At 73.0% G+C, this 55,657-nt stretch carries 54 protein-coding genes and 2 pseudogenes (1 of these 56 cut by a window edge); 22 read left to right on the plus strand and 34 right to left on the minus strand.

Features of this window, described 5'->3' with window-relative positions; genetic code table 11:
• Positions 1 to 201, plus strand: the end of a protein-coding gene (locus J2S42_RS05915) for a 4'-phosphopantetheinyl transferase family protein (protein WP_307235998.1). It extends 423 nt beyond the left edge of the window; only the last 201 of its 624 coding nucleotides appear in the window; its start codon lies off the left edge, out of view; it ends in the stop codon at positions 199 to 201.
• Between the two features lie 911 nt (positions 202 to 1,112).
• Here the strand turns inward: J2S42_RS05915 and J2S42_RS05920 are convergent.
• From J2S42_RS05920 to J2S42_RS05935, 4 genes are read right to left on the minus strand one after another with little or no spacing between them, the layout of a single operon-like run.
• Complete coding sequence (locus tag J2S42_RS05920; protein WP_307236000.1) at positions 1,113 to 1,538, minus strand: hypothetical protein; 426 nt, start codon at positions 1,536 to 1,538, stop codon at positions 1,113 to 1,115.
• 34 nt (positions 1,539 to 1,572) lie between these two features.
• Positions 1,573 to 2,367, minus strand: a complete 795-nt coding sequence (locus tag J2S42_RS05925; protein WP_307236002.1) for a PIG-L family deacetylase — start codon at positions 2,365 to 2,367, stop codon at positions 1,573 to 1,575.
• A complete protein-coding gene (locus J2S42_RS05930) occupies positions 2,364 to 3,476 on the minus strand; it encodes a glycosyltransferase family 4 protein (protein ID WP_307236004.1) in 1,113 nt (370 codons plus the stop codon). Before J2S42_RS05930 ends, J2S42_RS05925 begins: the two co-directional genes overlap by 4 nt.
• A 17-nt stretch (positions 3,477 to 3,493) precedes the next feature.
• On the minus strand, positions 3,494 to 4,507 hold the full coding sequence (locus J2S42_RS05935; RefSeq protein WP_307236006.1) for a lysylphosphatidylglycerol synthase domain-containing protein: 1,014 nt from the start codon (positions 4,505 to 4,507) through the stop codon (positions 3,494 to 3,496).
• 170 nt (positions 4,508 to 4,677) lie between these two features.
• Between J2S42_RS05935 and J2S42_RS05940 the strand changes: the two genes are divergently transcribed.
• Entirely contained in the window at positions 4,678 to 5,577 is a 900-nt protein-coding gene (locus tag J2S42_RS05940; RefSeq protein WP_307236008.1) for an SDR family oxidoreductase, read from the plus strand.
• A gap of 76 nt (positions 5,578 to 5,653) precedes the next feature.
• On the plus strand, positions 5,654 to 5,998 hold the full coding sequence (locus J2S42_RS05945) for an STAS domain-containing protein (protein WP_307236010.1): 345 nt from the start codon (positions 5,654 to 5,656) through the stop codon (positions 5,996 to 5,998).
• A 13-nt stretch (positions 5,999 to 6,011) separates the two neighbouring features.
• Here J2S42_RS05945 and J2S42_RS05950 read toward each other — a convergent pair whose 3' ends face one another.
• The 4 genes from J2S42_RS05950 to J2S42_RS05965 form a co-directional block, all read right to left on the minus strand.
• Positions 6,012 to 6,740, minus strand: a complete 729-nt coding sequence (locus J2S42_RS05950) for an ATP-binding protein (RefSeq protein WP_307236011.1) — start codon at positions 6,738 to 6,740, stop codon at positions 6,012 to 6,014.
• Positions 6,741 to 6,827: 87 nt separating this feature from the next.
• Positions 6,828 to 7,595, minus strand: coding sequence for an ABC transporter ATP-binding protein (locus J2S42_RS05955; protein ID WP_307236013.1), 768 nt, complete (start codon positions 7,593 to 7,595; stop codon positions 6,828 to 6,830).
• Positions 7,592 to 8,560 (minus strand): ABC transporter substrate-binding protein, encoded by a 969-nt coding sequence (locus J2S42_RS05960; RefSeq protein ID WP_307236015.1) that lies wholly within the window; start codon positions 8,558 to 8,560, stop codon positions 7,592 to 7,594. Before J2S42_RS05960 ends, J2S42_RS05955 begins: the two co-directional genes overlap by 4 nt.
• A gap of 9 nt (positions 8,561 to 8,569) precedes the next feature.
• Entirely contained in the window at positions 8,570 to 9,577 is a 1,008-nt protein-coding gene (locus tag J2S42_RS05965; RefSeq protein WP_307236017.1) for a FecCD family ABC transporter permease, read from the minus strand.
• 223 nt (positions 9,578 to 9,800) lie between these two features.
• Between J2S42_RS05965 and J2S42_RS05970 the strand changes: the two genes are divergently transcribed.
• The gene (locus J2S42_RS05970) at positions 9,801 to 10,001 is read left to right on the plus strand and encodes a hypothetical protein (protein WP_307236019.1); all 201 of its coding nucleotides are present in this window, start codon (positions 9,801 to 9,803) and stop codon (positions 9,999 to 10,001) included.
• Between the two features lies 1 nt (position 10,002).
• On the opposite strand, the gene J2S42_RS05975 is transcribed toward J2S42_RS05970, so the two are convergent.
• Together J2S42_RS05975 and J2S42_RS05980 are read right to left on the minus strand one after the other, a co-directional pair.
• Entirely contained in the window at positions 10,003 to 10,614 is a 612-nt protein-coding gene (locus J2S42_RS05975) for a TetR/AcrR family transcriptional regulator (protein ID WP_307236021.1), read from the minus strand.
• 35 nt (positions 10,615 to 10,649) lie between these two features.
• Positions 10,650 to 11,888: a glycosyltransferase gene (locus J2S42_RS05980; protein ID WP_307236023.1), complete on the minus strand. Its 1,239-nt coding sequence runs from the start codon at positions 11,886 to 11,888 to the stop codon at positions 10,650 to 10,652.
• 165 nt (positions 11,889 to 12,053) lie between these two features.
• Here J2S42_RS05980 and J2S42_RS05985 point away from each other — a divergent pair, with 165 nt between their 5' ends.
• Positions 12,054 to 12,452: an ATP-binding protein gene (locus J2S42_RS05985; protein ID WP_307236025.1), complete on the plus strand. Its 399-nt coding sequence runs from the start codon at positions 12,054 to 12,056 to the stop codon at positions 12,450 to 12,452.
• Here the strand turns inward: J2S42_RS05985 and J2S42_RS05990 are convergent.
• Positions 12,427 to 14,646, minus strand: coding sequence for a putative bifunctional diguanylate cyclase/phosphodiesterase (locus tag J2S42_RS05990; RefSeq protein ID WP_307236027.1), 2,220 nt, complete (start codon positions 14,644 to 14,646; stop codon positions 12,427 to 12,429). The two genes, J2S42_RS05985 and J2S42_RS05990, sit on opposite strands and share 26 nt — an antisense overlap.
• Before the next feature lie 263 nt (positions 14,647 to 14,909).
• Here J2S42_RS05990 and J2S42_RS05995 point away from each other — a divergent pair, with 263 nt between their 5' ends.
• The 3 genes from J2S42_RS05995 to J2S42_RS06005 are packed head-to-tail and all read left to right on the plus strand — an operon-like array spanning position 14,910 to position 17,890.
• On the plus strand, positions 14,910 to 15,989 hold the full coding sequence (locus J2S42_RS05995; RefSeq protein ID WP_307236029.1) for an RNA ligase RtcB family protein: 1,080 nt from the start codon (positions 14,910 to 14,912) through the stop codon (positions 15,987 to 15,989).
• Positions 15,986 to 16,573 carry a peptide chain release factor-like protein gene (locus tag J2S42_RS06000; protein ID WP_307236031.1) on the plus strand — a complete coding sequence of 196 codons (588 nt, stop codon included), beginning with the start codon at positions 15,986 to 15,988 and terminating at the stop codon, positions 16,571 to 16,573. The genes J2S42_RS05995 and J2S42_RS06000 overlap by 4 nt, the downstream gene beginning before the upstream one ends.
• A gap of 48 nt (positions 16,574 to 16,621) precedes the next feature.
• A complete protein-coding gene (locus tag J2S42_RS06005) occupies positions 16,622 to 17,890 on the plus strand; it encodes an MFS transporter (protein WP_307236033.1) in 1,269 nt (422 codons plus the stop codon).
• Here the strand turns inward: J2S42_RS06005 and J2S42_RS06010 are convergent.
• Entirely contained in the window at positions 17,808 to 18,956 is a 1,149-nt protein-coding gene (locus J2S42_RS06010; protein WP_307236034.1) for a CobW family GTP-binding protein, read from the minus strand. The genes J2S42_RS06005 and J2S42_RS06010 overlap by 83 nt on opposite strands.
• 76 nt (positions 18,957 to 19,032) lie before the next feature.
• Here J2S42_RS06010 and rpmB point away from each other — a divergent pair, with 76 nt between their 5' ends.
• From rpmB to J2S42_RS06025, 3 genes are all read left to right on the plus strand, one after another.
• Positions 19,033 to 19,269, plus strand: coding sequence for a 50S ribosomal protein L28 (gene rpmB / locus J2S42_RS06015; RefSeq protein WP_307236036.1), 237 nt, complete (start codon positions 19,033 to 19,035; stop codon positions 19,267 to 19,269).
• On the plus strand, positions 19,269 to 19,436 hold the full coding sequence (gene rpmG, locus J2S42_RS06020; protein ID WP_307236038.1) for a 50S ribosomal protein L33: 168 nt from the start codon (positions 19,269 to 19,271) through the stop codon (positions 19,434 to 19,436). Before rpmB ends, rpmG begins: the two co-directional genes overlap by 1 nt.
• 387 nt (positions 19,437 to 19,823) lie before the next feature.
• Positions 19,824 to 20,309, plus strand: a complete 486-nt coding sequence (locus tag J2S42_RS06025; protein ID WP_307236040.1) for a hypothetical protein — start codon at positions 19,824 to 19,826, stop codon at positions 20,307 to 20,309.
• Between the two features lie 104 nt (positions 20,310 to 20,413).
• On the opposite strand, the gene J2S42_RS06030 is transcribed toward J2S42_RS06025, so the two are convergent.
• Complete coding sequence (locus J2S42_RS06030; protein WP_307236042.1) at positions 20,414 to 21,565, minus strand: helix-turn-helix domain-containing protein; 1,152 nt, start codon at positions 21,563 to 21,565, stop codon at positions 20,414 to 20,416.
• Positions 21,566 to 21,670: 105 nt separating this feature from the next.
• On the opposite strand from J2S42_RS06030, the gene J2S42_RS06035 reads away from it, so the two are divergent.
• Positions 21,671 to 24,439: an AAA family ATPase gene (locus J2S42_RS06035; protein ID WP_307236045.1), complete on the plus strand. Its 2,769-nt coding sequence runs from the start codon at positions 21,671 to 21,673 to the stop codon at positions 24,437 to 24,439.
• A 47-nt stretch (positions 24,440 to 24,486) separates the two neighbouring features.
• Here J2S42_RS06035 and J2S42_RS06040 read toward each other — a convergent pair whose 3' ends face one another.
• The 6 genes from J2S42_RS06040 to J2S42_RS06065 form a co-directional block, all read right to left on the minus strand.
• The gene (locus tag J2S42_RS06040) at positions 24,487 to 25,281 is read right to left on the minus strand and encodes an alpha/beta hydrolase (protein ID WP_307236047.1); all 795 of its coding nucleotides are present in this window, start codon (positions 25,279 to 25,281) and stop codon (positions 24,487 to 24,489) included.
• A gap of 70 nt (positions 25,282 to 25,351) precedes the next feature.
• Positions 25,352 to 26,170, minus strand: a complete 819-nt coding sequence (locus tag J2S42_RS06045) for an alpha/beta fold hydrolase (protein WP_307236049.1) — start codon at positions 26,168 to 26,170, stop codon at positions 25,352 to 25,354.
• A 2-nt stretch (positions 26,171 to 26,172) separates the two neighbouring features.
• Positions 26,173 to 26,994 carry an alpha/beta fold hydrolase gene (locus J2S42_RS06050; RefSeq protein ID WP_307236050.1) on the minus strand — a complete coding sequence of 274 codons (822 nt, stop codon included), beginning with the start codon at positions 26,992 to 26,994 and terminating at the stop codon, positions 26,173 to 26,175.
• A 73-nt stretch (positions 26,995 to 27,067) separates the two neighbouring features.
• Positions 27,068 to 28,096 carry a helix-turn-helix domain-containing protein gene (locus J2S42_RS06055; protein ID WP_307236052.1) on the minus strand — a complete coding sequence of 343 codons (1,029 nt, stop codon included), beginning with the start codon at positions 28,094 to 28,096 and terminating at the stop codon, positions 27,068 to 27,070.
• A gap of 100 nt (positions 28,097 to 28,196) precedes the next feature.
• Entirely contained in the window at positions 28,197 to 29,150 is a 954-nt protein-coding gene (locus tag J2S42_RS06060; protein WP_307236054.1) for an AraC-like ligand-binding domain-containing protein, read from the minus strand.
• Positions 29,151 to 29,170: 20 nt separating this feature from the next.
• The gene (locus J2S42_RS06065; protein ID WP_307236056.1) at positions 29,171 to 29,875 is read right to left on the minus strand and encodes a TetR/AcrR family transcriptional regulator; all 705 of its coding nucleotides are present in this window, start codon (positions 29,873 to 29,875) and stop codon (positions 29,171 to 29,173) included.
• Positions 29,876 to 29,997: 122 nt separating this feature from the next.
• On the opposite strand from J2S42_RS06065, the pseudogene J2S42_RS06070 reads away from it, so the two are divergent.
• Positions 29,998 to 30,795 (plus strand): annotated as a pseudogene (locus tag J2S42_RS06070) (aldo/keto reductase); the annotation flags it as partial.
• Here J2S42_RS06070 and J2S42_RS06075 read toward each other — a convergent pair.
• The 3 genes and pseudogenes from J2S42_RS06075 to J2S42_RS06080 all read right to left on the minus strand — a co-directional run bounded on the left by J2S42_RS06075 (position 30,770) and on the right by J2S42_RS06080 (position 34,306).
• Entirely contained in the window at positions 30,770 to 31,624 is an 855-nt protein-coding gene (locus J2S42_RS06075) for a PIG-L family deacetylase (protein WP_307236058.1), read from the minus strand. The pseudogene J2S42_RS06070 and the gene J2S42_RS06075 sit on opposite strands and share 26 nt — an antisense overlap.
• Positions 31,625 to 31,865: 241 nt before the next feature.
• A pseudogene (locus J2S42_RS42175) lies at positions 31,866 to 32,495 on the minus strand (carbohydrate-binding protein); the annotation flags it as partial.
• 581 nt (positions 32,496 to 33,076) lie between these two features.
• Complete coding sequence (locus tag J2S42_RS06080; RefSeq protein ID WP_307236060.1) at positions 33,077 to 34,306, minus strand: MFS transporter; 1,230 nt, start codon at positions 34,304 to 34,306, stop codon at positions 33,077 to 33,079.
• 19 nt (positions 34,307 to 34,325) lie between these two features.
• Here J2S42_RS06080 and J2S42_RS06085 point away from each other — a divergent pair, with 19 nt between their 5' ends.
• On the plus strand, positions 34,326 to 34,856 hold the full coding sequence (locus tag J2S42_RS06085) for a GNAT family N-acetyltransferase (protein ID WP_307236062.1): 531 nt from the start codon (positions 34,326 to 34,328) through the stop codon (positions 34,854 to 34,856).
• On the opposite strand, the gene J2S42_RS06090 is transcribed toward J2S42_RS06085, so the two are convergent.
• Positions 34,846 to 35,814 (minus strand): quinone oxidoreductase family protein, encoded by a 969-nt coding sequence (locus tag J2S42_RS06090; RefSeq protein ID WP_307236064.1) that lies wholly within the window; start codon positions 35,812 to 35,814, stop codon positions 34,846 to 34,848. The two genes, J2S42_RS06085 and J2S42_RS06090, sit on opposite strands and share 11 nt — an antisense overlap.
• 184 nt (positions 35,815 to 35,998) lie before the next feature.
• Here J2S42_RS06090 and J2S42_RS06095 point away from each other — a divergent pair, with 184 nt between their 5' ends.
• Positions 35,999 to 36,484 carry a hypothetical protein gene (locus tag J2S42_RS06095; protein WP_307236066.1) on the plus strand — a complete coding sequence of 162 codons (486 nt, stop codon included), beginning with the start codon at positions 35,999 to 36,001 and terminating at the stop codon, positions 36,482 to 36,484.
• On the opposite strand, the gene J2S42_RS06100 is transcribed toward J2S42_RS06095, so the two are convergent.
• Positions 36,481 to 36,861 carry a PH domain-containing protein gene (locus tag J2S42_RS06100; protein ID WP_307236068.1) on the minus strand — a complete coding sequence of 127 codons (381 nt, stop codon included), beginning with the start codon at positions 36,859 to 36,861 and terminating at the stop codon, positions 36,481 to 36,483. The two genes, J2S42_RS06095 and J2S42_RS06100, sit on opposite strands and share 4 nt — an antisense overlap.
• An 87-nt stretch (positions 36,862 to 36,948) precedes the next feature.
• Between J2S42_RS06100 and J2S42_RS06105 the strand changes: the two genes are divergently transcribed.
• Positions 36,949 to 37,923 (plus strand): sigma-70 family RNA polymerase sigma factor, encoded by a 975-nt coding sequence (locus J2S42_RS06105; RefSeq protein ID WP_307236069.1) that lies wholly within the window; start codon positions 36,949 to 36,951, stop codon positions 37,921 to 37,923.
• Between the two features lie 52 nt (positions 37,924 to 37,975).
• Here J2S42_RS06105 and J2S42_RS06110 read toward each other — a convergent pair whose 3' ends face one another.
• Positions 37,976 to 38,683, minus strand: coding sequence for a hypothetical protein (locus J2S42_RS06110; protein WP_307236071.1), 708 nt, complete (start codon positions 38,681 to 38,683; stop codon positions 37,976 to 37,978).
• 33 nt (positions 38,684 to 38,716) lie between these two features.
• Between J2S42_RS06110 and J2S42_RS06115 the strand changes: the two genes are divergently transcribed.
• The gene (locus J2S42_RS06115) at positions 38,717 to 38,944 is read left to right on the plus strand and encodes a hypothetical protein (protein WP_307236073.1); all 228 of its coding nucleotides are present in this window, start codon (positions 38,717 to 38,719) and stop codon (positions 38,942 to 38,944) included.
• A 167-nt stretch (positions 38,945 to 39,111) separates the two neighbouring features.
• On the opposite strand, the gene J2S42_RS06120 is transcribed toward J2S42_RS06115, so the two are convergent.
• Positions 39,112 to 39,768 (minus strand): response regulator, encoded by a 657-nt coding sequence (locus J2S42_RS06120; RefSeq protein WP_307236075.1) that lies wholly within the window; start codon positions 39,766 to 39,768, stop codon positions 39,112 to 39,114.
• Positions 39,765 to 40,949 carry a sensor histidine kinase gene (locus J2S42_RS06125; RefSeq protein ID WP_307236077.1) on the minus strand — a complete coding sequence of 395 codons (1,185 nt, stop codon included), beginning with the start codon at positions 40,947 to 40,949 and terminating at the stop codon, positions 39,765 to 39,767. The genes J2S42_RS06120 and J2S42_RS06125 overlap by 4 nt, the downstream gene beginning before the upstream one ends.
• 180 nt (positions 40,950 to 41,129) lie before the next feature.
• Here J2S42_RS06125 and J2S42_RS06130 point away from each other — a divergent pair, with 180 nt between their 5' ends.
• Together J2S42_RS06130 and J2S42_RS06135 are read left to right on the plus strand one after the other, a co-directional pair.
• A complete protein-coding gene (locus tag J2S42_RS06130; RefSeq protein WP_307236079.1) occupies positions 41,130 to 41,861 on the plus strand; it encodes an ABC transporter ATP-binding protein in 732 nt (243 codons plus the stop codon).
• Positions 41,858 to 44,422 (plus strand): FtsX-like permease family protein, encoded by a 2,565-nt coding sequence (locus J2S42_RS06135; protein WP_307236081.1) that lies wholly within the window; start codon positions 41,858 to 41,860, stop codon positions 44,420 to 44,422. Before J2S42_RS06130 ends, J2S42_RS06135 begins: the two co-directional genes overlap by 4 nt.
• Before the next feature lie 77 nt (positions 44,423 to 44,499).
• On the opposite strand, the gene J2S42_RS06140 is transcribed toward J2S42_RS06135, so the two are convergent.
• The 3 genes from J2S42_RS06140 to J2S42_RS06150 form a co-directional block, all read right to left on the minus strand.
• Positions 44,500 to 44,847: a hypothetical protein gene (locus tag J2S42_RS06140; protein ID WP_307236083.1), complete on the minus strand. Its 348-nt coding sequence runs from the start codon at positions 44,845 to 44,847 to the stop codon at positions 44,500 to 44,502.
• A gap of 83 nt (positions 44,848 to 44,930) precedes the next feature.
• A complete protein-coding gene (locus J2S42_RS06145) occupies positions 44,931 to 45,356 on the minus strand; it encodes a hypothetical protein (RefSeq protein WP_307236085.1) in 426 nt (141 codons plus the stop codon).
• A gap of 116 nt (positions 45,357 to 45,472) precedes the next feature.
• On the minus strand, positions 45,473 to 46,054 hold the full coding sequence (locus tag J2S42_RS06150; protein WP_307236087.1) for a hypothetical protein: 582 nt from the start codon (positions 46,052 to 46,054) through the stop codon (positions 45,473 to 45,475).
• Between the two features lie 1,553 nt (positions 46,055 to 47,607).
• Here J2S42_RS06150 and mmsA point away from each other — a divergent pair.
• The 3 genes from mmsA to J2S42_RS06165 all read left to right on the plus strand — a co-directional run bounded on the left by mmsA (position 47,608) and on the right by J2S42_RS06165 (position 51,629).
• On the plus strand, positions 47,608 to 49,155 hold the full coding sequence (mmsA, locus tag J2S42_RS06155; RefSeq protein WP_307236088.1) for a multiple monosaccharide ABC transporter ATP-binding protein: 1,548 nt from the start codon (positions 47,608 to 47,610) through the stop codon (positions 49,153 to 49,155).
• Positions 49,152 to 50,444 (plus strand): multiple monosaccharide ABC transporter permease, encoded by a 1,293-nt coding sequence (gene mmsB, locus J2S42_RS06160; protein WP_307236091.1) that lies wholly within the window; start codon positions 49,152 to 49,154, stop codon positions 50,442 to 50,444. Before mmsA ends, mmsB begins: the two co-directional genes overlap by 4 nt.
• A gap of 75 nt (positions 50,445 to 50,519) precedes the next feature.
• The gene (locus tag J2S42_RS06165) at positions 50,520 to 51,629 is read left to right on the plus strand and encodes a substrate-binding domain-containing protein (protein WP_307236093.1); all 1,110 of its coding nucleotides are present in this window, start codon (positions 50,520 to 50,522) and stop codon (positions 51,627 to 51,629) included.
• A gap of 171 nt (positions 51,630 to 51,800) precedes the next feature.
• Here the strand turns inward: J2S42_RS06165 and J2S42_RS06170 are convergent, their stop codons facing one another.
• From J2S42_RS06170 to J2S42_RS06180, 4 genes are all read right to left on the minus strand, one after another.
• Complete coding sequence (locus J2S42_RS06170; protein ID WP_307236094.1) at positions 51,801 to 52,247, minus strand: LLM class oxidoreductase; 447 nt, start codon at positions 52,245 to 52,247, stop codon at positions 51,801 to 51,803.
• The gene (locus J2S42_RS41885) at positions 52,139 to 52,384 is read right to left on the minus strand and encodes a hypothetical protein (protein WP_370879146.1); all 246 of its coding nucleotides are present in this window, start codon (positions 52,382 to 52,384) and stop codon (positions 52,139 to 52,141) included. The genes J2S42_RS06170 and J2S42_RS41885 overlap by 109 nt, the downstream gene beginning before the upstream one ends.
• A gap of 136 nt (positions 52,385 to 52,520) precedes the next feature.
• Positions 52,521 to 53,855 (minus strand): N-acetylmuramoyl-L-alanine amidase, encoded by a 1,335-nt coding sequence (locus tag J2S42_RS06175; RefSeq protein ID WP_307236096.1) that lies wholly within the window; start codon positions 53,853 to 53,855, stop codon positions 52,521 to 52,523.
• A gap of 471 nt (positions 53,856 to 54,326) precedes the next feature.
• Positions 54,327 to 55,322, minus strand: a complete 996-nt coding sequence (locus tag J2S42_RS06180; RefSeq protein WP_307236097.1) for a LacI family DNA-binding transcriptional regulator — start codon at positions 55,320 to 55,322, stop codon at positions 54,327 to 54,329.
• Between the last annotated feature and the right edge of the window lie 335 nt (positions 55,323 to 55,657).

Raw genomic sequence — 55,657 nt, forward strand, 5'->3', positions numbered from 1 at the left:
TTCAGCGCCAAGGAATCCGTCTACAAAGCCTGGTTCCCGGTGGCCCGCCGCTGGCTCGGCTTCGAGGAGGCACACGTCACCGCCTCCCCCGACGGCACCTTCCACGCGGAAATCCTCATCGACGGCCCGGTCAAGCATTTCTCCGGCCGCTGGACGACCGCCGAGGGCCTCATTCTGACCGCGATCATCAACACCGGATAGTTAACCGGCGTGGCATAGCAGGCGTGCTCCCGCGGGCACCGGTCCAATGCCACTCAGCTTATTTTGATCTTGCAGGCCGTGTCGCCGGTGACGCGCGCGCGTCGCACGCCGCCGCAGGCGGGCTGACGCCCGGGATGATCTTCCATCCGTGCGGGGATCGAAGATCCAGATGTCGTTGTGGCCGCTTCGCACGGATCGAAGCAGCCGGCGGTGGCGTGCAGATCTCGCACGGCACCACCGAGCCGGCGGCCACCGCACCCCGCGCCCGAAATATCGTGATATCGGGGATGAGGCGCCCGGCGGTTCTCCGCCGGCCCGGCGCGAAGGCGGCGCCGCCGGCCCTGATTGATCACTCAGCCGGGCGGGCGGGATTCCCGCGTACGCGGACACTCGACGGCGGAGCGAGATATGGCGATATTTCGGACGCGGGCTTCGCGCGCGCTCCGAAGCAGCCGCGGGGCATCGCCACCACGCAGCGCAACGCTGCGCTGCGCGGCCCGACGCTGCCCTTCGCGCGTTCGTGTGGTGCCCGGCGAGCCTGCACCACGCCGGGCCGCACCTTCGCGCCGGGCCGCACCTTCGCGCCGGGCCGCACCTCCAGGCCGGATCGGGCCTTCGCACCGGGGCGGGTATCCGGGCCGGGTCTCCGCGCGGGCGGTGGGGCCGCGAGTCCCTGGCCGGCGCGGATGCCGTCCCGTGCGGTGCGGCGGGCAGGGAGCAGAGGCGGTGGGGTGCTTTGTAGAAAGCCAGGTCAGAGTCCGTGATCAAGTTGAGCTGGGTGGCGTTGGCCCCGGTTCCGTGGCGGCCAGGAACCACCCCAGGCCCGGCTCGACCATTGCGAAATCCTCGCGGGTCATCCGGCACCTGCCGGTGCGCTCGACCATCGCGGGGGCGGCTCCGGCTCCGACGGCCTAGGGCAGGTCCGGCGGGCAGGCCGAGAGCTCGATGGCGGCGACCTCGGTTGCGGCGCCCAGGGGTGTGGTGATCTCGAAGGAGAAGCAGAGCGGCTCGGTCCCGTCGAAGCGGGCCCTGAGGACCCACGCCGGGTCGGTGCGCCGCAGATCCCACGCCCCGCCGACGGCCTCGTCGATCTCCTCGTCGGTGAGGCGGCCGTCCGCGGACGCCATGGCCAGCTCCTGCTGTACGGTGGCCGCCGCCTGGCGGGACAGCTCCGTCTCCGCCTCGGCGATCTCGCGCTGGTGGTTCGGGAGGGCGACGCCGTACATCCAGAGAACCACGCCGGCCACCCCGAGGAAGCCCAGCAGCGGCAGCACGACAACGGTCCCGAGCGCGCCGGCGGCAAGGCGGGGCGCCCAGGACTTCCGGGAACGAGGCATCAGGCCGTTGTAACCGATGCCGTCAACAACTCGGTCAGCCTGCTCCCGGTCCACGCAGCGACCCGAACACGTCGTCGCCGGGCCCGCGCGCGCCGTGCTCGACGAACCACTCCCGGCCCGCCACCAGCGCGAACAACGGTCCCGGCAGTCCCGCCAGCAGCGCCACTGTCCGGATGCCCCGCCCGCCGGTCGCCTGACTGCCGTGTGCGCGCAACGCGGCGCGCTTCTGTCGCAGGTAGCCGCGCACGTCCACCACATGGGTCAGCTCCGCACGCGGGGTGAACACCGTTGCCGCCGCACCCAACGGCAGCCGCGGCAACAGGCGCCCGGCCACCGCCGACAGCCACAGCACCGGCCGCAGCACGTCGCGGTCCACCGTGGCCTCCAGCAGCACTCGTGTCCCGGCGAGCCGCGCCGCGGCCCTCGCCGCCCGGTGGACCTGCACATGATCGGGGTGCCCGTAGCCGCCGCGCGCGTCGTACCCGATCAGCACGTCCGCGCGTTCCTCCCGCAGGATGCCGGCGAGCCGTTCGGCGACCTCGCCGACCGGAGCCGCCGCGAAACACCGGTCGTCGCCGGCCGACAGCCCGGAGTCCCGGTACCCGAGTACCTCCACCCGCGCGCACCCCAGCGCGGCCGCCGCCGCCTCCAGTTCGGCGCGGCGCCGCTCACCCAGCCGAACCGCGTCGGACGCGAGGCCGGCCTCGCCCAGCGTCGCGGTCACCAGGACCACCCGGTGGCCCTCCGCCGCCGCGCGCGCCAGTGTGCCGCCGGTCAGCAGCGTCTCGTCGTCCGGGTGGGCGTGGAACGCCACCACCGTGTAGGTCATGCCGTCACCACCGGCGCGCGCGTCGCCTCCTGCAGGCATGCCGCCGCCGCGTACCGCGTCTCCGCCGCGGCCAGCACACCGTCCCAGTGCAACCGCGGCACGACCGCCCGGTTGTGCCGCGCCACCTCCGCCAGCGGACCCGGCGCGGTCAGCAGCCCGGACACCGTGGAGATCAGTTCCGCGTCCGACCCGACCAGCCACCCGTCGACCCCGTGCTCGACGAAGTCCGCGACGCCGCTACCGCGCCGCGCGACCACCGGCAGTCCCGCGCACCGCGCCTCGAGCGCCGCGATGCCGAACGACTCGCGATGTGCCGGTGCGACGTACAGGTCCGCCGCCGCCAGCAGCGCCCGGATGTCGTGCCGCGGCAGCGCGCCGGTCAGCCGCACCTGCCCGGCCAGCCCGGCCGCGGCGACGTCCGCCCGCAGTCGCGGCAGCAGCGGGCCGTCGCCGACCAGGATCGCCCGGAACCGCCCGGGGTGCGCGTGCCGCAGCGCGGCCAGGACCCGCAGCAGCGGCCGGGGCCGTTTGCGGCGCACCATCCGCATCACGCTGACCACGGTCGGCACGCCGTCACGCGGCGCCGGTGGGGCGAGCCAGGCCGCCGGGTCGATGCCGTTCGGCAGTACCGCGACCGGTGTGCCGTCCAGCGCCTCGCGGACCGCCGCGGCCGCGGCCGTGCTGACCGCGGCCCAGTCGACCGGCCAGCGGGCGGCGCCGCGGCGGCGTGCGTACCAGCGCATGACCGGGATGACGTCGTGCCACATGGAGTGGACCGAGACCACCGTGGGTACGCCGTGCACGCCGGCCAGCCGGGCCGCGCTCCAGGCGAGCGGCGAGAACGCGGACACGTGCGCGTGCACCGCGTCGGCCCGGTGTTCGCGCAGCACGCGGCACAGGTCCTGGTCACGGATCGCGCGGTACGGGCCGACGCCGGGCGCTCCCAGACGTACCGCCGGAATGGCCGTGTCCGGATCGCCCCCCGGCGTCGCGGTGATCACGAAGGGGGTGTGCCCGGCCGTCGCCTGCCGGGTGGCGAGGTCGCGGACCTGGAGTTCCACGCCGCCGAGGCGGGGCAGGTAGACGTCGGTGACGTGGGCGATGCGCATGGGCGGGTTCTCCGGGGTCATGACGGTGCCGCGTGGTCCCGCCGGCGGCGGGTGGCGAGCCACAGCAGGATCGCGATGCCGCCGACCGGGATCTCGGCGGCGAAGACGAACGCGCGGAACAGCAGCACACCGGCGAGCGCGCCGGTGGCGTCCGTGCCGAGGCCGATGAGCACCGCGACCGCGCCGGTCTCGACCAGTCCGGTGCCGCCGGGTGTGACCGCGGCGAGCGTGAGCGCGCGGGCCGCGGCGAGGCCGGCGAGCAGCACCGGGACCGGCACGCTCACGCCGACCACGGTCAGGCAGAGCCAGAGCAGGACCCCTTCGAGTACGCAGTAGCCGGCCATGCCCGCCGTGAGTGCCCGCCAGCGCCGCCGGACCAGGTGGTCGACGCCGTCCAGCAGCGCACCGGCCGCGGACGTCCAGCCGGTGCCGGACCGGCGCGCGATCCGTTCGGCGGCCGTGACCAGGCGCAGCAGCGGCCGGGCGCGGCCCAGCGAGGCGGCGGTCAGCAGCGCACCCGCGGCTGCGGCGAGCGTGGTCAGGCCGAGCCACGGCGGCCACGGGCCGAGCCGCCCGGTGACCGTGAGCAGGACGGCCGCGACGGCGGGGAGGGTCAGGCGGGCGGCGACGTCCCAGACCTTCGACACGACCACGAAGCGGGCGAAGTCCCGGTTGGTGTGGCCCCATCCGCGGATCATGGTGAGATTGAGGACGGTGCCGGCGACGCCGCCGAGCGGTAGCAGGTTCGCGATCGCGCTGCCGGAGAGGTTGAGCGTGAGCGCGCGCCCGTGGGTCAGGCCGGGCAGCGACGCGTCCAGCACGAACGTGTGCACCCAGAGGCCGAGCAGCCAGACCGCGCCGAGCAGCAGCAGCCACCACCGGCCGACCTCGCTGATCGTGGCCCAGGCCGCGGTCCAGGACGCACCGGCCGCGCCGAGGTGGTGCGCGGCCCACATGACGACCAGCACGGCGGCGAGCAGCAGTCCGAGGCGTCGCAGCCGTCCTCGCCGCGACGTCGCGGTGCGCTCCATCCACTCCTCCCGGGCGCCGGTAGATAACTCACCGTAGCGCCCGATGCAGGGCTTTAGCGGTATTTAGTCCGTTTTGGTCATGCGGCGCGTCCGGATGCACGATCGGGCCGCCAAGGACTGCCGAGCAGCCGGAGAAAGCCCGGAATGACGCGGCGGATCCTGGGAAAACGGTGCCCATGAACCAGTACGAGATCCGTGATCCACGCAGCCAGTACCCGACGCCGGACCAGCTCACCGGCGGCGACCAGGGCGAGCCCGGCACGACCGGCGAGATGCCGGACAAGCCGGACCACGGCGAGGAGACCTACCAGGGCAGCGGGCGGCTGACCGGGCGGCGCGCGGTGATCACCGGCGGCGACTCCGGCATCGGCCGCGCGGTGGCGATCGCCTTCGCCCGCGAGGGCGCCGACGTGCTGATCTCCTACCTCCCGGAGGAAGAGGAGGACGCGGCGGACACCGCGGCGCTGATCGAGAAGGCCGGCCGCAAGGCGGTCCGGATGCCCGGCGACATCCGCGACGAGGCGCACTGCGCCGCGATCATCGACCGGGCGGTGAGCGAGCTCGGCGGCGTCGACATCCTGGTCAACAACGCCGCGTTCCAGATGGCGCAGCCCGGCGGCATCGTCGACATCACCACCGAGCAGTTCGACAAGGTCATGAAGACCAACCTGTACGCGATGTTCTGGATCTCCCGGGCTGCGGTCCCGCACATGCCGGCCGGGTCGGTCATCATCAACACCGCGTCCATCCAGGCGTACCAGTCCTCCGCGCCGCTGCTCGACTACGCCACCACCAAGGGCGGCATCGTCGCGTTCACCAAGGCGCTCGCCGAGGACCTCGCGGAGAAGGGCATCCGGGTCAACGCGGTCGCGCCCGGGCCGATCTGGACGCCGCTGATCCCGGCCACCATGCCGGACGGCAAGGTGGACAGCTTCGGTGCGGACACCCCGCTCAAGCGCGCCGGGCAGCCCGCGGAGCTGGCGCCGGCCTATGTGTACTTCGCCAGCCAGGAGTCCAGCTACACCACCGGAGAGGTACTCGGTGTCACCGGCGGTAAGCCGGTGAGCTGACAGTCAGCGTCATGTCACAGGACTGTCGCATCTCTGGCGTAGGCTCGGCGCACCGCTTTCTGATCGGAGCAGAAGTGTGACCGGTTCCTTCTCAGTGGTGAAGTCCGAGGACGGCGAGGGCACAATCCGCCTGTCGATCAGCGGCGACGTCGACAACGACGTCGCCCCGGCACTCACCGACATCATCGCCAACGCGGCGGACCAGCCCGGTGCCGGGCCGATCGTGGTCGACCTGGACCGGGTGTCCGCGTTGACCGCGGCCGGCATCCGCGCCCTCCTGGAGGGACGGGAAGCCGCCGAGCGGTGCGATCGTCCGTACCGGATCGTCAACGTCCACGACGAGACGGCCGGGCACGCACTGCGCGTCGTGGGGCTGGCCGACATAGCCGAACAGGTGACCGCGCTCCAGCAGCGACGGTGACCGGGCGGGCGGGTCACCGGTCGACCGGCAGGCCCGCCCAGACCACCTTGCCGCCCGGCGCCGGCAGCACTCCCCAGCGCCGGGCGATCGCCTCGACCAGCCGCAGGCCACGACCGGTCTCCGGCGCGTCCGCGGGCCCGGTGTCCAGACGCGGCCGGTCGGGCGAGCCGTCCCGCACGATGATCAGCAGGAACCGGCGGCCGAGCGACACCCGCAGGTCGGCCATGGTCCGCGCGTGCACGATCGCGTTCGTGACCAGCTCTCCCGCGATCAATGCGGCCGGGACGCCGAGCGCGGGCACGTTCCACCGGTCGCAGGCCTGCTCGGCCAGGTCCCGGGCGCGGCGGCTGGCCCCGGCCGCGGGCAGCACGGTGTCGCCGACCGTCGGCATGCGGCGGCCCGCGCGCGCGGTCAGCGCGGCCGCGGCGGTCGGGAAGACCTCCAGCCGGCCCAGCCCGTCACCGGAGAGCAGCCGCGCGGTCTCCGGCGCGGGCACGCAGAGCAGCAACGGCGTGCCCGGCCACACCGCCGCCTGCCAGGCCACGGTACGGAACACGGACAGCGCCACCGGCTCGCGCACGCGCAGCCCGGCCAGGTCCACGATCAGCGCGTCCGGCACGTCGACCAGGCACTTCGACAGCGTCAGCCGCACCTGCGGGGCGCTGGACAGGGTGAGGTCGCCGCGCAGACGGACCAAGGTCCTGGTCCCGATCTGGTCGACCTCGGTGGAGAGAGGCGGCACGACCCCATTGTCCGTCGGACGCGGCCGAAATGCCGGACAGCGGCACGTTCGGGTATCCGGCAGACCCGGCATCCGCCGGCGCAGCGCTCATGTCGCCTCCTCGTTCGGGTGGAAGAGCAGGTGGAGTTCGCCGTCGAGCTCCAGCCGGCGGACGCCGATGCCGTAGACCGGTTCGAGGATCTTCGGCTCCAGCACCTCGTCCGTGGTACCGGCCGCGACCACGCCGCCGTCGCCGAGCAGCACCAGGTCGTCGCAGTAGCGGGCGGCCAGGTTGAGGTCGTGCAGCACCACGATCGCGCAGGTCCCGAGCCCGCGGACCAGCCGGAGGATCTCGTGCTGGTAGCGGATGTCCAGGTGGTTCGTGGGCTCGTCGAGCAGCAGGTGGGTGGCCTGCTGGGCGAGCGCGCGGGCGATCAGCACCCGCTGCCGCTCGCCGCCGGACAGCCCGGCGAACGCGCGCGTGCCCAGGTGCGCCGCGCCGACCCGCGCCAGGCAGCGGGCCGCGATCGCGTGGTCGGCGGCGCCGGCCCGCTGGAACGTGCCGAGGTGCGGGCCGCGGCCGAGCAGCACCATCTCGCCCACGGTCAGCGCGGTCTCGCCGCCGGTCTCCTGCACCACCACGGCCAGCCGCCGGGCCGCCTCCCGGCTGCCCAGGCCACCGAGCCGGTCGCCGTCGACGGTGACCGTCCCGGTGGCGCTGCGCAGCGCGCCGTAGAGCAGCCGGAGCAGCGTGGTCTTGCCGCTGCCGTTCGGGCCGATCAGCCCGAGCATCCGGCCGGGACGCGCGGCCACGCTGACGCCGTCGATGACGGGGTGCGCGCCGTAGCGCCAGGACACCCCGGCCGCCTCGATCATGCGCCGACCCTGAACCGCTCGACGATCCGCTCCAGCCCGTCCACGCTCAGCGGCGACGGCGGCTCGGTGAAGTTGAACAGCTGGGTCATCACGTTGCCCTTCGCGACCGCCGTGAGCTTCTCCGAGCCGGGCAGGCCGGTCAGCGCCTTCTCCACCGCGGCCGGGTCGCCGTCGCTGTACAGCAGGATGATCACGTCGGGGTTCCGGCCGAGGATCTCCTCCAGCGTCACCTCGAAGACCCGCTCCTCGGCGTCGCCGAACACGTTGGTGAACCCGGCGGCCTCGACCTGCGGGTGCGCCATGCTGGTCCTGCCGTACGCGTAGGTGACGCCGCCGCCGACCGTCGGGTAGAGCACCGCGGCGGTACGGTTCTCCACTTTCTGGATCTTCGCCATCCGCTCCTTCAGCGCCGTGATCGCGGTCTGCGCCTCGGCCGGTCTGCCGAACACCCGGCCATACGTCTCCAGCTGCCGGTAGATGTCGTCGAACGTCGGCACGACCGTGTTGTCCGGGCACATCGCCGGCTCCTCCAGCAGCGGGATGCCGACCGCGTCCAGCGTGTCCCGGGAGAGGTTGTCGACCTCGCCGAGCACCAGGTCCGGCTGCTGCGCGATCACCACCTCCGTGGAGATCTGCAGGTGGCCGCTGGTGTCCATCCGGTCCGTCAGCAGCGGCACCTTCGCCAGCTCCGCGAGCGTGGCCGGGTCGTAGTACTCCTCCGGGTACGCCCCGGCGCGCGCCGTGACCCGGTCCATCACCCCAAGATCATGCAGATACGGTACGGCCGAACTCTTCAACATCACGATCCGCTCCGGCGCCTCGTCGAACGTGACGTCGGCGCCGCAGTTGGTCACCGTGAACGGGAAGCCCGCGGGCGTACCCGCGGCGGCGGTGCCGTCCGGCCCTTCGCCGCACCCGGATATCAGCAGCGTCGCGGCGAGGATCGTGGCCAGGCGTGCCTTCATGGGGGTCTCCTAGGCGTTGGTGGCGTGCAGCCGGCGGATGAGGATCAGCAGGAACGGGGCGCCGAGCAGCGACGTGATGATGCCGATCGGGATCTCCTGGGGCGCCAGCAGCACGCGGGCCACCACGTCCGCCCAGACCAGCAGGATCGCGCCGAGCAGCGCCGCGACCGGCACCACCCGCACGTGCGCGGCCCCGACGATCCGGCGGGCGAGGTGCGGCACGACCAGCCCGGCGAACCCGATGCTGCCGCTCGCGGACACCAGCACGCCGACCGCCAGCGACACGATCACCAGCAGCCGCATCCGGAACCGGTCCGGGCCGACGCCCAGCGTGTGCGCGGTCTCGTCGCCGACCGCGAGCACGTCGAGCCGCCGGCCGGCCACGGTCAGGTAGCAGGTCGTGCCGATCACGATCGCGGCCGTGACCGTGAGCAGCGGATCCCAGCGGGCCAGTCCGAGCGAGCCGAGCAGCCAGAACATCACCGACCGGGAGCCCTCGGCCGAGCCGGACGCGAAGATCAGGAAGCTGGTCGCGGCGTACAGCGCGTAGCCGACCGCGACGCCGGCCAGCAGCAGCCGGACGCTGGTGATCCGGCCACCGCTGCGCGCGATCAGGAAGACCAGCAGCGACGCCGCGAGCGCCCCGGCGAACGCGCTGCCGGACAGCGCGTACTGGCCGAAGCCGGCACCGGCGCCGAACAGCAGCGCCGCGGCCGCACCGCTGGACGCGCCGGAGTTGATCCCCAGCAGGTACGGGTCGGCGAGCACGTTGCGGACCATCGCCTGCAGCGCGACGCCGCAGATGGCCAGCCCGGCGCCGACCAGCATGCCGAGCAGGACGCGCGGCAGCCGCACCTGCCAGACGATCGCCTCCTGCGGCGGCGTCCAGTCCCCCGCGGTCATCGCGAAGAGCCGGTGGCCGATGATCCGGGCGACGGTGGCCGGGTCGATCAAGATCGCACCGGTTCCGACCGCGACCAGACCGGTCATGATCAGCGCGGCGGTCAGTCCGATCAACCAGAGAACGGTGCTACGCCGGCGCGCACCCACGCCCAGCGGGTCGGAGGACACCGGCCGCTCTCCCTACGTTGTTGCCAATCTTTTGCAACAACGTAGCAGCAAGATCATTCACACGGAAGCTCCGGTTCCGCTCGTCACGTCCCCCCGCGCCGCGGCCGGGGAGCGGAAACGGTCAGGAATCGAGAAGTGGGGACGTGCGGGGGAACCTAGCGTGAGCTGCATGAACAAACTTGTTCGCCGGGTGCACCGGTGGTTCGCGAGCGCCTTCACCGTGTCCGTCGCCGTGGTCACCGGGGCGATCATCGTGGCGGGAGAGCCGGCCGGGTGGGTCTATGCCCTTCCGGTGGTACCGGCACTGCTCCTCCTGCTCTCGGGGTGGTACCTGCTCGCGGCGCCGTATCTGCGGCGGCGCGCGGCCTGAGTCAGGAGCGCAGCAGCGTGCGGGCGGCGGTGTCGCGGAGCCAGGATTCGGCCTCGTCGGCGGTCCAGGTGGCGTCGCGAAGCAGGCGGGGCCAGGACCAGATGCCGAAGAGGTACCAGAGGACGTCGGTGGCGCGGGCCTCGTCGACGCCGTCGGCGAGCGCGCCGAGATCAGCGAGGCGGCCCGCGACGGTCGCGATCGCGCCGCGGTAGGAGCGGTTTGCGACGGTGAGGATGCGGCGGGCCGCGGGCTCGGAGGTCGCCGTGTCCAGCAGCAGCTCGATCACGGCGCGATGCCGGCGGTACGTGCTGCCGGTACCGGCGGCGATCAGGTCGATCACCTCGCGGCCGGTGGTGGTGGCGGCGACCTTCCGCAGCGTCTCGGCCACGCCGGTGTCCTCGACACCTTGGCGGACCAGGTGTTCGAGCAGGACGGGCTTGCCGCCGACGCTGGTGTAGACGGTCGCCACCACCACGCCGGCGGCCTTCGCGATGTCGTTGACGGTGGCCTTCGCGTACCCGTCGGCGGTGAAACGCTCCAGCGCGGCCCGCAGGATCAGCTCCCGGGTCTGTTCCGCGGCCTGTGCGCGCCGGCTGTTCGGGTTCGCGGCCATCTGTGCTCCGCCTTCGCTCGCGTGGAGCCCCGATCCTAGAGCGCGGCGGCGAGCGTGGCCGCAACCTCGCCCGGCGCCGGCATGGCGTCGATCTGCTTGCGCACGTCGGCGGCCGCGGCGGCGATCGACGGGTCGGTGAGCACGGTGCGGACGGCCGCGCGCAACTGTTCCGGGTCGGGGCGGCCGGGGGCCGTGGCCACGCCGCAGCCGGCGGCGGAGACGGCGGCGGCCTGGACGAACTGGTCGGCGCCCTGCGGGACGATCACCAGCGGCAGGCCGAGCGACAGCGCGCCGAGGACCGTGCCTGCGCCGCCGTGGGTGACCACGGCGGCGATGTCCCCGGCCAGCAGGTTCGCCATCGGCTGGAACGGCACCAGACGAACCCCGCCGGCAGCCGGACCACCGCCGTTTCCGGCGCCGGCCACGTCACCGCCGGAAACGGCGGGAGCGGGCTCGCCACCCGGACCGGCCGGGGCCGGATCCGCGACGGCGGAATCCGTGAGGGCCGGGTCCGCGCCGGGCAGCGCGGTGCCGACGAAGTCCGCGTCCACGCCGTCCCGCAGCGTGCTCAGCAGGTCCCGCACGATCTCCGGATCGCCGAAGTGCGAACCGAACGTGACCAGCACGCGCGGCCGCCCGCCCCCGGCCGGCGGGAACGCGGGCGTGACCGCGCCGTCCGCCCCGCGATGCGCCTCCGGCCGCAGCGGCAGCCGCGTCATCCCGTCCGGGATGCCGACCGGTCCCAGGATGTCCGGGCACAGATCGAGCACCCACCGCCCGGCCGGGAGCGTGGCCGGCGCCTCGACGCCGCGGGCGGTGAAGTACGGCGCGATGTTCGCCGCGATCGCGCCGCGGAACTCGGCCGGGATGCCGGGACCGAACGACAGCGTGGCCAGCGGCGTGCCGAGCACGGCCGCGACCAGCGGCCCGACCGTGTCGGTCAGTTCCGCGACGATCAGGTCCGGCGACCAGTCCCGCGCGGCCTCGATCGCGTCGTCCGCCGAGGCGTCCAGGCGCACCTCGCCGAAGAACGCGGACACGCTCTGCGGGGTGGGCTCGGCCGCCGCGTCCTGGCCCGTGCGCGCGGCCGCCTCGGCGAACAGCGCGTCCGGCATCGGGCCGGCCGGCAGCAACGGGAAGCCGTCGAGCACGCCGGCCATGCCGGCCGAGGTCAGGAACGCGACGTGGTCGCCGCGGCGGGCGAACGCACGGGCCAGGGGCAGGAGCGGGTACGCGTGCCCGATCGCAGGCACGCAGCTGAACAGAACTCGCATGCTCGTCAGAATAACGTTCCAGTCATCGGAATACCATTCCGACCAGAGCGCACGCGTGCGAGAAATCGATAACCGATCGGCGTTGACCCGGCCGGTTCCGGGTAGAAGACGGCGGTGGGGAACTTGAGCACGTCGCTACCGCCGCCGGATGCGACAGAGGTACGGGTGTGGACCCTTCACACCCCTGATGAGCTGCGCAGACTCCGAGCCGGGCTGGGCGAGATCATCGCCGACGCGCCCTGGACGGACGAGGACGAGCTGGCGGACGTACCCGAGCGGATGGTGCTCGTCGCCAGTGAGCTGGCCACCAACGCGATCCGGCACGGGCAACCGCCGACCGAGGTGCGTCTGCTGCGTACCGAGGAACAGTTCGTCCTGGACGTGATCGATCACGACCCGGAGACGCCGCCGGAGCCGACCGAGGCGGACGACTTCGACTCCGGCGGCCGCGGCCTGCACATCGCGCAACGACTGTCGCTGGACGTCGGCTGGTACACCACGGACAACATGTCGAAGCACGTCTGGGCGAGTTTCCCGATCACCGAACCGTCTGCGGCGGGATGAGGTTGAGGCCTTCCTCGATCTCCGCGGCCGGCCGGGGCCGGCTGAACAGGTAGCCCTGCCCGCTGGTGCAGCCGAGCAGTTGCAGCTCCGCGACCTGGGCCGGCGACTCGATGCCCTCCGCGACCGTGTCCAGCCCGAGGATCTGGCCGAGCCGGACCACGGCCTCGGCCACCGCGGCACCCTGCGTGGTGCTGTCCAGCTGGGTGACGAACGCACGGTCGATCTTCAGACCGTCGATCGGCAGGCCCAGCAGGTACTGCAGCGACGAGTAACCGGTGCCGAAGTCGTCGATCGCGATCCGGATACCGAGCGCGCGGAACTCCGCCAGAATCGGCGCGGCGCGCTCGGTGTCCACGATCGCGGTCTCGGTGATCTCCAGTGTGAGGTGGGCCGGGGACAGGCCGGTCCGCTCCAGTACGGCCACCACGTCGGCGACGATGCCGGGCTTGAGCAGCTGCCGCGGCGACAGGTTGACGCTCAGGTGCAGCGGGTCGGCGTGCTGCCGGGTCTGCCACGCGCGGACCTGCGTGGCCGCCTCGGTCAGCACGTGCATGCCGATCGTGTGGATCAGGCTGGACCGCTCCGCGATCGGCACGAACTCGCTCGGCGGCACGAACCCGTAGTCCGGGTGCTGCCACCGGGCGAGCGCCTCGACGCCGACGGTACGGCCGCTGGCCAGATCCACGATCGGCTGGTAGTGCACGCTCAGCTGACCGGCGTCGACCGCGTGCTCCAGCAGGTCGGCGAGGATGCTCTCCCGGGTGCGCTGGTCGGTCATCGACGGGTCGTACGCGCGCCAGCCGTGCTTGTCGTTGCGCTTCGCCTCGTACATCGCCAGGTCCGCGCGGTGCTGCACGGCCTTCGGGTCCTCGTCGCCGGCGGAGACGGCCACGCCGATGCTGGCGTGCGCGAAGATCCGGTGCTCGCCCACCTCGATCGGGGTGGCGGCGAACGCGGCCAGCACGCGCTCCGCGACGTCGAAGGCCTGCTTCTCGCCGTCCAGGTCGAACAGCACGATGACGAACTCGTCGCCGCCGACCCGGGCCGTGATGTCGGTGGACCGGACCGTGCCGCGCAGCGTGTCCGCCACGTGGGTGAGCAGCAGGTTGCCGGTCTCGTGCCCGTACCGGTCGTTGACCGGCTTGAAGTCGTCCAGATCGATCAGCAGGATGCCGAACCGGCCGGTCGCGCGGCGCAGCCCGGCGCGCAGCCCGGCCAGGTTCGCCAGGCCGGTGAGCGGGTCGGTGCTGCCGGCGTCACGGCTGTCCCGCAGCGACACGAGCTGGCGCAGCATCACCGCGATGGTCATCGCGCTCTGCGCCAGGATCAGGCCGCCCCAGGTGGCGAACGCGTGGTCCTGGATCGTGATCACGACCAGCACCACACTGCCGAGCGCGACCCCGATGTACGGCAGGTGCAGCGACCAGATCGGCGGCGCGCTCCAGGCCACGCCCGCGTCCCCGCGCGTGGCCGAGTCGGTCCGCATCGCCGCGACCGTCATCAGCAGGCTGGCCGAGGTGAGCGCCAGCACCGTGCCCGGCGACTCGGACGGGTTGCCGCCGTTGATCCGGATCGACGAGAAGACGATGTCCGCGACCGCCCAGGACATCATGCCCCAGAGCAGCAGCGTGATCGGCTCGCTCAGCCCGCGCCCGGCGCCGCGCAGCAGCAGCGTGCCGATGACCACGCTGAGCAGCAGGTTGCCGAGCCCGAAGCCGATGTCGAAGACCCACCGGTAGCTGGCCGGGGTGAGGAACGCAGGCGCCAGTACCAGCTGCCAGACCACGATGAACGCGCAACTGAACACGGTGAGCAGCTCGGCCGCGAACGCGATCCGCTGCCGGCCGCGCAGCCGCCGGGCGGACGCGGCGAGCGCGGTCGCGGTGAGCATCGCGAACATCGCCAGGCCGGACAGCGCGCCGGCCCACCACCAGACCAGCGACGGCCGCACGCTGTCGACCGCGAAGCAGACCGACATGGACAGCGACAGCGCGCGGGCGGACGCCGCGAGGCCCCAGGTGAGACGGGCGCCGTACCGGGCCGCGCGCAGGCTGTAGCCGATCCCGAGCGCGTCGAGCAGCAGCAGGGACAGGCCGAAGATCGGTACCCGGACGTCCGGCTGCACGAACGAGGCGACCTGACCGGCGGCGACGACGACCGTGAGCACGATCGGGGCGGCGACGGCACGTTTCACGGCGGTTCCTCCCAGATGGGCGCGATTCGTGTCGGCAGCGTTCCCATCGGCCGGGCCGTCAGCGGCTCAAGGATTTACCGCGTGCCCGCGCGGCGACGAGGCCGCACCAGCGGGAAAACCGGTTGCGGGCGTACGCCGGTGTTCGTGATCATCGTGGGCATGACGTACTGACGGACCCTCTCTGTGACGGCCCCCCGTGGCGTAGCGCCCGGGGGGAGGCCGCCTGTCCGCGTGTCTCCAGATCTTCGTGAAGTGGGAACTCCTTGTCTCAGCACGCCAGTGTGTCCGTTTTTGCGTCCCCGTCGAGCTGGATCGAGTCGGATGCGCTCGATCAGTGCCACCAGGTGGCCGCGCTCGACGGGATGATCCATGTCGCCGCCATGCCGGACCTGCATCCCGGCAAGGGGGCACCGATCGGCGCGGCGATGTCGTCGCGCGTGCTCTACCCGTTCCTGGTGGGCTCGGACATCGGGTGCGGGATCGCGGTGTTCCCGATCCGGATCAAGCGCCCGGTCGCGGAGCGGCTGGCCGCGCGGTTCCCGGACCTGGACCGGCCGGTCGACCCGGCCGGGATCGACACCGACATTCCCGCCGGGTACGCCGAGCAGCTCGGCACGGTCGGCCGCGGCAACCACTTCGTGGAGCTGGCCCGGGTGCACGCGGTGCACGACGACGCGCACGCGGCGCGGCTCGGCCTGGACCGCAACGACCTGGTGCTGATCGTGCACAGCGGTTCGCGCGGCCTGGGCGAGCGGATCCTGCGCGCGCACACCGAGGTGCACGGCGCCGGCCCGGCCGCGGACGTCGGCGCCTACCTGTCCGCGCACGACGAGGCGGTGCGCTGGGGCTCGCTGAACCGGCGGCTGATGGCCGCACGGGTCGCGGACGCGCTGGGCGCGGCCGCGGAGGACCCGATCGTGGACGAGTGCCACAACTCGGTGACCGTCGTGGACGGCGCCTACCTGCACCGCAAGGGCGCGGCGAACGGCGACGGCCGGGACGTGCTGGTCGCCGGAACCCGCGGCACGCCGTCGTTCCTGGTGGCGGCGCACGCGGGCGCGGACGCGAACTACTCGGTGGCGCACGGCGCGGGCCGCAAGATGTCCCGGGCGGACGCGCTGCGCCGCGGCAAGGCGAAGCACACCGTGGAGGAGCTGCGGCGCACGCCGGTCGGGTCGTACGTGGTGTGCGGCGACCGGCAGCTGTTGTTCGAGGAGGCGCCGACCGCGTACAAGAAGATCGAGCGGGTGATCGACGACCTCGTGGAGTTCAAGCTGGCCACGCCGGTGGTCAGCACCCACCCGGTGGTCACCTACAAGACCGCGGACAAGGCACGCCGATGAACCTGCTGATCTCGGCCGGGCGCGGCCCGGTGGAGTGCACGTGGGCGCTGCCCCGGCTGGTGCGCCGGCTGGAGGCGGAGGCCACGCGGCGCGGTGTGACCGTGACCCGGGTCGAGGAGGTGCCCGGCGACCGGCCGGGCACGTACCGGTCGATCCTGCTGTCCATCGACGACGCGGCGTTCGCGGCCACCTGGACCGGCACGCTGTGCTGGCAGGCGCCGTCCCCGTTCCGGTCCACGAGGCGCAAGAACTGGTACGTGATCGCCGCGCCGGTCACGCTCGGCGTCCCAAAAACCGCCTTCGACGAGGCGGACGTGGAGATCGTGCCGATCCGCACCGGTGGGCCCGGCGGCCAGCACCGCAACAAGGTCAGCTCGTCCGTGCGCGCCACGCACCGGCCGACCGGTCTGGTCGTCGTCGTGGACACCGAGCGCGGCTTCGGGCTGAACCGCGCGCTGGCGCTGCGCCGGCTGCGGGACCGGCTCCGGGCCGGTGACGTCGCGGCCGGCGAGCGGCTGAAGACCCAGCGGTGGGAGGTGCACGACGACCTGGTCCGCGGCGACCCGGTCCGTACCGAGAGCTGAACCACTTCTTGTACGCATCGTTGCATACAAGGCCGTAGCGTCGAGCGCATGACGGCGACGCTCACCGCTCCCCCGGCAACGACCTCGGTACGCACGCATCGGCCGTGGATCTCCGTCTACGCCGTCATGTTCTTCTCCACCTGGGCCGGTAACCAGTTCAGTCCGCTGCTGCTGCTCTACAAGCAGCGCGAGCACTACGGCGTGGTGGCGGTCAACGGCTTCCTCGGCGTGTACGTGCTCGGCCTGGTCCCGGCGTTCCTGCTCAGCGGCGCGCTCGCCGACCGGCACGGCCGCCGCCCGGTCATGTTCGGCGGCGTGCTGGCCGCGCTCGCGGCCAGCACCGCGCTCGCGTTCGGTGAGACCGGCCCATTGATGATCTGCGTGGGCCGGTTCCTGGCCGGGCTCGCGGTCGGCACCGCCACCTGCGTCGGCACGTCCTGGCTGAAGGAGCTGTCCCAGGGCGTCTACGACCCGCGGGCCGACACCGGCGCCGGTGCCCGGCGCGCGACCACGTCGTTCGCGCTCGGCTCCGCCACCGGCGCGATGGTCGCCGGGCTGTTCGCGCAGTGGGGCCCGTGGCCGTTGCAGCTGCCGTTCGCCATCCACCTGGTGCTCACGCTGCCGTTCGCCTGGCTGGTGCTGCGCGCGCCGGAGACCGCGCCGCCCGGCCCCCGGTCGTCGCTGCGCGTGCCGGCCGCCGGTGACCGCCGGTTCCGGCGTGTGGTGGTGGTCGCGGCACCATGGCTGTTCGTCGCGCCGTCCGTCACCTACGGGTACCTGCCGGTGCTGCTGGAGGAGACCACCGGCGGCGTCGGCATCGCGTACGCCACGCTGCTCACCGTGCTCGCGCTCGGCGTGTCCGCGCTGATCCAGCCCGTGGTGAAGCGCCGGACCGGGTTCGACAGCACGCGCGGCCTGATCGCCGCGATCACGCTGATCACCGCGGGCGTGGCGCTGGCCGCGACCGCGAACCACCTGCAGTCCTGGGCCGCGGGCCTGGTCACGGCCACGGTGATGGGCTGCGGGATCGGCGTCGGCATGGTCTCCGCGATCATGGAGGTGCAGCGCATCGCCGGGCCTCGCGACCTGGCCGGGCTGACCGGCGTGTTCTACGCGGTCGCGTACACCGGCTTCCTCACGCCCACGCTGCTGGCCGCGAGCACGGACGCGCTGGGCACCACCACGCCGCTGCTCGGCGTGACCGGGCTCGGCGTGCTCAGCGTGCTGCTGCTGGTCATCGCGTACCGAACGCTCCGGCCAGCGGATCCGGAAGTCGCCGCCAGCCGTCCTCCCCGTCGGCCAGTTCCGCGTCCGTGAGCAGGCATGCGGTCAGCCGCCGGTGCAGCGCGGCCGCGTCCAGCTCCAGGCCGATGAAGACCAGGTAGTGGTGCCGGTCGCCGTAGTACGGGTCCCAGTCCATCGCGGCGGCCAGCCGGCGCTGGTCCGAGACGAGGTCCCAGTCGGCGTCCGGCACCGCGGCCAGCCACCGGCCGAGCGAGCCGAGCCCGAGCGAGCCACCGGCGAACTCCCACGCCAGCACCGTGTCCGGCTGACTGGCCAGCCAGAAGTGGCCGCGTGAGCGCAGCACGGACTCGTTGATCTCGTCGAGCGCGTCGTGCAGCCGGCCCGGGTGGAACGGGCGGCGGGCCCGGAAGACCGCGGAGACCACGTCCCACTCCGGCGCGGGCTCGTGCACGCCGAGCGCGAACCCCTCGAGGCCGCGGGCCAGCACCGCGGGCGTCTCCGGCCGGTGCCGGTACGTCCGTACCCCGGCCGGCAGTTCCCGGGCCGCCCACGGCGCGAGCCGGTACAGCAGCGCCCGGACCTGCACGTCCGCGTCGCCGTGCAGGACCAGCGTGTCCGCGTACTCGATCTGCCGCACCACCAGGTCCGCGAGCGTGCGCTCGTCGTCGGCCAGACCGAGCGCGGCCAGGTCCTCGTCGGTGCCGAGCGCGTCCAGCAGGTGCTCGCCGTCCACCACGGTCACGTAGGAGTCGACGCGCACGCTCTCCGGCCACGCGTCCGCCAGCATCTCCGGCTCGGCCAGCTCCGGCAGGTGCACCACCAGGTCGTGGCCCGGGTGGGTCTCGGCCAGCCGCGCCACCGTGGGCAGCACGTCGTCGCGCAGCGTGCAGGACACGCAGGCGTGCACCGAGTCGACGCGCACGTCCTCCAGCAGGCCGGCCGCGGACCGCACCGTACGCCGCACGTGATCTTCGTGAATCTCGTGCCGCACGACGAGCCGGGACGGGTCCCGGGCGAGCAGCGTGCCGGCGACCTCCCGGACGGCTTCCGGCCAGAAGCCGGAGAGCACGGTGAGTGACGGACGGGCGTCGGACGCCCGGGCCGGCACGGAGCGCGGGGCCACCGGAGACGAGGACATGACCTTCCTTCCTTGTTGGAAACGATTGTCATTATAGTGTGGGCACGATCCCGCTCCAGGAAGGTGGACCCCCGTCTTGTCCCGTCGATGCGACGTCACCGGCGCGAAGCCCGGCTACGGCAACGCCGTCTCCCACTCCCACCGGCGCACCCGCCGCCGCTGGGAGCCCAACCTCCAGCGGCACCGCTACTGGCTGCCGTCCGAACGCCGCTGGATCACACTCACGCTCACCACCAAGGCGATCCGCACCATCGACCGCGACGGCATCGAACGCGTCGTGGCCCGCCTGCGGGCATCCGGGGTGAGGCTCTGATGGCCCGCCAGACCGACGTCCGCCCGGTGATCAAGCTGCGCAGCACCGCCGGCACCGGCTACACCTACGTCACCCGCAAGAACCGCCGCAACGACCCGGACCGCCTGGTCCTGCGCAAATACGACCCACTCGTCCGCCGCCACGTCGACTTCCGCGAGGAACGCTGACGACCCACCACGGCCGCACCGGCCACGCCGCGCCGATCGCCGGCCACGCGCAGTTCTCCTGACCACTGCCCGGGCGTCATCCCCCGATATGGACGACGCCCGGGCCCGGCACCGACGACATCCCACTGCGCGGCGGACGCGCCCCCGGAAGGCGCAGCGCACCCAGCGCTCTGCGCACGGCGAACAACCCGCGCTCGCCGGGCGCGTTGCGCCCGAAATTTCATGACATAGACATGTATTCCCCGCGACCGTGCCGGGAAACTCGGTGGTTAGGCGGAATGACCGCGACAGACGGGCGACCCTGCGCGGGCGACCGGGCGTCACCGGGTCCCGATGGTGACGTTGGGCGGGCGAGGGACCTGCGGGACGACGGTGGAGAGTGCAGACGTGGGGCTGTGGCGACGTGGTGGGCAACGGACGAGGGGCGAGCACGACGAGGTGGTGATCCTCGGCCGGGAGGTGATCGCCTGCGCGTACCCGTCGGAGCTCGTCGCCTTCGACGACGTGGCGTGCGAGCTGCGGCGCGGCCGGGGGCTGTCCGCGCGGCGGACCCGCCCGCCGGCCGGGCCGGACGTGCCCGCCGACTCGATATCACCGGCCCTGATCGGCGTGCTGCAGACACTCTCAACCGCGGTCAACACCGGCTCGGCCGCCCTGCCCGGCTCGTTGGCCGAACCCGGCCGCCGCCGGATCGCCACACTGCTCAACCGGCGCCCCGGCGCCGGTGCGCTGGACCCGGCCGAGGAGGCGTCGGTCCACGAGACGCTGGTCGAGGCCGCGATCACCCGGCACGCCCTGACCCGCGACAACGCGGAACAGCTGGGCACCGCCGTGATCAGCGCGCTCCGGCTGCGCGCCGACGGCCGCCCCTGATCTCGCGGCCGCCCCTGATCTCGCCGCCCGGACCCCGCGGCCACCCGGGTCACCGCCGCCGCCCGGACCACCGCGGTACCCAGAATCACCGCGGTACCCCCGGATCACCGCGGTGGGTGGCGAGCGAACAGGCGGACCAGGGTGTGGAGATGGTGGCGCCCTGCGACGCCGGTGGGGGTGAGCAGGCCTGCCGCGGCGAGTTCGCCGAGGGCGGTCCGGGCCGACGCGGCGTCGGCGCCGGTGACCGCGATCAGCGTCCCGGTGTCGACGTCGCGGGCCGGTGTGTGCGCCAGGCGGTGGATCAGCGTGCGGGTGGGCGCGGATAGCCGGGCGAACGACGGCGCGAGCGCGGCCTCGACGGACAGGTCACCGGCGGACAGCACCGCGAGGCGGCGGTCCTCGTCGGCCAGCCGCGCCGCGAGGTCCGTCATCGTCCAGCCGGGCCGCCCGGCCAGGCGGTTCCCGGCGATGCGCAACGCCAGGGGCAGGTGCCCGCAGTGCTCGGCGACGGCCGCCGTGACCGCACCGGCCCGGCTGCCGGTGATCGTGGCCAGCAGCGCGACCGACTCGCCGGCCGGCAACGGCGGCACCTCGATCCGTATCGCGCCGTCGACGCCGGGCAGCGGTGCCCGGCTGGTGACCAGCACGGCCGCCGTACCGGTCAGCGACAGCAGCGCACCCAGTTGCCGCTCGCCGGCGACGTCGTCGAGCACCACGAGGCCGCGCCCGGACGTCGCACCACCGATCGCCGGCAGCCGCCGCGGCACGGCCGGATCCGCGGCACCGGTTCCCGCGCGGCCGGCCCGCGCCGCACCGGACGGCGTGGTGCCGTAGCAGCGGAGGAAGTGGGTGGCGCCGGGGAAACGGGTGGCGGCGTGGACGGCGAGCGCGGTCTTCCCGGCGCCGGGCAGGCCGTGCACGATCACCGGGGCCGCCCCGGCGCACGCTGTGATCAGCCGGTCGAGCAGCGTGGCCCGGCCGGTGAAGTCGGGTACGTCGCGCGGCAGCGGGAACGCGCCCACCGGCGCGGACCGGGCGGCCGCGGCGGCCGTGGTCAGCGCGGCCCGGTCGGCCGCGCCGAGGCCCAGCGCGGTGGCGAGTGCGGCGAGCGTACGGGCCTGGGCGGTGCTGCGGCCGCGTTCCATGTCGCCGATCGCGCGCACGCTGACGCCGGACGCGGCCGCCAGCTCGTGCAACGTCATGCCGGCGGTACGGCGGTGGGCGCGGATCAGGGTGGCGAACGGCGGCACGGTCACGTCGCTCCTCGGTGAGTCGGTGGGCTCGGCCAGACTGCCGCCGCGGCACCGGCCCACGCTTGAGTACGACGACTGCACCGTTTACTTCGATGGCAGAATGAGCCCGTGCCGGCCACCGTCCCCCTCCTGTTCGGACGGTCCGGCGAGATCGCCCGGCTGGACCGGCTGGCTGCGGCGGCGGCCGCGGGCCGGGGCGGCGCGCTGGTCATCCGCGGCGAGCCCGGGATCGGCAAGACCGCGCTGCTCGACGCGCTGGCGCAGGCGGCCGCGCGGCACGGCCTGCGGGTGCTGCGCGCGGCCGGCACGGAGAGCGAGTCGCGCCTGCCGTACGCGGCGGTCCACCAGCTCGTCCATCCGCTCACCGACCGGATCGCCGATCTGCCGCCGGCACACCGGGACGCGCTGCGGACCGCGCTCGGGCTGGCGGAGGGCGAGCCGGACGTGTACGCGGTCGCCCGCGCGCTGCTCGAACTGGTCACCGACGTGGCCGCGGACCAGCCGGTCGCGCTGCTCCTCGACGACCTGCACTGGCTGGACCGGGCCAGCCTGGACGTGCTCGGTTTCGTGGCCCGCCGGGTGTCGTCCGAGCCCGTGCTGGCGGTCGGCGCGACGCGCACCGTGGCGCTGGACGACCCGCAGCGGCGGGCCGGCCTGCCGGACACCGAGCTCGGCCGGCTCGGCGGCGCGGACGCGGCCGCGCTGCTCGACTCGCGGGCACCCCGGCTCCCGCACCCGCTGCGCCAGCGCCTGCTCGCGGAGGCGGCGGGCAACCCGCTCGCGCTGGTCGAACTGCCCGCGACGCTGGCCGCGCTGCCGACGCCGCTGCCGTTGCCGGACCCGGTGGGTTCGCCGGGCGACCCGCCGGCGCCGCTGACCGGCGCACTGCCGCTGAACCACCGGCTGGAGGCCGCGTTCGCCGCACGCGCGGCCGGGCTCGGCCGCCGGGCCACCGCGCTGCTGCTGGTGCTGGCCGCGGACACCACCGCCGACCTGCGCCGTCTGCTGGCTGCCGCGTCCGAGACGTGCGGCGAGGAGACCGGGCTGCGGGACGCGCAGGAGGCGATCGACGCCGGCCTGATCGAGACCGCGGGCGCGTCGCTGCGGTTCCGGCATCCGCTGATGCGCTCGGCCGTCTACCAGCGCGCACCGGTCGCGGACCGGCTGGACGCGCATCGCGCGCTCGCCGGGCAGCTCACCGCGGCCCCGGACCGGCGCCTGTGGCACCTGGCCGCGGCCGCGATCGGCACCGACGAAGGGCTCGCCGCGGACCTGGCCCGGTACGCCGACCGGGCGCGGGGCCGGGGCGCGACCATGTCCGCGGTCGCCGCGCTGCGCCGGGCCGGTGAGCTGACGGACTCACCGCGTACCGCCAGATCGCTGTTGCTCCGGGCGGCGGAACTGGCCAGCGAGGTCGGTGCCCGGCACGAGGTGGAACAGCTGCTGGCCGGCGGGGACCTGACCGGGCTCGGGCCGGTCGAGACGGCCCGGCTGACGAACGTGACCGAGGTGGTGCGCTACGGGCGCTACCGGGACGCGCTGCATCGGGTGCGGGAGCTGACCGGCATCGCGGTCGCGGCGCACCGGGCGGGCCGGCCGGAGCTGAGCATGCAGCTGCTCTGGCGTGCCGCGTCCCGGTGCTTCTTCCAGGCGACCGGGCCGGAGACCGCGGAGGCGCGGGCCGCGATCGCCGCGCTGGTCGACGTGGCCGCGCCGCACCCGGACGACCCGCAGGCGCTGGCCGTCCTGGCCTACACGGTCCCGGAGGAACGCGGCGCCGAGGTGCTGGCGCGGCTGCGGCACGCGACCGCGGACGGCCCGGACGCGCGACGGTTCCTGGGCAGCGCCGCGCTGGTCCTCGGCGACTTCGCGCGCAGCTGCGACTGGACCGACGTCGCGGTCGCGGACGCGCGCGCCCAGGGCCGGCTCGGTGTCCTGCCCCGGTTGCTCGGCGGCAGCAACTGGGGCCGGCTGTGGCTCGGCCGGTGGGACACCGCGCACGCGGAACTGACCGAGGCGCACGCGCTGGCGCAGGAGACCGGCGAGGCGTTCTACGCGGTCGCGGCGCAGACCAGCCTGGCCACGATCGCCGCGATGCGCGGAGATCTGGCGCGCGCGACCGCGTTGCTGGACGAGGTCGCGGCCAGCCCGCTCGCCGGCGGGATGCGGTACATCCAGGTCGCGGTGGCGCAGGCGCGCGGGCTGGTGCACCTGTTCCGGGGTGAGGCGCAGCAGGCGTACGCGACGCTGGCCGGCACGTTCGACCCGGTGGACCCGAGCTACCACCGGTACATGCGCTGGTGGCTGGTGCCGGATCTGCTCGACGCCGCCGTGGCCGCGGGCCGGCTCGACGACGCCCGCGCACTGATCGCCGGCCTGGACGAGCTGGCCGGCCGGGTACGGGCGCCGATCCTGCTGGTCGCCGCGGAGTACGCGGCCGTCGTCACCGGCCCGGACGGGTCCGGTCCGGACGGTGGTGAGCTGGGCCGGTGGCCGCTCTACCGGGCGCGGGTGCAGCTGCACCTGGGCCGGGCGGCACGCCGCCGGCACCGCATCCAGCCCGCCCGGGACCTGCTCCGCGCGGCCCGGGACACGTTCGACGCGCTCGGCGCCGGCCCGTGGTCCGAGGCGGCCCGCGAGCAGCTGCGCGCGACCGGCGAGCAGAGCCGCCGGCGGGTGTCCGCGGCCCGCGAGCAGCTGTCCCCGCAGGAGCTGCAGATCGCGGCGCTGGCCGCGCGTGGCCTGACGAACCGCGAGATCGCGGAGCGCCTGTTCCTGTCGCACCGCACGGTCGGCTCGCACCTCTACCGCATCTTCCCCAAGCTGGGCATCACCCGCCGCGCCCAGCTCGCCGAGGTGCTGGACGGCACCGCATAGCGGGAAAGGCCGCGCGGGCGGCGCCCGCGCGGCCGGTCAGGACACGCTCAGCGGGCGTGCCGCAGCGCCCAGTCGAGCGCGGTGTCCGCGATCTTCTCCCAGCCGGGCTCCGCGCACGTCCAGTGCGAGCGGCCGGGGAACTCGATGTAGTCGGTCACCGTACCCTCGGCCTTGTAGTGGTGGGCGTTGGAGCGGTTCACCGCCGGGGGCATGATGTGGTCCGCGCCGCCCGCGATGAACAGCAGCGGGGCGCGCTCCGGGTTCCGGTAGTTCACCCAGGTCTCCTGCTTGCCCGGCTTGAAGTTCGCGATCAGGCCGTACGACCAGACCCAGCTGCCCGGCGCCGGGATCGCGTACCGCTCGTAGGCGGCGCGTGAGTCCTCTTCGGACAGCGTGTTCGTGAACGCGTAACGCCACTGCTCGTGGGTGAAGCCGGCGGCCCGGTGGCGCTTGGCCGGGTTGTTCAGGATCGGGAACAGCGACTTGATCTGCGACGGCGGCGTGACCCGGATGCCCTCCGGCGGCGCGGAGTTGACCACCACACCGGCCGCGCCGTGGCCGCGGTCCAGGAGCAGCTGCGTCAGCGTACCCCCGAAGGAATGGCCCATGATGATCGGCTTTTCCGGCAGCTCGGTGATCACTTTTTCCAGGTGGGCAACGGTCTCCGGCACGGTCAGCGTGGCGATCGGTGTCGGGTCGGCCCGCAGCGCCTCCACCTCCACCTCGAAGCCGGGATAGGCCGGGGTGATGACGGTGTGGCCCTTGCTCTCGTAGTGCCGCACCCAGCCCTCCCAGCTGCGCGGCGTCACCCAGAGCCCATGAACCAGAACAATGGTGCTCATGCCGGATTTCCCTTCGCCGTGCGGTTTCGCCGTGGTCGGCGCTGAGCCGATGATTCGCTCGCAGGCTCGTTCATGCCTTGAACTCCTCCAGGAACGCGAGCAGGTCGGCGCCGAGCTGCTCCTTGTGGGTGTCGGTGATGCCGTGCGGCGCGCCGGCGTAGACGATCAGCTCGGCGTCCTTGATCAGGGCGGCGGACCGCTTGCCGCCGACGTCGAACGGCACGACCTGGTCCGCGTCGCCGTGGATGACCAGCGTCGGCACGTCGAACCGGGCGAGGTCGTCGCGGAAGTCGGTGGCCGAGAACGCGGCGATGCACTCGTACGCGTTGCGGTGCCCGGCCGCCATCGACTGCAGCCAGAACGCGTCCTGCACGCCCTGCGACGCCGCGCCGCCGAAGAACGGCCCGGCCGCGAGATCCCGGTAGGTCTGCGACCGGTCGGCCAGCGACCCGGCCCGGATGCCGTCGAACACCGTGATCGGTACGCCCTCCGGGTTGTCCGGCGTGCGCAGCATGAACGGCGGCACCGCGGACACCAGCGCGGCCTGCGCGACCCGTCCGGTACCGTGCCGGCCGATGTACCGCGCCACCTCGCCGCCGCCGGTGGAGAACCCGACCAGCGTCGCGTCCCGCAGATCCAGCGTGTCCAGCAGCGCCGCGAGATCGTCGGCGTAGGTGTCCATCTCGTTGCCGTCCCAGGTCTGCGTGGACCGGCCGTGACCGCGCCGGTCGTGCGCGATCACCCGGTAGCCGTGCGACGCCAGGAACAGCGCCTGCGCCTCCCAGCTGTCCGAGTTCAGCGGCCAGCCGTGCGACAGCACGACCGGGCGGCCGCTCCCCCAGTCCTTGTAGAAGATCTGCGCACCGTCTTGCACGGTCACGAACGGCATGATCAAAAACCCTTCGACACGGTACGGGCGGCGAGCGCGATCACGTCCGCGGTCGCCCTGGGCTGGGAGATCAGTGCGGCGTGCGAGGCGCGGATCTCGACGGCGCGGGCGCGGGCCCGGGTCGCCATGAAGCGCTGCGCCGCGGCCGGGATGAGGTTGTCGTCGCGGGCGACGAGGTACCACGACGGGATGTCGCGCCAGGCCGGTGCGCCGGACGGCTCGCCGAGCGTGTGCGTGTCGCCGGGCCGCTGGGTCGCCCAGAGCACGTCCGTGGTCGCCTTCGGCAGGTCGGCCGCGAAGATCTCCCGGAACGACGCGGCCTTGACGTAGCCGTCGTACCCACCGGCGTGCGGCCGGAAGTCGAGCTGCGTCTCGTCCAGCTTCGTGCCGGGGAACCGGGTCTGCAGGCCCTGCACGGTCTCGCCCGCGTCCGGCGCGAACGCGGCCACGTAGACCAGCGCCTTCACGTCGACGTTGCCGGTAGCGGCGTTCGTCAGCACGAAGCCGCCGTACGAGTGTCCGGCCAGGACGATCGGGCCCGGCACGGTGGTCAGGAAACTCGCCAGGTAGGCGGAGTCGGACGCGACGCCGCGCAGCGGGTTCGGCGGTGCCAGCACCGGGTAGCCGTCGCGGGTCAGCCGGCGGATCACCTCGGTCCAGCCGGACGCGTCCGCGAACGCGCCGTGGACCAGGACGACCGTGGGTTTCGTCCCCGTGCCGGGACCGGCCGCGGCGGCCGGGGCGGCGGTCGTCGCGGTGAGGACGCCCGCGGCCACGACGGCCGCGGAGCCGGCCAGCACCGTACGCCGGGGTAGTTCGCTCATGTGTTCCTCCGGATCGGTGATCAGGTTGTTGCCACATGCAATCAGCGGGCCGAGCGGCGAACCATGCGGAACATTAGGCAGAATCCGGTGCCGGGCCGATGAACGGCCGGGCCGCGTCCGGCAGCCGGTAGTGGTCCGCCCCGTCGGGCTGCAGCAGTCCCAGGTCCAGCAGGTCCTCCAGCAGGGTCTCGGCGGTGATCGGGTCGCATCCGGCGGCGACGGCGGCGTCCGCCGTGCCGAAGGACGACATGGACCGGCGCGCGAGGCCGCGGAGCATGGTCCGGGCGTCGGTGCCGAGTTCGGGGAACGCGATCCCGCCGCTGGTGCCCGGCGGTGCCGGGGACCGGCCGGGCGGAAGCGGCGCGGACTCGGTGGGCGGCAGCGGTGCGACTGGATAGCGGCGGACGGCCTCCAGGCCGGCGAGGGATCGGCGGCTGGTGATCAGCACGCAGCCCGTGCCCGGCAGCAGCGCGCGGACCTGCGCCTCACCGGCCGCGCCGTCCAGGACGAGCAGGCACCGGCGGCGGCCGAGGAGCGCCCGCAGCTGCCCGGCCCGCTCGTCGCGGTCCGCCGCGATCAGGCGCGCGCCCATGCCCAGCGCGCGCAGCAGCACGGTCTCCGGCTCCGTACCGGCCCGCAGATCCGCGTAGAACGCGCCACCCGGGAACCGGTACCGGTGCCGCTCGGCCAGCCGGACCGCAAGCGCGGTCTTGCCCACCCCGGGCAGCCCGTGCAGCACCACGACCAGCGCCGGTCCGTCCGGTGGCGACGTCGTGATCCAGCCGCCGATCTCGGCCAGTGCGGCCGGCCGGCCGGCGGCCGCCACGGTGCGCCGGGGCAGCTCGCCCGCGCGCGGCCGGCCCGCGGCCACCGTGCCGCGGCCGGAGCGGGCCAGCGCCGCGAACGCGTCGGCGTCGTCCCGGTCGAGACCGAGCGCCGCGGTGAGCGCCGTGACGGTCCGGGGCCGGGGCGTGCGGCTGCGGCCACGCTCGGTGTCGCTGATCGCGCGCACGCTCACCCCCGACGCCCCGGCCAGCCCCTCGATCGTCAGACCGGCCCGTAACCGTAGCTCACGAAGCAGGTCCCCGAGTTCCTCCCGCACCGGACGACGCTATCGGCGCCGGACCGCGGCCGATCGGCCCTCACCGCACGCTCGTCGGCCCACGGTGCACGATTCGCCGGGTCGCGCCGGGCCGGTGCGATCAGCCGGGACCGGCCTCGGCGGAGCGGCGCAGCCGGCTGGGGAGGATGCCGTAGCGGGCCTTGAAGCGGCGGGTGAAGTGGGTCGGGTCGCGGAAGCCCCAGCGGCGCGCGATCGCGGCCACCGGGCGGTGCCGGTTCTCCGGGCGGAGCAGGTCCTGCCGCGCGTACCGCAGCCGCTCCCCGATGATCCACTGTTCCAGGCTCAGGTCCGCCGCCGCACAGACCTGGTAGAGGTGCCGCAGCGACACGTTGTGCGCGGCCGCGATCGCCGCCGGGGTCAGCTCCGGATCGGCGAGGTGCCTGCGCACGAACGCCCGCACCCGGGTCAGCAGCGTCTCCGCCAGCACCCGCCGGGTGTCCCGGTCCGGCCCGGCCGCGGACGCCAGCAGCGCCCCCGCCAGCTCCACGCTCGCGGTCGCCACCGCGGCGTTCCCGGTCAGCCCCGCCGGATCGCGCGCCAGGTGTCCGATGTGGTCGGTCAGCATCCGGTAGTACGGGCTGGACCGGATCTCCGGCGCGGCCCGCCGCACCACGTCGACCGGCAGCCCGAGCCGGTCGAACGGGATCTGGATCGCACCGGCCGCGCCGTCTCCGGACCACGAGTAGTCGTACGCGGCCGACAGGTCCACCGCCAGCAGCTCGCCGGCCGGCACCACGGCCTGCCGCCCGGACCGCTCGATCCACCCCTCGGCCCGCAGCTGCACGGACAGCGCCACCACCGGCATCGCGTCCTGCCGGGCCAGCCGCTCCGTGCGCAGCAGCCGGATCCCGGACGACCGGTGCGTGAACACGTTCGCGTCGCCGAGGTCCCACACCTCCATCCGCGCGTGCACCGGCCCGCCCGGATCCTCGTGGATGACGTGACAGGGCGCGGACGCGTACATCATCGCGGCCCGCACCGCCTCCACCCGGTCCCCCGGCGGAAGATCGACGGTGTCCAGTACGTACGCCACCGGCTCAGTGTGCCGGAGAGTCAGCCGGCGAGGCGCCCCAGCCAGTCGCGCAGCAGCGCGGTCTCGGCCGGGCGCAACGCGTCCGGCGGGCCGGCGGCGAGCGCGGTGTCCAGCGCGACCGCCAGCGGCGCCAGGCCGGGCTCCGCGGTCGCGGGCACGCCGGTGAGGAGCGCGGCGAACAGGCTGTCCCGCATCCGCCCGGACAGCCCCGCGTCGTCGGCGATCGGGGCCGTGCCGGAGCCGGCCGCGCCGCCGATCAGTGTGAGCGTGACGCCGACGCCGCCGGCCAGCGCCAGATCCGCCGCGACCGTCGCCGGCACGCGCAGCCGCCCGGCCGCCGCGACCCGCTCCACGTACCGGAGCAGCAGATCGTAGGCCTGTTCGACCGCGGGCGGCCGGCGGCCGGGCCGGGCCGGGCCGAACATCAGCAGGTAGAACGCGGGGTGCCGGAGCCCGAAGTCGACGTGCATGTCCCAGCCGCGCCGCAGGTCGGCAATCGGGTCGCCGGTTGCCGCCAGCGTCTGCTTCTCGGCCAGGTACCGGTCGAAGACGTGCCGGGCGAGCGCCGCCAGCAGCCCGTCCATGTCACCGAACAGCTGGTACAGCGAGGCCGCCCGGATCCCGGCCGCCGCGGCCACCGCACGGGTCGAGACCGCCTGCGCGCCGCCGCTCTCCAGGATCCCGGCCGCCACGTCGAGGATCTGCCGCCGCTTCTCGTCATCCATGGTTGCAATGCTACGGCATTCGGCGTATCACTGTTACAGGCAGTGCTACGAGATTTGCCGTAGCACCGATACATCAAGGAGAAGCACCATGAACCGCATCGGGTACGGCGCCATGCAGCTCGCCGGCCGAGATCCGGGCCCAGGTGCACGAGGCCCTGACCGACCTGGGTACGGACGTGAGCGAACTGACCTACCTGCGGCTCGGCGGCGACCTGGGCGTGGTGTCCGCCGAGGAGGACCTGGAGGAGCGCCTGGGCGTGCTCGCCGAACTGCGCGAGCAGGGCCTGATCCGCCGGATCGGCCTGTCCGGCGCGTCCCCCGGGGACCTCGCCCGCGCGCAGAGGGTGACGCCGATCGCGGCCGTGCAGAACCGCTTCAACCTGCTCGACCGCAGCGGCGTCCGGGTCCTCGCGGACTGCGAGGCACAGGACATCCTGTTCGTGCCGTACTTCCCGCTGGCCGCCGGCCGGCTGACCGGCTACGCCGAGCTCACCGCACCCGCGGAACGCCTCGGCGCCACACCGGCCCAGATCGCGCTGGCCTGGCTGCTGCGCCGCAGCCCCGCCGTGGTGGCCATCCCCGGCACCACGAACCCGGGCCACCTGCGCGCCAACGTGGCCGCCGGCCCACTGGCGGCCGGCCTGACCGACGCGGAGGTCACCCGCCTGACCGCGCTCACCGACGAGTCCACGGCCGCGCTGCACGTCCGGCGACCAGTCCAGCATCGACGCCATCTCCGCCACCGTCGCACACTGACGCCCCACCTCGGCCGGACGGCCGGGACGGCGGCATGTCCGGACATGCCGCCGCCGGTTTCGCCGCCCGGGCCGGGCGGCGGTGCCGCCGGTCAGGCCGGGCGACAGGCCACCGGACGGCGAGAGCACGTCCGCGGCCTCATGGCCGGTGTGCTGCGCGGATGACGCCGCCGGCCGCCTCGTCGGACCGGTCTGCGCGCAGGCCGGCGAAGAGGTCGTTCTCCGGTATCGGGGCGCCGGTGGAGTCCTGGACGCGGATGAACGACTCGGTGCGCAGCAGCTCGCCGAACGTCTCGCGGCCGAGGCCGATGAAGAAGGCGCCGTCGCCCTGGCTGGCGTGCGCGGACAGGGCGTCGAACTTCTGCGCGGTGACGCCGGCGGTGTCGATGCGGGTGGTGATGTCCTCGTCCGGGACGCCCATCGGCGGCGCGTCGGCCGGGATGTCCTCCGCCTTGAGCAGACCGGCCGCGATCATCCGCTCGCCCATCTCCGCCATCGTGGACCGGGACGTGACGCTCCAGTAGACCTTCGGCACGTCACCGGCCAGCGCGACCGCGGCCATCGTCACCCGGTGCGTCTGGATGTGGTCCGGGTGGCCGTAACCGCCGTTCTGGTCGTAGGTCACCACGACGTCCGGCCGGTACCGCCGGATCAGTTCGGCCAGCCGCGCGGCCGCCTCGTCCACCGGTGTGGACCAGAACGAGCCCGGCGCGTCGTTGGTCGGCCAGCCCATCATGCCGGAATCGTGGTAGCCGAGCGTCTCCAGGTGCGTCACCTTGAGCACGCCGCAGCTGGCCTCCAGCTCACCGCGGCGGATCGCGACCACCTGCTCCGGGTCGTGCCCGGCCTCGCCCGGCTTGGCGCCGCCGGGACCGTCGCCGCAGCGGCCGTCGGTGCAGGTCACCACGATCGTGGTCACGCCCTCGGCCGCGTACCGGGCGAGCACGCCGCCGGTGCTCGTCACCTCGTCGTCCGGATGTGCGTGGACGGTCATCAGGGTCAGCGGACGGATGTTCACCCGGCAAGCCTACGGCCGGCCGGCCTCGGTCCGCGTCCGGCGAGGCCAGGAACACATCTACTCGAAGCGCACCCCGTCGATCGTGACGGTGCCGCGGCCGCCGTACCAGAAGCCCATCGCCAGCTGCCGCGGGCGGGCGCGGTCGATGCCGTTCGCGGCCATCGGGATCCGGATGTCCCGGTACCGGGAACGCGCGCACCTTCAGCGGCATGACCGTGCGCAGGTCCCAGGGCGTGTCCCAGGTCTTCACCACGTCGCCGGCCGCGTTCCGCAGGCCGAGCGTGACCGTCCACGGGTAGTAGAACGGTGCCACGCCGCGGTTCTCGATCGTGACACCGACCGTGGCCGTGCCGGCGGCGTCGTCCGGGAGGTACGCGTGCGTGGCCGTCAGGTCGTAACCCATCAGCCGAATCGCCGCCGCCACCTCCGGATCGGACGCGGCGTACCCCTGGCTGCCCTGGTTGATCTTCCAGGTGGTGTGCTCCAGCTCGATGCAGGCCCGCATGTCGTCGACCTGGCCGGCGCCGCCGGGCCAGGCGTCGAACGCGTTGCCCTGGATCTCCGGCCGCACCTCGCCACCCATCGAGCTACGGGTCCACTTGTTCTCCACGCCCCGGTCCAGCGCGCGCTGGAGCTGCGAGTAGTCGCTGCCGCCCATCGACCGGGGCAGCGTGACGCCCGCGGCGGGCGAACCCTCGCGATAGCAGAACGAGTCGTCGTGGTAGCCGATGTCCCGGCCGTCCGCGGCGCCACCGGCCGACTCCGGGTAGCGGATCTCCAGCTTGGTGACGTCGAAGGCGTCGTCGAACGCGGCCACGATCCGCGCGCCGCTCGCGTCCGACGGCATCAGGTCCGGGTATCCGTCGGCGGTGTCCGCGTCGAACGGCCAGGTGTGCCACTCGCCCCCAGAGCCCGACCAGGCCCAGGTTGATGAAGCCGATCCGCGGGTCGCCGTCGTACCGGGCGCCGAACGCGGCGATGAAGGCGGTGAGCGCGTCCAGCAGGTACGGGCTGTCGTAGTCCGGCGAGACCGTGCCCCACCGGGTGTTGTCCCGGTAGGTGACGTGCCCGTCGAAGCAGCGCGGGATCGCGTTCGCCGGGTGGCTGCCGGTGCCGCCCGGGTACTCCAGGTAGAACCGGATCGCGGCCTGATTGCCGTACGACGCCGTCTCGGTCAGCGCCCGGTCCACGACCGTCCAGTCGTACGCGGCGCAGTCGGCCGCGCCGGTCATCACCTCGGACAGCCCGAAGTAGCTCCACGACAGCGACCGCGGATAGCCGTGTTCTGGTCCTCGCCGGGCACGTAGAACCGGGCGAAACCCTTGAGCGGATTGTCCAGCGGACTCGGCGCCGCGGTGAGCGCGTGGGCGGTCAGCGACGGATCCGGCGCGGCCGGTGGCGCGGGCCGCGCGGGTGCACCGGTGAGCGTCACGGCCGTACCGGGCCGGGCTCCCGCGGTGCCGGTGCCACGAGCGGGAACAGGAGAGCACTGGTCAACGGTACGGCCGCCAGCGCCAGCCACGGGACGACCGGCCCGGCGGAGTCGAGCAGTGCGCCGGTCGCGGTGCTGCCGGCCAGCACCGCGAGGCCACCGGCGGCGGAGAGCACGCCGAAGTGGGCGCCGAGCCGCCGCTCGGCCGCGAGCCGCGCCGCGGTGTCCCGGGCGACCGGGGAAGCCAGCATCTGGCCGGCCGTCAGCAGCACCACCATGGCGAGCGCGGACCACGCGCCCGGCAGCACCGGCACTACCGCGAACGCGGCCGACATCAGCGCGAATCCGCACGTCAGCGCCGCGCGGGGACCGAGTGCGCGGCGGGCGTACCGGGCGATGGTCAGCTGTCCGGTGATCATCAGTATCGAGGCGAGCGCGAACAGCCAGCCCAGTGCCCAGGCCGCGTCCTCGGCGTCGAGTTCCAGCGGCAGGGCCAGGTAGAGCTGGTGGTAGGCGAGCAGCCCGGCGCCGTTCACGGCCGCGAACGCGAGGAAGCGGCGGTTGCCGAAAACCTCGCGCAGGCCGTCCGCGACCGGCTCGCCCGCGTGCGCGCCCGGCTCGGCCGGCAGCAGCCGCGAGTGCATGGCCAGGATCAGCGCGAACACGGCCGCGGCGGCCAGGCAGACCGCGGGGAAACCGGCCGTGAGCAACAGCACGCCGAGCAGCGGGCCGGTGACCGCGCCGGCCTCGCCGGCCGCGGAGAACATCGCGAACAATTCGGTGCGCCGCACCGTGCCGGCCGCCTCGAGGCGCGCGCCCTCGCGGGCCAGCGCGGACTCCACGGCCGGCGAGAACAGCGCGGCGGCCACGCCGATCAGCAGCGTGCCGGCCAGCACGGCGGGCAGGTCGCGGGCGGCCGCGAGGACGCCGAAACCGGCGATCCGGACCGCGCAGCCGGCCAGTACGACCGGGCGGGCGCCGTACCGGTCGGCGAGCACGCCGCCGATCAGGAACAGGCCCTGCTGGCTGAACGTGCGCAGGCCGAGGACGAGGCCGACGAGCGCGGCGGCGAGGCCGAGGTCGGCGCGCAGATGGTCGGCGAGGAACGGCAGCACCAGGTAGAAGCCGACGTTGAAGGCCAGCTGCGTGAGGACCAGCAGCCGGGGTAGGGCCGGCAGCCGGGCGATCTCCGTAAGGATCAGGAGCTTGTTGCCATAAGTTTGCAAGTAGCCAAGAATAGCGATCATGCTCGCCACGTACACCCTGCGCACCGCGGAGGTCGCGGACGTGCCCGGCGCACGCCGCGTCATGCTCGACACGCTCTACCGCGACATGCGCAGCGGGTACGTGCCGCGCTGGCACGGCGACGTCATCGACATCGCCGGCGCGTACCTGGAGCCGCCACGGCACACGCTACTGGTCGCGACCGCGCCGGACGGTGCGGTGGTGGCGACCGGCGGCGTCCGCTCGCACGGCCCGTCCGCGCCGGACTGGCTGGCCCAGCGGTACCCGGCCGGGATCACCGCCCAGCTCTGCCGGGTCTACGTGGACCCGGCCCACCGCCGCCGAGGTCTCGCCCGGGCGATGGTGGACCGGCTGCTCGCGTTCATCGCGGCGGACGGTGGTTACACCGCGGCATACCTGCACACCGACCCGATCTCGCCCGGTGCCGAGGCGTTCTGGACCGCGCACGCCCGCCTCGTCCACGACGAACGCCCCACGCCGCACGGCCCCGGCACCGTCCACTTCGAACTGGAGATCCCGGTCAGGGGATGAGCAGCACGCGGCCGAACGCGGCGCGGCTCTCGATGTAGTGGTGCGCCCCGGCCGCGTCGGCGAGCGGGAACTCGCGGTCGATCACGACCGTCAGCTCGCCCGCGGCGACGCGTGCGATCAGCTTCTCGATGACCGTGCGGATCCGGGCCCGGTCGTGCTGCATCCCGCCGGCCAGATAGACGCCGTGCAGGGACGCGTTCTTCACCATCAGCGGCCGGATCTGCGGCGTGTGTCCGTCCCGGCCGGCCTCGCCGATCCAGGTGATCCGGCCCCGGTACGCCAGCGCCTCGATGCTGCCCTCCAGCGTGCGCCCGCCGACCGGGTCGATCACCACGTCGACGCCGCGGCCGCCGGTGATCTCCTTGACCCGCGCCACCACGTCCGTGTCCCGGTAGTTGATCGCGTGGTCCAGGCCGTGCTCGGCCAGCCGGGCCAGCTTCTCGTCGCTGGACGCGGTGCCGATCACGGTGGCACCGGCCGCCTTGGCCAGCTGCACCGCGGCCAGGCCCACGCCGCTCGCCGCGGCCTGCACCAGCACGGTCTCGCCGGCCCGCAGCTTGCCGACCTCGAACAGGCACTCGTCCGCGGTGGCGAACTCGACCAGGATGCCGGCCGCGATCCGCGGGTCCATGCCGTCCGGCACCGGGTACACGTTGAAGTCCTTGACCACGGCCAGTTCGGCGTGCGACCCGGCGGCCATGAACGCGACCACCCGCTGCCCCTCGCGCAGCCCGGTGACGCCCTCGCCCAGCGCGGCGATCGTGCCGGCCGCCTGGTAGCCGACGATGTGCGGCGCGGAGCGCACCGGCGCGAACTGCCGGAACAGCACGTCACCACCCTGCACGCCGACCGCCTCGACCCGCAGCAGCACCTCACCGGCCCCGGCCACCGGGTCCGGCACGTCCTCGTAGCGCAGGACGTCCGGACCGCCGTTCTGGTAGTACACCGCTGCCTTCATTGCCGTACCTCCCGAGGAAGATCAAGTTTCAGGGACCAACTATCCGCGTACCCACGGTCGGTTGCCCGTCACTGTGGGCGGCGACACGCGGATGATCGAGGCATGGCGAGGTTCCCGACGGAAGCTGTCGGGAACCGGTGACAGTGTCGTCGGTGACCGAGCCCGATCGACCTGGGAGAGCGCCGTGACCGATGGCCGTACCGACTTCGACTTCATCTTCGGGAGCTGGCGGGTGCGCAACCGCAAGCCACCCGACAACAGCGACCCGGGCTGCACGGAATGGGTCGAGTTCGACGCGACCGCGCACGCGGAGCCGATCCTCGGCGGGCTCGGCCACATCGACCGGATCCGGGCCGGCGACTTCGAGGGGCTCACGCTGCGCCAGTTCGACCCGGACGCGCGCGTCTGGCGGATCTGGTGGGCGTCCAGCAACCGGCCGGGGCACCTGGACCCGCCGCTGGAGGGCACGTGGTGCGACGGCACCGGCGTGCTCCTCGGCGACGACGGGGTCGGCGGGCGGCCGGTGCGGCTGCGCTTCGAGTGGACCACCGACGGGGCGGACTCGGCCCGCCGGCAGCAGGAGTTCTCCTACGACGGCGGGCAGAGCTGGCGGCTCAACTGGGTGATGGAGCTGACCCGCGACCCCGCCGGCGGTCCCTCGGCTCGCTAGATGGACGCGGCGCTCTTCAGCGCCTTGACGAAGTGCTCGCCGCCGTCCTTGTCGACGCCGCCGACCTCGATCTCGCTGCCGGCGAGCACGCTGATCGTGCCGAGGTTGACCGCGGTGCTCCAGCCGACGCCGGTCACCTCGGAGATCGGGATGACCACCTCCGCCTCCCGGATCAGCCCCTCGAACACGAACAGCACCCGCGAGTCGGTCAGCACCAGCACGCCGTTGCCCGGCCCGTGCCGGCCCGCGACCAGCGCGGACACCTGCTCGCCCGGCCGCAGCCGCTCCTCCAGCCCGGCCAGCTCCTTGCGCGCGCCGACGCTCGAACCCATCCGCACGGCCGCGGCCGCGATGTCGTCCCGGTAGGTCTCGCTCATCCCGTTCCTCCTGGTCCCGATCCCAGTGAAGTCGTTGGATCATTTCCCCTGCCGCCCGCCAGCGGAAACCCGTTACGCTGGCTCGCGATGACGCCGGGTGAGCTGGAGCTGTTCGCGCGCGTCCGGGGGCGCCTGGAGGCGATCGCGTACCGGATGCTGGGCTCGGCCGGGGATGCCGAGGACGCGGTGCAGGACACCTTTCTGCGCTGGCAGACGGCGGACCGGGAGCACATCGGGACGCCGGAGGCATGGCTGACGACGGTGCTCACGAACGTGTGCCTCAACCAGCTCACCTCCGCGCGGGCGCGGCGCGAGACGTACGTCGGGCAGTGGCTGCCGGAGCCGGTGCCGGCCGGCGACCGGATGCTCGGCCCGGCCGAGACCGCGGAGCAGCGCGAGTCCGTCTCGATCGCGGTGCTCACGCTGCTGGAACGCCTCTCGCCGAACGAACGTGCGGTGTACGTGCTGCGCGAGGCGTTCGGCTACCCGCACGCGGAGATCGCCGGGATGCTCGGGCTCACCGAGGCGAACTGCCAGCAGATCCGTCACCGCGTCCGCCGGCACGTCGCCACCGGCCGGACCCGGGTCACGGTCGACGCCGCGGCCGCCGAGAAGATCGCCGAGAACTTCCTCCGCGCCGCCACGAGCGGCGAGATCGCGCCACTGATCCGGCTGCTGACCGACGACGCGGTCAGCGTCGCGGACGGCGGCGGGCACGTGCCGGCCCGCACCACGCCGATCGTGGGCGCGCTCGCGATCGCCCGCTTCCTGCGGTCCGCGTTCCGGCCGGAGGCCGCACAACGCCTGATCGGTGCGGATCAAGGAGTTCATCTGCGCGGGCGCGGCCTGGAGCGTCAGCCACCCCACACTGCTCCTGCCGGTCCGCCGCCGCGTCACCACCTCGGGCGCCGCGTCGACGGCCCTGCGGTCCTGAACGACGGCCAACCGCGGAACGGGCGGGGAGCCCGGCGGCCGCCCCGGCCACCCACCGTTCTTATTGCAAGGCTTTTGCATTTGCTGCATGATGACCCTAATGCGTGCGCCACGGGAGAGGCGGCGTGAGGGAGATGCCCCGGCACTCGCGATGATCCAGCGCGCCGGGGTATCACCACGGTCAGGCCACCGCCGGCCGACGCCGCCGGGCGGCACCCGCGATCAAGGCCGTGACCAGCAGGAACGGAATGGCCACGGCGAGGTAGAAGCGGTCGAACGCGCTGAACGCACCCCACAGCGTGACCGGCGCGCCGCGGAGCACCGGATCCGGCAGCAGCATCGTGACGCCGTCGATCCAGACCGCGGACGCGGGCAGTGCCAGCGCTACCAGCGCGGTGACGCCGCAGAGCAGGCCGGCGGTCCGCCACCACGGGTCGGCACGGCCCAGCCGGACGCCGGCCCAGGCGATGAACTGCCAAATCACGGCGGCCGCGAGAACCGCGCCGGCGACACCTCCGGCATAGGCGGTCCAGGGCATCTCCGCCTGGAACGACGCCGCGACGAACGCGGTCCGGTCACCGGCCGCGCCGGGCGTGATCGGCCACTCCGCGGCGTAGTCCAGCCGCACACCGTCCCGCTCCGCGACGAACGTGGCCCGGTGCAGGTCGTAGGCGTCATCGGTGCGGCACTGCGCGATCTCGATCGGGCCGACGTCCCAGCCGTCGGCCGCGATGCGCGCGGCGGCGGCCCGGGCGTCCTCGGCGTCCCACCACCGGGTGGCCGATCGACGAACGTCTGCGGTACGACGTGCGGGACACCGTGGTAGTCGTGGCGCGGCAACGGCGCATCGGCCGGTCCGCCACGGTCGGCCGCGAGGCCGGTGAGCCACTGGGCGTGCGCACCGTCCGGCAGCGCCACCGGCGTGACGCGCCAGGCGGTCCAGGCGCCGGCGGCCGCACCGATCCCGGCGCAGAACAGCGCGGCCACCACGGCGAACGCCAGCATCCAGCGGCCGGCCGGCAGCCGGAAGCGCTGGCGCAGCCCGCCGCGCACGAGGTCGAGCACGTCCGCCGGGTCCGGCTCGGTCTGGCCGGGCCGCGCCGCGTCCAGCAGCGTCGTGATCAGCTCCGGACCGTGGCGGCGGCGGTAGTCCCGCGGGTAGCACCGGAGCCAGGCGCGGTAGCGATCCTCCAGCTCGCTCATGCCGACGCCCCCGGGCGGGCATCGGGGACGAGCGCGACGCGAATCAGGAACGTCGGTTCCCGCAGGGATGGCATGCCCGGACACTACCGCCACCGTAATATGCCGTCAAACGTACTATCGCGGCCCGGGTGCCACCAGGCGCCTTTCCCAGGCCCAGGCCGCGATCTCCACCCGGTTGCGCGCACCCAGCTTCGCCTGCACGCTGCTCAGGTGGGTCTTGACCGTGCCGATCGAGATGAACAGCTCGGCCGCGATCTCCGCGTTCGTGCGGCCCTGCGCGGTCAGCCGGACCACGTCCAGCTCGCGCGGTGACAGGTCGCCCAGGTCCTGACGGACCGGTGCGGGCGGCGTCATGTGCTCCAGCAGCCGGACCGTGATCGACGGGCTGATCAGCGCGTCACCGGACGCGGCCGCACGCACCGCCTCGACCAGCAGCGCCGGGCCGGAGTCCTTGAGCAGAAAGCCGCAGGCACCGTTGCGCAGCGCCGCGTGCACGTACTCGTCCAGGTCGAACGTGGTCACCACGACCACGTTCACCGGGTCCGCCACGCCCGGGCCGGCCAGCCGCCGCAGCGCCTCCAGGCCGTCCATCTTCGGCATGCGGATGTCCATCAGCGCCACGTCCGGTCGCAGCCGCGACGCCAGCTCGACGGCCTGGAGACCGTCCGCGGCCTCGCCGACCAGCTCCATGTCCGGCTGCGCGCCGATGATCATGCCAAATCCGGTACGGACCATCGCCTGATCGTCCGCGACCAGCACCCTGATCGTCACTGTCGCTCCTCACCCGCCGCGATCGGAAGCGCCGCGTCGACCATCCATCCTCCGTTGATCCCCGGCCCGGCGCGCAACCACCCGCCGACGGACGCGACCCGCTCCCCCAGACCGTCCAGGCCGAAGCCGCGGCGGTCGGTCGCGCGCGGCGCCGCGGTGCCGTCGTTGGTCACCCGGACGAACAACCAGTCGGGGGTACGCCGCAGCTGCACGTCGGCCCGGGTCGGCGCGATCGCGTGCCGCCGGACGTTGGTCAGCGCCTCCATCACCACCCGGTACGCGGACGTGCTCACGTCCACCGGCAGCCCGTCCAGCGGCCCCTCCACGAAGAGCCGTGCCTGCGCGCCCCCGGCCGCGGAGAACTGCTCCAGCAGTGGTTGCAGGTCGCTGACGCCGGCCAGCGGCGCGAGCGGTGCGGCCGCGTCCGCGCCGCGCAGCACGCCGACCATCCGCCGCATCGCGGACATCGTCTCCGCACCGGCCTTCTCGATCTGGTCCAGCGCGGTGATCACTCGCTGCGGGTCCTGCTCCGCGATGAACCGCGCGCCCTGCGCCTGTACCACGATGCCGGTCACGTGGTGGGCGATGAAGTCGTGCAGGTCCCGGGCGAACTCGGCGCGCTGCTCCGCCCGTACCGTCGCGATCTGACGTTCCCGCTGCCCGGCGGTGAACCGGGTCCAGACCCCGATCGCGCCGACGCCGCCACCGGCCATCACCAGCAGCATGCCGAAGACGACCATCTCGATGCCGAAGCCGATCCGCTGTGGTTGCAGCAGCAGCGCGAACAGCACCGCCAGCCCGGCCGGCCAGGCGACCGCGGGGCGGCCGTAGCGCGCCACCACGTAGATCGCCAGCAGCAGCGACACGGTCTCGGCGAGCCCCCAGGTGCCGCTGGTGGAACCGCCGCCGACCAGGACCAGCGTGCCGAACGTCACCACCACCGACGCCACGGACAGCCCGATCGCGAGCACCGGCAGCAGCTGGCCGCCCTGGCGGTAGCGCCGGGCCCAGATCAGCGCGCCGGCGCCGGCCAGCACCAGCGACGGCAGCAGCATCACCACGTAGCCGCCGTCCGCCTGAGCCGTGGCGATGAACAGGTCGAGCAGGACCGTCAGTCCGAAACCCGCGAGCAACGCGCCGCGCCGGTAACCCAGGCGCCCGCGCTTCCGTCCAGAGATCATCATCGTCTCCCCAGCGTAGTCGCGGTGCGGCCGGGCGGGGTTCTGCCGAAGGACAGGGCGGGCCATCCGACTTTCGGCGGAGGTGGCCGGGTTGATCTCCGGTCGGCGGGCGGATGTGACCGGGCGGGCGGTCCCGGCAGTCTGTGTCCGCTCTCGTTTCCGACCGAAGGGACTTCGACGATGATGCTCGCCTGCGAGGCACGTGACCTGGTCAAGGTCTACGGCCGCGGCGACACCGCGGTGCGTGCGCTGGACGGTGTGACGGTAGGGTTCCCCCGCGCCGAGTTCACCGCGATCATGGGCCCGTCGGGTTCCGGGAAGTCGACGCTGATGCACTGCCTGGCCGGCCTGGACCGCGCGACCAGCGGCGCGGTCATGCTCGGCGACGTGGACCTGACCCGCCAGTCCGACAAGGTGCTGACCAAGGTCCGCCGGGAACGGATCGGGTTCGTCTTCCAGGCGTTCAACCTGCTGCCGCAGCTGACCGCGGCACAGAACATCACGCTCCCGCTCGACCTCTCCGGCACCAAGCCCGACCCGGCCCTGTTCGGCCGCCTCGTCGACGTGCTCGGCCTGCGCGACCGCCTCAAGCACCGCCCGAGCGAACTCTCCGGCGGCCAGCAGCAGCGCGTCGCCCTGGCCCGCGCGCTCGTCTCCCGCCCGGAGGCGGTCTTCGCGGACGAGCCGACCGGCAACCTCGACTCCCGCACCGGCGCCGAGGTGCTGTCCTTCCTGCGCAACGCGGTCCGCGAGTACGGCCAGACCGTCGTCATGGTCACCCACGACCCGGTCGCGGCCTCCTACGCCGACCGCGTGATCATGCTCGCCGACGGCCGGATCTCCGGCGAGATCCTGCACCCGACCCGCGAGTCCGTCACCGACGCGCTGCACCAGCTGGCCGGTGCCCGATGACCGTGCTGCGCACCCAGCTCGCCGGCCTCGCCCGCCGCCCCGCCCGGCTGCTGCTCACCGGCCTCGCACTCATCGTCGCCGCCACGGTCGTGTTCGGCACCGTGCTCGCCCAGCGGATCACGTACCAGACCATCCTGGACACGTTCAGCGGTACGTCCGCGGCCGCCGACCTGGTGGTCGGCAACGAGGCCTCGGCCACCTCGGCGGCGCTGGCCATCGTCCGGCAGACCGCGGGCGTCGAGTCGGCCACGGCCCGCAACAGCGCCTACTACGACGTGCCGTCGCTGCCCGGCGGATACCTGGTGATCACCGGCGACCCCGGCTCCGGGCCACTGTCCGAGGTGACGCTGACGTCCGGGACGTACCCGACCGCGGAGAACCAGATCGCGGTCACCACGCGCACCGCCGAGCGGATGGGCCTCACCGCGGGCCGGACCGTGGTGGTGCGACTCGGCCCGGACGCGCCGGAGCGCACGCTCACCGTGACCGGCATCGTGTCGCCGCTGCGCGGCGAGGGCTTCGCCGGCACCGCGTACACCAGCGGCGACCTGGTCACCGCGATGTCCACCGCAGACGTCCCGGTCTACGAGGAATCCGGCCTCGGCCGCGTCGAGGTGCACCTCGCGGACGGCGCCAGCGTCGAGGCGGTGACCCGGGAGCTGAACCGCACACTGCCGCAGGTGGTCAACCCGATGGGCGACGGCGTCGCGAAGAAGCAGCTGGACGTGCGGAACGGCGCCGAGGTGCGCAAGCAGGAGGCACTCGATGCGGCCTCCTCGATGGACGAGCTGTTCTTCCTGGTCTCCATCTTCGTCGCGATCGCGGCCGCCGCGGCCGCGCTGGTCGCCACGTCCACGTTCCGGATCGTGTTCGCGCAGCGGATGAAGCAGCTCGCGCTGCTCCGCGCGGTCGGTGCCGGACGCGGCCCGCTGACCCGGGCGCTGATCGTCGAGGGCGCGCTCACCGGCGCGGTCGCGGGCGTCACCGGCGTACTGACCGCGTACGCGCTCGGCCTCGCCGCCGGCCCGGCCGCGCGCGTCTTCCTCGACGTGCCGCTCGCCCTGCCCGGCCTGCCGATCGTGCCCGCGATCCTGGTCGTGGCCGGCACCACGATCGTCGCGATCATCGCGGTCCTCTCCCCCGCGGTCACCGCGGCCCGCGTCTCGCCGCTGGAGGCGCTGCGCTCCGCGGCCGTCACCGGCGCCAGCGCGCGGCTCGGCGTACTCCGCTGGATCCTCGGTCTGCTCCTGACCCTCGCGTCGCTGGCACTGGTCGCGTTCGCGGTGGCCAACCTGCCGGAGCCGAACACGCCGAGCGAGACCGGCGAGACCGTCATGCTCGCCACCGTCGCCGGCGGCACGCTGAGCTTCTTCGCGCTGATCGTGCTCGGGCCGGCGATCCTCCGCCCGGTGCTGTGGCTGGTCGGCCAGCCACTGCGCGCGTTCGGACCGACCGGACGGCTCGCGATCGGCGGCGTCGGCGGCGCACCGAAGCGCGCCGCGGCGGTCAGCGTGGTGGTGGCGCTCGCGGTCACGATGATCGCCGGTGCGCTGGTCGCGCTCTCCACCGCGCGCGCCGCCATGGACCAGCAACTCGCGCTGATGGCCCCGGCCGACCTGCAGATCTCCGCGGAGGCCGGTCAGGCGCTGCCGGCCGGAGCGGTGGACGCCGCGCGCGCCCACCCGGCGCTGCGCGACATCGTCCCGTACCGGCTCACCGAGGCGGACATCCCGGTGGAGGGCGACCGGGAGGACCCGAACGCGCACTCGCCGGTGCTCGACCTGTCCCTGACCTCGCTGCGCACCGCCAAGGACATCCAGGTCACCGAGGGTACGCTGGACGCGCTCGGCCCCGGCAAGATCATCGCGCTGGACTACCTCGGTGACTTCACCGCGCTCGGCATCGGCGAGACCGCCACGATCACCCGCGACGGCAAGACGGTCACCGGCACCGTCGTAGCCACCGTCGCCGGGCTGCCGATGGACGCGTGGGCCGTGCTCGACCCGGCCGACATGACCGCGCTCGGCCTCCCGCCGTCCCCGACCGGCGTGCTGGCCGACGCGGCCGGCGACCGGACCACGGCGTACCAGGCCGCCCAGACGCTCGCCCCCGGCGGCGGCGTCAGCGTGCTCGCCGACCAGCGCGACGACTACGCCGAGCAGCTGGTGGTGCTCACGGTCGTGGCGCTCGGCCTGGTCGGCATGACGGTCTCGGTCGCGGTCGTCGGCGTCGGCACCACCACCGCGCTCTCCGTGGTGGAACGGCTCCGCGAGGCCGGGCTGCTCCGCGCCGTGGGCATGTCCCGCGGCCGGCTGCGCGCCACGCTGCTGATCGAGGCATCACTGTACGGCGTGGTGGGCTCGCTGCTCGGGCTGGCGCTGGCCGTACCGTTCGCGTCGCTGATGCTGAGCGGGGTCGGGCTGGACGGGCCGATCACGCTGCCGTGGGGGCAGCTGGCGCTGGTGGTGCTGGTGCTGGGGCTGCTGACCGCAGCCTCCGGCGTGCTCCCGGCCCGCCGCGCGTCCCGGGTCGCGCCGACCGCGGCCCTGGCGATGGACTGATCCTCGGAGGTAGGGGCAGGACGGGGCCCCGCGGTTCGCGGGGCCCCGTCCTGGCGTTCATGGCTTCGTCCGCGCGTTCAGCGCGGTGGCGGCTGCACCCGGGTCATCGGCACACCGGCCTTCCGGCAGGAGTGCTCCGCGCCCATCAGCAGGACCGCGCCGCGCATCCCGTCGATCGGGCGCTCCGGGTCGTCCTCCTGCTGGCCGAGCTGGAACACCTCGCCGATGCGGGTGAGGTCGTCATGGCCGGAGGCGGCCAGTTGGTCCGCCAGTCTCCGCGCCTCGGTGCTGGAGACCTCGGGACGGCCACCGGCCACGAACTCCCTGGTGAACTCGTCGATCCGGCGGCAGGCCAGGACACCGGGATCCTCGTGGGTGGCGACGTGGACCGCGGCAACGGCCGCGGCCGGCACCGCCACGGCCATGGCTAGCGTCGCCGCGAGGACGACCGGTCGCTTCCGGCGCGGTGCGGGCGGTCCGGCGCTGGGTGTGGTGATGACGGCTCTCCTCAGTTCGATGTCGCCATGTCGACGCCCGCCACCACGCAGGCCGGGAGGGCCTGGGTGTGGAGGTGGAGCGTGCCCTGGGCGCCCCTGAACCGCTCCGGCTCCCCGGCGAGCGCCCACCGCAGGTATTCGAGGCCGAAGTGCGACAGCACGTCGTTCTCCGAACCCGCGAGGTCGTCGGCTATCTCGTCCAGCTCGTCGGGTGTGAGGACCGGACGAGCGCCCTCCGCGAGGTCCATGCCGAGCTGGTCGATCCGGTGGCAGGCGGCGATCCCGGAATCGCGCGGCGTACTGAGGTAAACGGCGAGCGCGACACCGGCGGCGAGCACGGCGACCGCCGCGATCGCGGCGATGATGATGATCGACCGGTGCCGGCGCACCGACGGGGCGGCACCGGTGTCGGCAGTGGACGGATGAGTAGGTGGCATGCGTCTTCTCCTTGGTCGACGCATTATTCAGTGATCTTGCAGCGGTCGTACAGCGCGTTTTGATCTCGATGACCACGAAGGGAGTCCGGCGAACTCGCCGGACTCCCTTCGTTCCTCTACTGAGGAGGCTCGAACGATACCCAGATCCAGGTGTCGCCGCAGGCCTCGTGGGTCGCGTCGATGAGCGCGCGGGCCGCGGCCGGGCCCTGGACCCACGTGGCCGCCTCCGGGTCGACCGGACCCAGGACGATGCTGCCCGGATCCGTCCCGCCGTAGGCCATCTCGACCGCGATCAGGTAGTCACGGCCGACCGCGGCAAGGGTGTCGTTGTTCGACGCGGCCAGGTCCGCGGCGATGCTCACCGTGTGGAGCGGCCGGATGTTCGGCCGCCCGGACTCGGCGATCTCCTTGATGGCCACACAGCCGTCCGAGGCCTTCTCGTCCGCGAAGAGCACAGCCACACCCGCGACGACGTTCAACACCAGCCCTGTCACCACAGCAATGATCAGCCACGGGTTCCGCCAGGGATTCGGCCGCGGCTGCCCGGGATTGGCCGGCACGAAATAGCCGGGCGGCGCGACCGGCGGCGACATCGGGCCGTGCGGCCCGCCGAAGACGGGCGTCCCGGGCGGGGGCATGTACGCCCCGGCACCGGCCGGGGCGCCGTACGCCGCTACCGGAGCCGAGGGGGCGGCCACCGGTGCCGCCTCGGCTCGCGGCGCGGACGGCGCCGGATCGTGCGCGGGCCCATCAGACGATGCAGCGCCCGGCGACGCAACGGCGGACGAGACGGCGCCGGAAGCCGGGCTGCCGGTGGCGGCGGATGGTGACGTGGCATCCACAGAGGATGACGGCGTAGCATCGCCCGCCGGAACTCCCGGCACGCGGGCGGCCTCCGGGTCCGGTTGCGGCGCCGCCGGGCCGGCGGCGGCATGACCGGCCACGATGGGCGGTGTGGTCACGCCGGCCGGAACGAGGTCTGCGGTATCGCGAGCCGCGACCGGCGACACGGTGACGTCGGCCGGGACCGGCCCCGCGGTGTCGCGATCCTCGGGTGTACAGGTGGCGTCCGGCGGCGGCTCGGACTGTTGCGGAGAAACGCCAGGCGCGGTCATGACGGCATTATTCAGTGATCTTGGATGCGGCGTACAGCGACTTCCGCCGGAACCACATGATCCGGCGGGCGCCCTCGGCGGACCACTCATCGGGACCAGGCCACTCCCGCGGTAGGTCTTTCGCATCGTGGCTGTCGGCGGGCCGGCGGCCGAGGCGACGGTGACGACGCCTGGGATTGTGGGTATCCCTGGGCTTGACGTCGGCGCGGACCGTCATCGACCTGTAGGGCCGCCGGGCCGCACCGGCCAGCGACCCCACCGGCCCGGCGAGCGCCGGCGGTCCCGACAGCCCGGCATTGTGGGCGCTCCGGCGGCCCCATGGGCTGCAACGGCGCGGCTGGCTCCAGCCGCCCCACGGTCCCGGACCTCAGCGGCTCCTACGCCGCTGTGGCCGTCCGCCCCAGCCGCCGGCCGTCACCGCAGGAGCGTGCGGATTCCGGAAGATTCGATGAGCGGACCCGCATGGCGCGAGGTACGGAGCGCTTCACCGGACGCCGGCGATCTCCGGTCGCCGGGTGCACACCCTGACCACCCGACCGCTCCACCCCGTCGACCGCCCTGGGCCGAGCCCAGAGGCACCGGTTCCGCACCGGCCGCGGACCGCGACCGGTCCTTGAACACGCGCCTTCCGCCGGCGGGCCGGAACCCGGTGGTGCGGCCGATGACCGCCTCCGAGACGAGACCGGGTGGGACGACCCGCGAAGCCTCGGATCGAGGCCGCGCCGAGAGTTCCCGCCTCCGCGACCCGCCCCGGCGGGGCAGTGCGGGCGGGTTTGGGTGGCCGAGGCAACAAAAACAGGGTGGTTTGCAGCGGAGAACGGCGGGGAAAGGGGGCGTGATTCCGGGCTCCGGCTCCCGGATCGTGGGGCAGAGCGAGGATGTTGATCACTTTATGGGCTCGACATGATCACTTTGCGTGAGTTCGCCTGCGCGGTTTCGTACCGTTATATCTTGATTTTTGGGGCTTTAGCGGCTGGGACGAAGGGCTATAGCACACGCCGACTACCGAATTGTTACAAGCGGCGGTCGCGCGGGATCTTGCGAAACGTGTTCGCCTTGAAATAAGTTCCTCCCCGCAACAAATGCACATCAGCTGATGAAGACCTCCCGGAGGCAACCATGACGGTCGTGAGGCCATGAGCAGTGCCCCGGTCCTGCTTGAGATGCGTGCGATCACCAAGGAGTTCCCTGGTGTGAAAGCGCTCTCCGACGTCTCGCTGCGCGTGCGGGCGGGCGAGATCCACGCGATCTGCGGCGAGAACGGCGCCGGCAAGTCGACGCTGATGAAGGTGCTCAGCGGCGTCTACCCGTACGGGTCCTACGACGGGCAGATCGTCTACCAGGGCTCCGAGGTGAAGTTCGGGGACATCCGGGCCAGCGAGAACGCGGGCATCGTGATCATCCACCAGGAGCTCGCGCTGATCCCGCTCATGTCGATCACCGAGAACCTGTTCCTCGGCAACGAGCCGAAGAAGAACGGCGCGATCGACTGGAAGGCGGCGCAGCTGCGGGCGACCGAGCTGATGGCCCGCGTCGGTCTGGACGAGAACCCGGACACGCTGGTCAAGGACCTCGGCGTCGGCAAGCAGCAGCTCATCGAGATCGCCAAGGCGTTCGCGAAGAACGTGAAGCTGCTGATCCTGGACGAGCCGACCGCGGCGCTGAACGAGAACGACTCCCAGCACCTGCTGGACCTGCTGCGCGGCTTCCGGGAGCGCGGCATCACCTCGATCATCATCTCGCACAAGCTGAACGAGATCGAGGCGATCGCGGACTCCATCACGATCATCCGGGACGGCAAGAGCGTCGAGACGCTGGACGTCAAGGCGGACGGCGTGGACGAGGACCGGATCGTGCGCGGCATGGTCGGCCGCGAGCTGACCAACCGCTACCCGGACCACACGCCGAAGATCGGCGAGGTCTTCTTCGAGGTGCGCGACTGGACCGTGCGGCACCCGATCTCCACGGAGCGCCTGGTGGCCAAGGGTTCCAGCTTCACGGTGCGGCGCGGTGAGATCGTCGGGTTCGCCGGGCTGATGGGCGCGGGCCGCACCGAGCTGGCGATGAGCATCTTCGGCCGGTCGTACGGCGTCTACGAGCGCGGCGAGATCTGGAAGGACGGGAAGCGGATCGAGATCAAGACGGTCTCGGACGCGATCCACCACGGTCTGGCCTACGTCAGCGAGGACCGCAAGGCCGTCGGGCTCAACCTGCTCGACGACATCAAGACCTCCACGGTCTCGGCGAAGCTCTCCAAGATCCGCAAGTTCCTGAAGCTGGACGAGGTCGCCGAGTACAAGGCGGCCGAGGGCTACCGGCAGAGCCTGCGGATCAAGACGCCGACCGTGGACGAGGGCGTCAACAAGCTCTCCGGCGGCAACCAGCAGAAGGTCGTCCTGGCGAAGTGGATGTTCACCGACCCGGACCTGCTGATCCTGGACGAGCCCACCCGCGGCATCGACGTGGGCGCGAAGTACGAGATCTACGGCATCATCCAGCAGCTCGCGGACCAGGGTAAGGGCGTCATCGTCATCTCCTCGGAGCTGCCCGAGCTGCTCGGCCTCTGCGACCGCATCTACACCGTGTTCGAGGGCTCCATCACCGGCGTCATCGACCGGGCCGACGCGACCCAGGAAAACCTCATGAAGCAGATGACCTCCAACAAGAAGATGCAGACGCGATGAGCCGATTCAAGGACCTTCAAAAGAACCTCTTCGGGGGTACGACCAGCAACGCGCGCCAGCTCGGCATGATCTTCGCCCTGGTGGCGATCGTGCTGCTGTTCCAGTACCTGACGGACGGGCTGACGCTCAGCTCGGCCAACATGATCCAGGTCGTCAGCCAGTACTCGTACATCCTGATCCTGGCCATCGGCATGCTGATGGTGATCGTGGCCGGACACATCGACCTCTCGGTCGGCTCGGTCGCCGCGTTCGTCGGCATCGTGGTCGCCAAGCTGATGGCCGACCAGCAGATCCACTGGTTCCTGGCGCTGCTCATCGGCCTCGGCGTCGGCGCGCTGATCGGTGCCTGGCAGGGCTTCTGGGTTGCGTACGTCGGCGTGCCCGCGTTCATCGTGACGCTCGCCGGCATGCTCATCTTCCGCGGCGCGAACCAGTACGTCGGCCGCTCGCAGACGATCTCGGTGCCGGAGGGCTTCCAGCAGATCGGCGGCGGCTACCTGCCCGAGGTCGGCCCGGCCACGAACTACAACAACCTGACGCTGTTGCTCGGCCTCGCGGTCTGCGTGGCCGTCGTCTACCGCGAGTGGCAGCTGCGCCGCACCCGGCACCAGATGCAGGCCGACGCGGGCCCGGTCTGGGTCTCCATCCTGCGTGTCGCGGTGCTGCTGGCGGTCATCATCTTCGCCACGCTGCGGTTCGCCGGCGGCCGGGTCGGCACCAGCTTCCCGATCTCCGGCATCATCCTCGGCGTCCTGGTGCTGGTGTACTCGTTCTACACCCGGAACACCGCGGCCGGCCGGCACATCTACGCGGTCGGCGGCAACTCCCGGGCGGCCGAGCTGTCCGGCGTGAAGCTCCAGCGCGTCAACTTCGTGGTCATGATGAACATGGGCATTTTGGCTGCGCTGGCCGGCATGATCTTCGTGGCCCGGTCCCGCGCCTCCGGCCCGCAGGACGGCCTCAGCTGGGAGCTGGACGCCATCGCCGCGGTCTTCATCGGCGGCGCCGCGGTCTCCGGCGGCCTCGGCACGATCTCCGGCTCGATCGTCGGCGGTCTGGTCATGGCCGTGCTGAACAACGGCCTCCTGCTCGAGGGCGTGCAGTCCGACCGGGTCCAGATCATCAAGGGCCTGGTGCTGCTGCTCGCGGTCGCGCTGGACGTCTACAACAAGCGGCAGGGCCGCTTCTCCATCATCGGCTCGATCACCAAGGGGTTCCGCGGCAGCGGGCCCTCGGCGCCGGCGGGAACCGGTCCGGCGCAGCAGGTCAAGACACCGGTGGCCGGCTGACCGCCGACCGCTCGAACGCGGGGCGGGCAGGTCCGTCCGCCCCGTACCAACCATTGCAGAAGGGCACCTTTCACCATGCGTAAGTACCTCGCCAGGAGCGTCGCGATCAGCGCGGTCGCCATGCTGGCCCTGTCCGCCTGCGGCTCCGAGCGCGAAGGCGGCGAGACCCCGGCCGGCGGCGCCAGCGGCGGCACCGGCGGTTTCGCGGCCGACTCGCTGATCGGCGTGGCGCTGCCGTCGAAGACCTCGGAGAACTGGGTCCTCGCCGGTGACCTGTTCACCAACGGCCTCAAGGAGGCCGGCTTCACCGGTGACGTGCAGTACGCCGGCGCGTCCACCACCGTGGCCGACCAGCAGAACCAGATCTCGTCCATGATCACCAAGGGCGCGAAGGTCATCATCATCGGCGCCACCGACGCCGCGCAGCTGTCGGCACAGGTCGACGCCGCGCACGCCGAGGGCATCAAGGTCATCGCGTACGACCGCCTGATCAAGGGCACCGCGAACGTGGACTACTACGTCGCGTTCGACAACTTCAAGGTCGGCGAGCTGCAGGGCCAGGCGCTGCTCGAGGGCATGAAGAAGAAGAAGCCGAACGGCCCGTACACCATCGAGCTGTTCTCCGGCTCCTCGGACGACAACAACTCCGGCGTCTTCTTCGACGGTGCGATGAGCGTCCTCCAGCCGGAGATCGACAAGGGCAACGTGGTCGTCGGCTCCGGCCAGACCCAGGTCACTCAGACCGCAACCGACGGCTGGAAGGCCGAGAACGCGCAGCGCCGCATGGACTCGCTGCTCACCTCGACCTACGGCAGCAAGACGCTGGACGGCGTGCTCTCCCCGAACGACACCCTGGCCCGGGCGATCATCACCTCCGTCAAGGGCGCCGGCAAGCCGATCCCGGTCGTGACCGGCCAGGACTCCGAGGTCGAGTCGGTCAAGTCGATCATGGCGGGTGAGCAGTACTCCACCATCAACAAGGACACCCGTAACCTGGTCAAGGCCTCGATCGACATGGTCAAGGCGCTCCAGTCGGGTGCGGCGCCGCAGGTCAACGACACCACCTCGTACAACAACGGTGTCAAGGTCGTCCCGGCCTACCTGCTCCCGCCGGTCATCGTCACCAAGGACAACGCGGCCGAGGCGTACGCCAACGACCCGACGCTGTCCGCGCTGACCAAGTAATCAGCCGTTCCGGAAAAGCCCTCAGGATCTTGAAGATCCTGAGGGCTTTTCTGTGCCCGCTTCCGGCGTGGGCACGGTCCGCATGCTCCCGCGGGCTCCGGTCGTCGCTGGCGCTCCTCCCTGCACGTCACGTCGTGGCAAGGGCATGTCGCGTCGTGGAACGGCCCGGGGTCAGCGCGCGGCCTTCGTCGCCGGTTCGTAGCAGCGGACGCGCTTCTGCGCGTCGTAGACCAGGACGCCCAGCATCAGCTCGTCCGCGCCGATCCGCGCGACGACCTCCGCGAAGCGCGCTCGCACCTGCTCGACCGTGCCGCGCGCCTGCGCGGCGCCGCTGGCCCGCACCGCGTCCCGGACCTCGGCCGGCACCTCCAGGCCGGCCGCCACCTCCGGCGGCAACAGCGCGGTCTCGCCCAGGCCCTGGAACATCCGGGCGCGCACCAGGTCGATCGGGTGCGCGAGGAACGCGGCCTCCTCCTCGCTCTCCGCCACGATCGTCTCGATCGCCACCATCACGTACGGCCGGTCGGACCAGCGGGACGGCGTGAACAGCTCCCGGTAGCGCCGCGCGGCCGCCACCGTGTTCTCCGGGCGGATGTGATGCGCGAACGCGACCGGCACAGACCGAGCCGGATCTTTCCGGTCCGCGCCGCGAAATGGGCGATCAGGACGGCCGGGACCACGCTGGCCGCGAACGGCGACCCGTGATGCCAGGCGAACCAGCCCCGCCGGTAGCCGAGCTCCTCCACCCGCTGCACCGCGTGCGCCGCGGTCTCCAGCGCATGGGCGCCGGAACGCCCTCCTCTGCGGCCGCGAGCTCCAGGGCCGACAATGTTATGGCCATGGATCGCAGCGTAGACCGCGCCGGAATTCGTCCCGTACCCTGCCGTTTCGCTACTTCAGCGCCCGGCCGGCCAGGGCCGCGGCCTGCCGGCGCACCTCCGGGACCTGACGGTAGAGCGCGTTGCCCGGACACTCGGTCAGCACGCCGTCCCGGTGGGCCGAGACCCGGCTGAAGATGACCTGGTTGCCGATCCGGTAGCGGTTGTCCGCCCGGGACTCCAGCAGCACCTGTGCACCGGTGTCGGCCGCCTCCGCACCGAGCTTCCAGGCCGCGAGGTGCGCCAGCGAACGGATCGCCGCGGCGGACGCGGCCCTCGTGGAGTACGTGCCGAGCACCACCACGCCGAACGAGTCGGTGTTGAAGCCATAGGTGTGCGCGCCCAGCACGTTCAGCTCCGCGCCGCCCCTGCGCCCCTCGAAGACGGTGCCGCACCTGTCCACCACGAAGTTGTAGCCGATGTCACCCCACTTACGGCTCTTGACATGATAAAGGTGAATCGCCCGGATCAGCGCGGGCGACTGCGCGCACGTGTAGTCGTTGGTCCCGGCCGTGTGGTGCACGAACATCACCTGCGGCGGCCCGGTGTAGAGGACGGCGCCCCGGTTGATCCGCTCGTCCGCCTTCCACGCGGCCCGGTCCACCATCGCGGGCGCCCCCACCAGCGGCGCCGGCACCGCCGCGGCCTCCACCGCACCGGCCGGTGGCGGCACCACCGCGGTCGGCGCGGGTCCCGGCGGCGTGGCCATCCGCGGCCCGGCGCCCGCCCGCGACCCCGCGCTGTTGCCCGCCGGCTCGCCACCGTCCCGGCCGCCCCAGGTCCGCTCGCCGCCCGCCGACTCGTCGCCGCCCGCCGGCCCGTCGCCGGCCGGGGCGGTGCGCGCAGGCCCGTCGCCGGCCGGGGCGGTGCGCGCAGGCGCAGAAGCCGTCGGGCGGCCGATCGCGGCCGGGTTCACCAGTTCCAGGCGCAGGCCGGTGGGCAGCGGGGAGCGGCCGAGCGCGCGGATGCGCAGCTCGACGCCGTCCGCGGCACCGACCCACAGCGGGTCGGTGCCGCCGCGTACCCCCTCGGCCTCCGGGGTGCCCACGTCGGCGCCGAAGTGCTGGTCCACGTCGAGTGCCCGCCAGCCGCTCCACTCGCTCCGGGTGCGGACGCGCACCTCGGCCGTGCCGGCGATCGACTGCGCCGGGTCCGGCCAGGTCACGCCGACCAGGCTGAACGGCCGCACGGTACGCGGCGGCAGCGTCACGGCGCCGCCGTCCCGCGCGACGGCCAGCTCCAGCTGCTGCACCGCCGGGTCGGCCTGCCCGTCCACCGCGACCCCGACGCCACCGGCGCCGAGCGCCACCGCAGTCAGGGCGGGCAGCATCCATCCACGAACCGGCACTTTCGACACCCCCGTGATCGATCGTTCCTCCCCGCGAGGCTAACCCCCACAACCTCCCGGGTCGCCCGAAAGCGTCGAACAGTGCCGGTCATCCGGCCCCTCCCGCCGACCCTCGCTCCAGACCAGGCGCCGTAGGCCCTGATGACCGAAGTATCGGTATGAGCGGGCGGCGGCTACCGCACTCAAGATTGACGTCGGGCACTTCGTGCCCGAAATATCGGCACAAAGGCCTGCCGACGGGTGTCACGCCGGGGGAGCCCGGGCCAACGGACCATCCAGGCCGCAAGGCCGAGCGCCGAGCCTGGTCGCGGCCGCGTGAGAAGCGACACCGGGGCATCCTGGGATCGGTGGCCGAGGCACCGCCCCGGGCGGGATCGACCGAGATCGCACGGGCTCACACGCGGTCACCGGCGACACGCGGAAGCGCTCGACGTCCGACCCGGACCGGCCCAGGGATCGACGGGTGTCCGGCTAGGCGCTGCCGCGGATCACCAGTTCGACCGGGAGGAGTGCGCGGGTGGCGGGCTCGCCGGCGAGGAGGCGGGCCGCCTCGGCGACGGCCAGCGCGCCCATGCGGCGCTTGTCGAGGGCTACGCTGCTCAGTGGCGGGTCGATCAGTTCGCCGATGGGTAGGCCGTCGAAGCCGATGACGGCGCAGTCGTCGGGGATGCTGAGGTGGAGGCGGCGGGCGGCGCGGTAGACGCCGAGCGCGAGCATGTCGTTGAACGTGAAGACCGCGGTGATGTCGGGGCGGGCGGTGCGCAGCGCGGTGAACGCGGCGGCGCCGCCCTCCACGGTGAGATCGGCCTCGGTGATGGCGCCGGCGGTGACCGGCAGGTCGTGCTCGGTCATCGCGGTGACGAACGCGGGGCGGCGGTCCGGCTGGCCGTCGTCGCCGCAGTCGATCATGCCGATCGCGCGGTGGCCGCGGGCGGCCAGGTAGCCGACGGCGGCGCGCACGCCGGCGTGCGTGTCGACCTCGATGGCGCCGAACGCGGGCTCGTGCACCACCCGGCCCATAATCACCAGCGGCAGACCCCCGGCGGCGGCCGCGAGCGTGGCATCGGGAGCGCTCAGGTAACCGACCACCGCGTCGGCCTGGGCGGCCAGCGTGCGGATCAGCTCGGGCTCGCGGCCGGAGTGGTTCTGCGTGCTGCTGATCAATACCTGCCAGCCGCGCTCCTCCGCGGCCTCGATCACGCCCGCGATCAGCTCCGGGAAGAACGGGTTCTCCACGTCCGAGACGATCAGGCCGAGCGTGGTGGCGCCAGGCCGGACCAGGCCGCGGGCGAACCGGGACGGCCGGTAGTTCAGCTCGCGCGCCGCGTCCAGCACGCGCCGGCGGGTCTCCGGATCGATCTCTCCCTTGTCGTTGATCGCCCGGGACACGGTCTGGTGCGAGACGCCGGCCCGTTTGGCCACGTCCTTGAGGGTGACGCGCCGGGGCGCCCGCTGTTGTTCGCTCACGATCGTCGCATCGTATCCGGCCTGCTCCGCAAACCCGCTGGACCACCTCGTTCCGTCCCGTTAACGTTAACGTTAGCGCTCACGGGAGCGCTAACGGAGGTGTGTGATGAACTTTGCCGCCCTGGCACTGAGTGTGGAAGCGACGAAGCGGTCATCCCGGTCGGCGCTGCCGGACGCGCCGCGGCGCCCGGAACGCGAGCGCCGCTGGTGGCCGTTCCGGAAGGGCCGGCGCCGGAGAACGTAGGGCCGCGGGCACCGCAACGGCAGGCAGCAGAGCGTCGTTCGTAGCGGCTGAGGCGGGTTATCCGGGGCAACGGACTCCGGCGACAACACCC

This window comes from Catenuloplanes indicus (assembly GCF_030813715.1).
Classification (GTDB): Bacteria; Actinomycetota; Actinomycetes; order Mycobacteriales; family Micromonosporaceae; genus Catenuloplanes; species Catenuloplanes indicus.

Coding starts and splice junctions, on each gene's coding strand:
- J2S42_RS05920 (WP_307236000.1), bottom strand. CDS start 1,538: ATGCCTCGTTCCCGGAAGTCCTGGGCGCCCCGCCTTGCCGCCGGCGCG.
- J2S42_RS05925 (WP_307236002.1), bottom strand. CDS start 2,367: ATGACCTACACGGTGGTGGCGTTCCACGCCCACCCGGACGACGAGACG.
- J2S42_RS05930 (WP_307236004.1), bottom strand. CDS start 3,476: ATGCGCATCGCCCACGTCACCGACGTCTACCTGCCCCGCCTCGGCGGC.
- J2S42_RS05935 (WP_307236006.1), bottom strand. CDS start 4,507: ATGGAGCGCACCGCGACGTCGCGGCGAGGACGGCTGCGACGCCTCGGA.
- J2S42_RS05955 (WP_307236013.1), bottom strand. CDS start 7,595: ATGATCGAGGCGGCCGGGGTGTCCTGGCGCTACGGCGCGCACCCCGTC.
- J2S42_RS05960 (WP_307236015.1), bottom strand. CDS start 8,560: ATGAAGGCACGCCTGGCCACGATCCTCGCCGCGACGCTGCTGATATCC.
- J2S42_RS05970 (WP_307236019.1), top strand. CDS start 9,801: ATGAACAAACTTGTTCGCCGGGTGCACCGGTGGTTCGCGAGCGCCTTC.
- J2S42_RS05975 (WP_307236021.1), bottom strand. CDS start 10,614: ATGGCCGCGAACCCGAACAGCCGGCGCGCACAGGCCGCGGAACAGACC.
- J2S42_RS05980 (WP_307236023.1), bottom strand. CDS start 11,888: ATGCGAGTTCTGTTCAGCTGCGTGCCTGCGATCGGGCACGCGTACCCG.
- J2S42_RS06000 (WP_307236031.1), top strand. CDS start 15,986: ATGAACCTGCTGATCTCGGCCGGGCGCGGCCCGGTGGAGTGCACGTGG.
- J2S42_RS06005 (WP_307236033.1), top strand. CDS start 16,622: ATGACGGCGACGCTCACCGCTCCCCCGGCAACGACCTCGGTACGCACG.
- J2S42_RS06010 (WP_307236034.1), bottom strand. CDS start 18,956: ATGTCCTCGTCTCCGGTGGCCCCGCGCTCCGTGCCGGCCCGGGCGTCC.
- rpmG (WP_307236038.1), top strand. CDS start 19,269: ATGGCCCGCCAGACCGACGTCCGCCCGGTGATCAAGCTGCGCAGCACC.
- J2S42_RS06040 (WP_307236047.1), bottom strand. CDS start 25,281: ATGAGCACCATTGTTCTGGTTCATGGGCTCTGGGTGACGCCGCGCAGC.
- J2S42_RS06045 (WP_307236049.1), bottom strand. CDS start 26,170: ATGCCGTTCGTGACCGTGCAAGACGGTGCGCAGATCTTCTACAAGGAC.
- J2S42_RS06050 (WP_307236050.1), bottom strand. CDS start 26,994: ATGAGCGAACTACCCCGGCGTACGGTGCTGGCCGGCTCCGCGGCCGTC.
- J2S42_RS06065 (WP_307236056.1), bottom strand. CDS start 29,875: ATGGATGACGAGAAGCGGCGGCAGATCCTCGACGTGGCGGCCGGGATC.
- J2S42_RS06075 (WP_307236058.1), bottom strand. CDS start 31,624: ATGACCGTCCACGCACATCCGGACGACGAGGTGACGAGCACCGGCGGC.
- J2S42_RS06085 (WP_307236062.1), top strand. CDS start 34,326: ATGCTCGCCACGTACACCCTGCGCACCGCGGAGGTCGCGGACGTGCCC.
- J2S42_RS06090 (WP_307236064.1), bottom strand. CDS start 35,814: ATGAAGGCAGCGGTGTACTACCAGAACGGCGGTCCGGACGTCCTGCGC.
- J2S42_RS06100 (WP_307236068.1), bottom strand. CDS start 36,861: ATGAGCGAGACCTACCGGGACGACATCGCGGCCGCGGCCGTGCGGATG.
- J2S42_RS06105 (WP_307236069.1), top strand. CDS start 36,949: ATGACGCCGGGTGAGCTGGAGCTGTTCGCGCGCGTCCGGGGGCGCCTG.
- J2S42_RS06125 (WP_307236077.1), bottom strand. CDS start 40,949: ATGATCTCTGGACGGAAGCGCGGGCGCCTGGGTTACCGGCGCGGCGCG.
- J2S42_RS06130 (WP_307236079.1), top strand. CDS start 41,130: ATGATGCTCGCCTGCGAGGCACGTGACCTGGTCAAGGTCTACGGCCGC.
- J2S42_RS06135 (WP_307236081.1), top strand. CDS start 41,858: ATGACCGTGCTGCGCACCCAGCTCGCCGGCCTCGCCCGCCGCCCCGCC.
- J2S42_RS06140 (WP_307236083.1), bottom strand. CDS start 44,847: ATGGCCGTGGCGGTGCCGGCCGCGGCCGTTGCCGCGGTCCACGTCGCC.
- J2S42_RS06145 (WP_307236085.1), bottom strand. CDS start 45,356: ATGCCACCTACTCATCCGTCCACTGCCGACACCGGTGCCGCCCCGTCG.
- mmsA (WP_307236088.1), top strand. CDS start 47,608: ATGAGCAGTGCCCCGGTCCTGCTTGAGATGCGTGCGATCACCAAGGAG.
- mmsB (WP_307236091.1), top strand. CDS start 49,152: ATGAGCCGATTCAAGGACCTTCAAAAGAACCTCTTCGGGGGTACGACC.
- J2S42_RS06165 (WP_307236093.1), top strand. CDS start 50,520: ATGCGTAAGTACCTCGCCAGGAGCGTCGCGATCAGCGCGGTCGCCATG.